We start from the raw sequence: 55712 nt of genomic DNA, 5'->3' as shown, positions 1-55712 counted from the left end.
TAGCCCGCTGGCACCAGTTCGCCCGGGTCGGCCATACGCTTGTTGATCTCGCCGGCCACCGGCGCGCGCCCTTCCACTTCGACGCGCGCGGCGTTGACTTCGGCCACCGCGCCCTGTGCCTGTTGCACCTGGCCCTGCGCGGCACGCTTGTCCTGCTCGCGTGCGCCGGCCAAGGCCATGTCGTACTGCGCGCGGGCGGCACGCGCCAGTTCGCGCGAGCTGGTGGCCTGGGCATGCGCTTCATCGCGCTTCTGCCGGGTCATCACCCCTTCGTTGAACAGGTTCTGCACGCGCTGGTAGGTCGCTTCAGCCAGCGTCGCACCGGCTTCAGCCCGCTTCCAGTTCGCTTCGGCGGCGCGGATGTCCTCGCTGCGCGCACCTTCGTCGGCCTTGTCGGCCACCGCCTGTGCGGCGGCCAATGCGCCGTGCGCCTGCTGTTCCTTGGCGGCCACTTCGGGGCTGTCGAGCAGGAACAGCACCTGCCCGGGCCGCACGCGGTCGCCCTCGCGCACCTTCAGTTCGGCCACGCGCGCGGTGATCTTGGCGGCCACGTTGATCGTGTCCGCATCGGCCATGCCCTGAATCTGGTCGGCGGGGCTGCGCCAGGCCAGCCACAGGCCGAGCACCACCACGACCAGCAGCACCACTATCAGGATCGGGCCCAGGCGGCGCTTGGCCGGGGGCGTCGTTGCATCGTCGTGCAGCACATCACTCATGGTCGATCACCTCGTCCGCACGCCGCCGGAACTCTTCGAAACGGTCCATCTGTCCACTGACCTCCAGCAACTGTGCCAGCGCAATATCGTATTGGTAGGCGGCCTGTGCGCGCTCGACGCGGGCGCCGCCCAGGCCGAGCCGCGCGTCGATCACATCCAGCGAAGTCGCTTGGCCTTCGCGGAACGCCAGCTCCTGCAGGCGCAGGTTTTCCTGTGCCTGGGCGATGCTGCTGTCGAGCAGCACGTACTGCTGGCGCGCGGTTTCCAGCTCGTTCCAGGCCTTGCGCACGCCCAGCGCGACCTGGTTCTCGGCCTCGCGCAGACCCGCTTCGGCCTGGTCCTGCTGCGCACGCGCGGCGCTGATCTGCGCCGGCCGCGAATTCGGCGACAGGAAGGTGTACTTCAGGCCGATGCCGAACGCCCAGTCCGGATCGGTCAGCATCTCATCGCGGCGGCGGAAGTCGTACTGGCCGAAGGCGAAGATCTGCGGCTTCAGCTTGGCCTGCTGCACGCGCACGCCCTGTTCGGCCTGTGCCACCATCGCCCGCAGGCGTGCGATCTGCGGCTGGCGTGCCTGCGCAGTACGCTCGAAGCTGGCCACCGGTTCCAGCGGCACGCGCTGCACGAACAACGGCGACACCGGCTGTACCTCGCCACCACTGCGCAGCAGCGTGGCCAGCGCCGCCTTCAGCGTGGCCAGGTCGTTCACCGTTTTCTGGTATTCGCGCTCGGCCTTGTCGCGGGCCACGGTGGCCTGCAGGCGCTGGGCGCGGGTGGCGAAGCCCTCGCGTTCCAGCTTCTCTGCGTCGGACAGGTGGCGGTTCAGGCCATCGCGTACGTCGCGGCGCACATCCACTGCCTGCTCGGCCAGGCGCTGGCCGAAATAGGCCTGGGCCAGCTGCACGGTCAGCGATTGGCGCTGAGCCTCGCGCTCGGCGCTGGCCTGCTCGTGGGCAGCGCTGGCGGCACGTTGCGCGGCCGGAATCACGCCGCCGGTGTACAACGGCAGCACCGCGGTCACCACGGGCCGGGTACGCCAGTCGCGTTCGGTGAATGACAGCGGTGAGTCGATGCCATAGGCCTCGGCGACAGGTGCCAGCGAACCCAGTGGCAGGGTGAGGGTCTTCTGGAACTGCAGCCGGCGCACTTCGCCGGTGATCTCCGGCAGGCGCAGCAGGCGGGTGGCGTCCTGCAGGTCCTGCTTGTTGCGCACCGCTGCATCAGCGGCGGCCAGTGCATCGGAGACCTGCTCCAGGCGCTGGCGTGCCTGTTCCCAGTCCAATGCGGGTGCATCGGTGAGGCTCTGCGCCGGCACAGCCAGGGGCAGGCAGGCTGCCAGCGCCAGCGCGGCCTTCGCGCCGTGCATCCTTGTACGTCGGCCGATCACGCCCATGCCGTCCCAATGGTGAAGAAGTGCGCAAACGGTAGTGCGCGCGGCGTGAAGCCCGGGTCTGCGGTCATTGGATTGTCCTCAACGAAGGGTGCCGCTGGCTGCAGTGCGCAGCGCCTGGGTGACGTGCTGCAGCGTGCTTGAACGCACGGCAGCATGCTGCCAGTACAGCGGCACATCGAGCCAGCGGCGGGGTTCCAGTACCACCACGCGGCCGGCGCGCACGGCGGGCGCGACCAGGGTTTCCGGGGCCATGCCCCAGCCGAGTCCGCACGCGGCGGCTTCGACGAAACCGGTGGAGGAGGGCAGGTAGTGTAGCGGCGGCTGCAGTCGCGCGCGGGTCAGGCGCCGCACGAAGCGCCACTGCAGTTCATCCTTGCGGTTGAACACCAGCATCGGTGCGCGCGCCAGGGCCGTGGCCTGCATGCCGTCGCGGAAGTACTGGCGGGCGAAGCCGGGCGAGGCGATGGCGTGGTAACGCATGGCGCCGAGCGGATGCACGTTGCAGCCCTTCACCGGTTGGCTTTCGGCAGTGACCGCGCCGAGCACGCTGCCATCGCGCAGCAACTGCAGGGTATGGTCCTGGTCATCCATGCGCAGGTCGAACAGGTAGCCATGGCGCTGGTGCAGTTCGGCGATGGCCGGTACGAACCAGGTATCGAGCGAGTCATCGTTGACCGCCAACGGGATCGGCGTGCGCGCGGCATCGCTGCCGCGTTCGGGCAGCAGTTCGGCCAATGCCTCGGCCTCCAGCGCCTGCATCGGCCGGACCCGGCGCAGCAGCGCTTCGCCTGCGGCGGTGGGCCGGCACGGTGCCTGACGTACCACCAGTACCTGGCCGAGCCTGTCCTCCAGCGCCTTGATCCGTTGCGACAGGGCCGACGGGCTGATCGACAGGCGGCGTGCCGCGGCGTCGAAGCTGCCTTCTTCCAGCACCGCAGCAAACGCGGCCAGTTGCGGATGTACCAGATCCATGCCGGTGCCTCTTCAGTTTTCCTGCACAGGATAAAGAAAAATCAGATTGTCTAAACAGGGTCAGCGGCCGCACCCTGCGCGTCCCCTCGCTGCCTGGCCTGTCCTGATGTGGATCGCCGCTACCGCCGCCGGCCTGTTCGCAGGTGCCGGCCTGATCATCGCCATCGGTGCGCAGAACGCCTTCGTGCTGCGCCAGGGCCTGCAGCAGCGCCATGTGGGCAGGGTGGTGCTGGCCTGTGCCGGCGCGGACATCGTGCTGATCCTGGCCGGCGTCGGCGGCATGGGCGCGCTGGTGCTGCAGTGGCCGCTGCTGCTGCAGGTGCTGCGCTTCGGTGGTGCGGGCTTCCTGCTCTGGTATGGCCTGCAGGCGGGGCTGCGCGCATGGCGCGGTAGCAGTGCGCTGGCCGCCGCCGAGGCGCAGGGCGGCAGCGGACGGCAGGTACTGCTGACCTGCCTGGCCTTCACCCTGCTCAACCCGCACGTCTATCTGGATACCGTGGTGCTGCTGGGCAGCCTGTCCACGCGTTACCCGGGCGAACTGCGCTGGGCCTTCGCCGCCGGTGCCTGCGCTGCCAGCGTGGCCTGGTTCTGCACACTGGGCTATGGCGCGCGCCTGTTGCAGCCGGTGTTCCGCAGGCCGGGCGCCTGGCGTGTGCTGGATGCAGGCGTGGCGATCTTCATGTTCTGCCTGGCGACGTTGTTGCTGCTGCGTCCTTTATCGCCATGAGTGCGTGACGTACGCCGGTGTTGCGTATGTGTTCCACCGGTACGGTTCACGTGGCCGGATACAGCGCGGATAATGCGCGCCTGGTCGCGACCCCGCCGCGCATGCCGTCGTTCGGCAGCCCCCCGGTCGCCTGTGTTCTCGTTGTACGACCGCCACGGCGCGGCATCGGTGTTGCATGAAAGACAATCTACAGCTGCTCCTGTCCCACCTGGGGCGCACCTTCCTGTTCGGCCTGATGATGGCGCTTCCGCCTGCGTTGGCCTGGCTCGACATCCATTGGCTGGGCAATGCAGTCGGCGAGTGGTCGCTGGTCGAACTGACCCAGGAAGGCTTCCTGGTCGCCAGCGTGGCTGCGTTCGTCCGGCTTGCATTGCGACGTGCCGATGATCGGGCCTTTGCCGTTCTGGCGGCCGCGCTGTTCGCCTGCATGCTCCTGCGTGAAATGGATGAGGCGCTGGACCTGATCGCACACGGCTTCTGGAAGTACCCGGTGGCCGTGCTGATCATCGGCTCACTGGCCTGGGCCAGCCGCGACTGGCGCCGGGCCATGCCGGCGCTGGTGCGTTTTCTCGTATCCCGGCCGGGTACCGTGATGACGATCGGCCTGGTTCTGCTGCTGTTCTATTCGCGTCTGATCGGCATGACGTCGTTGTGGACCGGACTGCTGGGTGACCAGTACATCCGCGTGTTCAAGAACACCATCGAGGAGACCACCGAACTCCTTGGTTACACCTTCATTCTCGCAGCCAGCGTCGGCTATGTGGCACAGCGGGTACGCGAACCGCTGACGGCGCGGAAGCGCGCCGTGCACGAGGGTGCCGGGATGCAGCAACGGCCACTCTAGGCGGCATCCACCGCGCATAACGGCGTCTCGCCGGGGCGCAGGGTCAGTACCCGCACGCCGGTGCGGGTGACCGCCACAGTGTGCTCGAACTGCGCCGACAGCTTGCCGTCGCGGGTGTACACCGGCCATTCGTCCGGCTGCTGGCGGATGGCCGGCTTGCCCTGGTTGAGCATCGGCTCGATGGTGAACACCATGCCTTCTTCCAGCACCATGCCGGTGTTGGGATGGCCGTAGTGCAGGATCTGCGGTTCCTCGTGCATCTCCTGGCCGATGCCGTGGCCGCAGTATTCCTTCACCACGCTGTAGCCGTGGCTGCGCGCGTGGCGGGCGATGGCGTGGCCGATGTCGCCCAGGCGCGCACCAGGACGCACGGCGGCAATGCCTTTCCACATCGCCTGGTAGGTGGTCTGCACCAGCCTGCGCGCGGCATAGTCGACCTCACCGACCAGATAGGTGGTGCTGGAGTCGGCGATGTAGCCGTTCTTCTCCAGGGTGATGTCGAGGTTGACGATCTGGCCGTTGCGCAGCACGTCGGTGGTGCTGGGTACGCCGTGGCAGACTACGTTGTCGATCGAGGTGTTGAGCACGTACGGGAAGCCGTACTGGCCCTTGCTGGCCGGCCTCGCCTGCAGCTCATCAACGATCATGCGTTCGACGAAATCGTTGATCTCCATGGTGCTTCGGCCCTGCAGCGGCAGCTGGTCGAGTGCGGCGAACACCTCCGCCAGCAGGCGGCCGGATTCGGCCATCAGCGCGATCTCGTCGGGACGCTTGATGATGCCCATCGGCTCAGACCTGGCCCGGCGGCAGCAGCGGCGGCTGCACACCGGCCGCGCGCAGCTCGCTGGCGACGATGTCCTGGAAGCTCAGCGTCGGGTTCAGCTCGCACAGCATGCCGACCCGGATCCAGAAGTTGGCCTGGGCGTTGATCGAGCGGCTGGAAACGGTGCAGGCACGACGCAGCTGGTCGTGCAGGGTGTCATCGATGTTGACGATGCCCATGGGCGGTCCTGAAGGAGGGGGTATACGAAGCGTATATGCTTCGTATATCCGGCTCAAGGCCGCCCGGTTCAGCTCGCGTCGGTGGCGAAGCGCAGACGGTTGCCGTCGGGGTCGACCAGCAGCATCTCGCGGCTGTCCCATTCGGTGTCATGCGGCGGTTGCTCGATCGGCACGTTGGCGGCGCTGAAGGCGCGGTGCAGGGCGTCGACGTCCTCGACGATGAAGTACACCGCGCCGCCGACCTCGCAGTCGCCGCTGTGTTCGGTGAGGAAGATCGTCTGGCCATCACGGGTGAGCTGGGCGAACAGCGGGAAGCCGGGTTCGAAGCGGTGTTCCCAGTCAACCACGAAGCCCAGTCCCTGCACGTAGAACGGCAGGGTGGTGTCGGCGTGGCGCATGCGCAGCTGCGGGATGACGGTCTGGGGCATGGCGAGGGATCCTGGGGCAGGCGTCCAGTGTAGTGCCGGCCGCTGGCCGGCATCCCCGTGAGCCCGGGAACAATGAGGTTGCCGGCCAGCGGCCGGCACGACCGACGCTGCCTGGGTCTGGTAGTTGCCAACCTTGGTTGGCATTGCCGGCCAGCGGCCGGCACTACCGAAGCCACGCTGGCCAACGGCCGGCATGACCGACGCGGTCAGCAGGCGGTCGGCGCCGCAGCCATCGCCGCCAGCAGTTCGCGGTTCACCTGCTGGTGCCGCGCCTGCCACACAGGTAGATCCTCGGCGCTGACGTCAGGCTGGCCATCCAGCGACGACAGCCAGCGCTTGAAGCGGCTCTGGTAGTGAGCCAGCGACACTTCGCCGGTGATGTCACTGCCGACCAGGCCGCCGGCACGCAGCGCTTCAATCACCACCAGCGCGTGTTCCAGCTGGAAGCGGCCCTGGTCCCAGTTGCTGCGGGCGACGTCCTCGGAAAACACATCCTTGTCGATCGACAGGTAGGTCGGCTGCGGCGACTTGGCCTGCTCGGCAGCGAACGCAGCCACCAGCGCTTCGGGATGCTCGAAACGGCGGAAGGCGTGGCCCATGCCGAGACGATGTCCCCATCCCACGTCCACGTCCATGCACCAGTACGTCAGCCGGCCGCTCATCAGCGGGCGCCAGTGGTTCTCCCAGGCATGGCCGAGGCCGATGTCGCTGGAGGTGATGCCGAGCACGTGGATGTGCGAGATCTGCGGCAGCTTGCTGGCGGCGTTCACCCACGACCCGCAGTGCATGCCGAACGCGAAGCGCATGTTGTCCGGATGGTTGTCCAGCACCACCAGCTGGAACGGCGCCTGCGTGCGCATGCGCTGCAGCAGCGGCAGGCTGAGGTGGTGGAAATCGCCACTGCCGAGCATCACCGTGCCGAGCTGGGCCGGCAGCGGTGCCAGCACTTCAGCGGCGAAACGGTCGAGGGTGGCATTGCTGCAGGCGAAGCGCAGTGGATCGTGCCATTGCGGCAGGGCCAGGGTCTGCGCCTGGGGCAGCGGCAGCACGCCACCGTCCAGGTCCAGGATCAACGGGGAGCGCAACGGCATCGTTCAACCGCCTCCATCAGCTTCGCCCTGCAGGTACGGGGCCAGCCTGCGCAGGGCTGCACGCAGCAGCGGGGAACGGGCGTGGATCGCATGCCGGGTGGAGGTGAACCTGGCGCCCAGTTCGGCCTTGATCCGCGAGTCGGTCCAGCCGGCCACGTAGTGGCTCAGGCCGTGCTGCAGTGCGTACTCGAGGTTGTGCATCCAGCTGACCGCGTACAGGTTGTGCTCGCGGGACTGCGGATAGGCCAGGCCGATGTACTTGTCCACCAGCTTGCCGGCGTGGATGTAACACAGGTTCCAGCCGATCAGCTGGCCCTGGTGGCGATACAGGAACATCCGTCCCTGGCCCTGGCTGTCGGCCAGAAGATGCTGGAAGTAAGGCAGATCGAGCTGGTCGAAATGCACCGCGCTCTGCGCGTACACGCCCAGGTACAAGGCATACAGTTCGGCCTGGAGCTGCGGGTCGGCCAGGGCCGGATCACCGGTGGCGATGCAGTCGATCTGCAGGTCGTCGCGCGAGCGCAGCTTGCGCCGGATGTTCTTGCGGCGCGAAGACGACAGGCGGCCGAGATAGCCATCGATCGAATCGAAATCGATCGCCACCCAGGCCAGCGGCATGCCTTCCAGTTCGACGAAGCCGCGTGCCAGCAATGCCTGCAGGAAGGCACCGCTGTGTGCGTTGGCGGCATCATCCAGCAGCGGTGAATCGATCGCCAGGTCCTTGACCACCAGCAGCCGGGTATCGCCGATCGCGTGACGCGTCACGTCCTCAGCCAATGCTTCTGGTGCGACGTGCGCGGGCAGCGGGGTGTACTCGGTGCTGGTGGCACCGACGAAGCGGGTCTTCCAGGTGATCCATGGCCGCCACAGGCGCGACAGCGGCAGGCCAAGCAGCTTGCCGCGCAGGTCGTCGTCCATGGTGGTGGTCAGATCCAGCGGCGCACGGAAGGTCGGCAGGCCGCTGGGAAGGCGGCCTGCCTCGAACCCGAGCGGCGGGTGGGCCAGGAAGCCCTCCAGCAGCGCGGCCGGTTCCAGCGCGGTGCTGGATGCGCGTGACGTCATTTCCATCGGCACGGGAACCGGCAGCGCATCGGACCTCAGCCCTTGGCCTTGGTCAGCGCCTGGTCGAGCAGGGTGATCGCCAGGTCGATTTCTTCGTAGCTGATGTCCAGCGACGGCGCGAAGGTGATCACGTTCTTGTACCAGCCACCCACGTCGAGCACGAGGCCCATGCGCTTGCCGTCGTGCAGCAGGTCACCGGCCAGGCCGATGTCGACCATGCGGTCCAGCAGTTCCTTGTTCGGCGTGTAGCCGTCGGTCTGGCAGATTTCCGCGCGCAGGGCCAGGCCCAGGCCGTCGACGTCGCCGATTTCCGGGTGGCGCTTCTGCAGGCTACGCAGGCCATCGAGGAAGTACGCGCCCTTTTCCGGCACGGTGCGCTCGTAATCCATTTCCTTGCCCAGCTTCAGCACTTCCAGGCCCAGGCGGGTGCCCAGCGGGTTTGAGTTGAAGGTGGAGTGGGTGGAGCCCGGCGGGAACACGGTCGGGTTGATCAGCTCTTCGCGCGCCCACAGGCCCGACAGCGGGTTCAGGCCGTTGGTCAGCGCCTTGCCGAACACCAGCACGTCCGGGGTCACGCCGAAGTGCTCGATGGCCCACAGCTTGCCGGTGCGCCAGAAGCCCATCTGGATTTCATCGACGACCATCAGGATGCCGTACTTGTCCAGCACGCGCTTGAGGCCGGTGAAGAAGTTGCGCGGCGGGATGACGTAGCCGCCGGTGCCCTGGATCGGTTCGACATAGAATGCGGCGTACTCCGCCTGACCGACCTTGGGATCCCACACGCCGTTGTATTCGCTTTCGAACAGGCGCTCGAACTGCCACACGCAGTGGTCGGAGTACTCGTCCGGGGTCATGCCCTTCGGGCGACGGAAGGGGTACGGGAACGGAATGAACATCGCGCGCTCGCCGAAGTGGCCGTAGCGGCGGCGGTAGCGGTAGCTGGAGGTGATCGACGACGCACCCAGGGTACGGCCGTGGTAACCACCCTCGAAGGCGAACATCAGGCTCTTGCCGCCGCGCGCGTTGCGCACGATCTTCAGCGAGTCTTCAATGGCCTGCGCGCCGCCGACGTTGAAATGCACGCGGCCGTCGAGGCCGAACTTCTCGTGCATGTCCACGGCAATGGTCTTGGCCAGCTGCACGCGGGTCGGGTGCAGGTACTGGCTGGCGACCTGCGGCAGGGTGTCGATCTGATCCTTCAGCGCATCGTTCAGACGCTTGTTGCTGTAGCCGAAGTTGCAGGCCGAGTACCACATCTGCAGGTCGAGGTAGGGCACGCCCGCACCGTCGAACATGTAGCTGCCTTCGCCGCGCTGGAAGATCTTCGGCGGGTCGACGTAGTGGACGGTATCGCCGAAGGAGCTGTAACGGGCTTCGTCTGCCAGCAGCTGCGCGTCGGAGGCAGCGGCGTCGGCGTTCTTGTCAAAAATGTTCATGCAGTTCGGTTCCGTGAAGGACGTTCGAAAGAGGTAGCGGGGGCGTGCTTGGAAGGGAGTGCTCAGGCGGTGGCCAGCAGCAGGGGCAGTACGGCGGGCTGCGGGCTGGCGTCGATACGACGTGGCTGCAGCAGGCTGCCATCGAGCAAGCGCGGCAGCAGTGCGATTGCATCGTGGAAGGTATCGATGGCGGCATGCTCGATGCCGGCATCGGTGCAATGGGTGATCAGGCGACGCTTGGCGAACACGAAGTCGGCATCTTCGGAGACGCAGAAATCCGAACTGCCATCGCCGATCATCAGCACACGCGGTGCTTCGTTGGCGCGCGCCTGCGCGGCGCAGGTGCACTTGCAGGTGCCGCTGCGGCAGCCTTCGGCCTGGTAGGGCGATTCCAGTTCCCAGTAGCCATCGCACCAGCGCAGGTGGTTGGCCACCACCGGCAGTCGCGACAGGCCGTGGTTGGCGAGGATGCGGTGGATCGCATGGTCCAGGCCGTCGCTGACGATGCGCAGCGGCACGCCCAGCTGTTCGGCACGGCTGACAAAGGCGGCAAAGCCCGGATCGATCTGCACCTGGTCCAGGTGGGCGTCGAGCGTGGCCGGGTCCAGCTTCAGCAGCCTGACCTGGCCCTGCATGCATTCGCGCGAGCCGATCTTTCCCGCTTTCCACTGGTCTTCCAGTTCCTGCCAGCCCGGCTGGCCGTATTTCTCCAGCAGCGAGTCGATGACATCTTCGAGGCTGATGGTGCCGTCGAAGTCACACAGGATGCTCCAGTGCATGGGCAGGTCCGTCGATGAAAGGAACGTCCGGCGCGATGCCGGGGCAGGCTCAATGTAGGCAGGCAGCCTTTCTCGTTCCTTTCCTGTTGAAAGCCTGCATTGCAGGGCGCGGAAAGCGTTCAGGAAGGTGCATGGATGAATGCGTGAGGCGCACTCCATCCGTGCGTCCTGGCGTCACGCGCGGGCCAGTGCCCGCAGTATTTCGGCGGTCTCTTCACGGGTCTGCCAGGCGCTGTTGCCGAGGGTCAGCATGCGTGCGGCGAAGTCGCGTGCGTTGGGCATGTCGTCCTGCGGCACGATGCCGCGCAGGTAGGCATAGCCGGGCAGGGCATGGATGAACATGCGGCTGGCGCCAAGCCCGCGTGGCCACAAGTCCTTCAGTACCGCATCGCGGGCGCGTTGGCTGGGCAGCAGCAGCATCAACAGTGGCCAGGTGCCACCGCTACCGGCCAGCCCATCGACCACCTCAACGGCAGGCAGCTGTGCCAGCTGCACCCGCAGCTGCAACGCACGCAGCCGACCGGCCTGAAGGAATGCCGGCAAGCGCCGCGCGGCATGGGCGCCGATGTTCTGCCGCCACTGGCTGACCCGGTGCTGCGGGATATCCAGCGGGAAAATGTCACCGACCGCATCTTCCAGATCGCCACGCTGAAGCGCATTGCGCAGTGGATTGCCATACACCAGTGACAGCAGCGAAGGGCGATAGCAGGCAGCAAGGCCCAGCAACTGCACGCTGCGCAGCAGCTCCCAGCGCAGGCTGGAGCGAACGTGCTGGACGGCATGTTCGGCCAGCGCAGCACGCAGTTCGTCATCGCGGCTGACCAGCAGGCCGCCTTCATGCAGGCTCAGGCCCTTGCCGGCGGCCAGGCTGAAGAATCCGATATCGCCGCGCATGCCGACACTGCTGTTGCCGACCCGTGCGCCGAGTGCCTGCGCGGCATCTTCGATCACCCAGGTGCCGGCGTTGCGGGCGACTTCGCAGGCCAGCTCGACATCGGCAATGCGCCCGCCCAGGTGGGTGGGCAGGATCGCCAGCGTGCGCGCATCGGCCAGCCGCTTGAGCTGGCCGGGGTCGAAGTCGAAATGACCGCGCCGGGTATCGCACAACTGCACGCGCAGGCCCAGGCTGTGCACCGCGATCGGCACCAGCGGGCAGGTATAGGCCGGCATGATCACGGTGTCGCGCTTTGGCGCACGCTTGCGCAGCGTGCGCAGGGCGATCAGCAGCGCGTGCGTGCCGGAACAGGTCAGCTGCAGCGGCGGTGTGCCGAGTTGGCTGGCCAGGATGTCACGCAGGTCGCCGCCACCGGGAAGGAAATCGCTGGCCTGCATCGGCAGGCCGGCGGTTGGTGGCAGTTCGCGCGCGAACAGGCTCATCGCAGCGCGCTCACGTCGTGGTTTCGGCAGGGCTGTGCGGGTCGTCCGCCTCGGCGCGGCCGAGGCAGACGATGCCGGCCACGATCAGTACCGCACCGAGCAGATGGTGGAGGGTCAGCGGCTCGTTCAACAGCCACGCCGACAGCAGCAGCACGCTGATCACTTCCAGGTGCGAGGCAGCAAAGGCGGGACCGATCGGCGCATGGCGCAGCAGGCTCATCCAGGTGAAGAATGCACCCACGTAGCCGAGGATGGCGCCGTAAACCCACGGCTGCGACAGCACGCGCAGCAGCCAGGCGGTGTTGGCCTCGACCGGCAACGCGGCGTCACCGGCGTACTTGAAGCACAGCTGGGCCAGCGTGTCGAAAGCCATCAGCAGCGGGAAGCCGATCACATACAGGCGCCTCATGAGCCGGCCCCCACCACGGCTACGCCGGCGGTGACCAGCAGCATGCCGGTCACCCGCAGCGGCGTGAGTTTCTCGCGGAACAGGAAACGGCCGGCGATCATCAGCGCGACGATGTTGATCGAGCCCAGCAGCACGCCCTTGGACAGCGGCACCAGCGACAGGAACGCGATCCAGGCGACGAACTCAAGCACGTAGCAGGCGATGCCGATCCACAGCCAGGGACGGCTGAGCATGTGTTTCCAGCGCTGCAGTCCTTCGCCCTCCTGCGGGTCGCTGGCGGCGGCCTTGAAGGCGAGCTGGCCACCGGTATCGAGCACGACATTGGCCAGCCACAGCAGCGTGGCAAGTGCCCCCATGTCAGGCCACCGCCTTGAGCACGCCAGTGCGTTCACCGATTTCGGTGAAGAAGCGCGCGCTGCGGCGGATCACATCGCGGCGTTCGCGGTCGATGGTGATCATGTGGTAACTGTCTTCCAGCACCACCAGTTCCTTCGGGCCGCTGACCCGCGACATCACCAGCTCGGCGTTGCCCATGCTGGCCACGTCGTCCTCGCGGGCGTGCATCACCAGGCACGGCGCGGTGACCTGGTGCAGGTGGCGGCGGGTCCAGTTGCTCAGGGCGCGCATTTCGGCCAGGGCGTGCCAGGGGTTGCCCGGCAGGCCGGCGGCGGCGCTGTCGCCGGACAGCATGGCGGCGCTGACCTGCGCACGCAGGCGCTCGTCACGCAGGCCGTACGGCGGTTCTTCCATGAACATGCGGTCGCGGCCGATGTTGAAGCGCTTGAACCACGGCAGCAGGAACGAGAAGCGGGCCACGGCGGGGATGTTCCAGCCGTCATAGCGGAAGGTGGCGCCGTACACGCCAACCCCGGACACCCACTCGGGGCGACGTGCAGCCAGTGCCAGCGACAGCACCGCGCCCATCGACAGGCCGCCGACGAACAGCTGGTCGACCTTGCCGCGCAGGGTTGCCGCCGCATCTTCCACGCCCTGGTACCACTGTTCCCAGGTGGTCGCCAGCAGGTCATCCACGCTGCCGCAATGGCCGGGCAGCTGCACACCGTGCACGGTGAAACCGGCGTTGTTCAGCCCTTTGCCCAGCATGCGCATTTCCGCCGGGGTGCCGGTCAGGCCATGGACCAGCAGCACGCCCTGTGGGCCACCGGGGAGGAAGAAGTCGTGCGATTCGGTCACCTGGCGGCTCCGGGACGGCAGTGGGGATGGCAGGATCGCAAGCGCGATTTTCGCCAGCCTTTCAGCGCCCCGGGCCGGGTCAGGGCGCCTTCAGCAGCGGCAGCGTGATGGCGACCTTCAGTCCGCCACCTGGGCGGTTCAGGAAGCTCAGGCGGCCGCCGAAGTGCTCCACCGCCTCGTGCGCGATAGCCAGGCCGAGGCCGGTGCCGCTGGCAGCGGTGCCCGGCGCCCGGAAGAAGCGCTCGCCCAGCCGTGGCATCACGTCGTCGGGCACGCCAGGGCCGTTGTCTTCCACATACAGTTCGACATCATTGTCGTCCAGCGCGTGCACGCCCACCGTGACGGTTGCATTGCGGCCGGCATAACGCAGGGCGTTGTCGATCAGGTTGTCCAGCGCTTCCTGCAGCATGGCGCCGTTGCCGAGTACACGCAGCGGATGGGGACTGCCGCGGTAGCCCAGATCGATGCCATCGCGGATCGCCTCCGGTACGCGCATGCCGACCCACTGCGGTACCAGCTCGCACAGGTCCAGTGCCTCCACGGTATCGGGCACGGTCTGCGCCCGGCTCAGTGCCAGCAGCTGGGTGCTGACCCGGGCGGTGCGCTGGTTGAGCCGGCGGATGTGCTGCAGCGCCTCGCGCACTGTATCGGGGTCGCCATGTGCCAGTGCCTGGTCCACATGCAGGGCCATGCCCGCCAGCGGCGAACGCAGCTGGTGCGCGGCATCGGCGATGAAACGGTTCTGCAGGGTGATCATTTCCGCCTGGCGGGCAAACAGATCATCGATGGTGCTGATCAGTGGCTGGATCTCCTCGGGCACGTCGGCATCGGAGATCGGCGCCAGTTCGCCGCGGCGCTGGGCCAGGCGGGTCCTCAGCGGGGTCAGGATGCGCAGGCCATAGGTCACGCCGAACCAGACCAGCGCTGCGGTACCCAGCGCCAGCATGGTCATCAGCGGGATGATGATCATCAGGATCTCGCGCGCACGCTGCCGGCGGTCGGCCATGCTCTCGGCCACGGTCACCGCCAGCTGGTCCTGCGGATCGTTCATCGCCTGCGTGCAGACGGTGGCCATGCGCACCTGCTGGCCATTGAGGTTGCCGTCGTACAGCGCCGGATGCACGCCGGTGCAGTCCTGCGAAGGGGCGTACGGGCTGAAGTCTGCATTGCCGCTGAGCGTACCCATGCGGCTGCTGTCGACGTTGAAGTAGCGATGGCCGTCGGGGTCGTACTCGATCAGGAAGCGCGCCTGCGGAGACAGGTCGCTGGTCACCGGCATGGTGCTCAGCATCTGCGCGAACGAATGCGTGTCGTCGATCAGGTTGCGGTCGTGGATGCGGTTGGAATAGTCCAGCGCAACGTAGTAGGCCAGGATCGTGTTGAACGTGAGCAGGCCCAGCATCGGCAACGCCAGGAAGGCGAGCAGGCGCCGACGCAGGCTGGGTGGTCCACTGATCACGGGGCGCTGTCGTCCTGCGCGTCTTCCAGCATGTAGCCCAGCCCGCGCACGGTGCGGATGCCCATGCCGCCGGGCTGCAGCTTGCGGCGCAGGCGGTGCAGGGCGATGTCCAGGCCGTTGTCTGTGAGGTCCTGGCCCCAGTCGCACAGCGCCTCCACCAGTTGCGCGCGCGACACGATGCGCTCGGCGCGTACCGCCAGTGCCGACAGCAGGCCGAACTCGCGCGCGGTCAGTTCCAGCGACTGGTCGTCGATCCACACCCGGTGCCCGGCCAGATCGATACGCAGGCGGCCGATGCGCAGGTCCGGGTTGCCATTGCTGGTGACCCGCCGCAGCTGCGCACGCACGCGTGCTTCGAACTCGTCCAGCGCGAACGGCTTGACCAGGTAGTCATCGGCGCCCAGGTCGAGCACGCGCACGCGCTCGGCCAGGCCGTCGCGGGCGGTCACCACCAGCACCGCCAGGCCATCGCCGCGCTGACGCAGGCGCTGCAGCACGTCGCGGCCATCCAGCTGAGGCAGGCCCAGGTCCAGCACCAGCAATGCGTACTGGGTCGAGCCCAGTGCCGCGTCGGCGTGCGCGCCGTTGTCGACGTGGTCAACCACGTGCCCCTGCCGGCGCAGCGAGGCGCACAGGCCGGAGGCGATATCCGGGTCGTCTTCAGCAATCAGAACGCGCATGCGCGGGGGCTCCTGTAACGGTCAGGCCCACCGGATGGACGGGGTGGGCCTCTCTCGGCTGCCGAGGGTAGCCGCAAACCGGGTGAAGGTGGAGCGCGCCGCCGCCGCCCGGTGCCGTCGCGCTGTCCCTTCATTCAGTCCTGCAGGCCCGGCTCACCCGGCGCCAACGGCACCCGCGAGCCATCCAGCAGGCCACGGCTGAGCCTGCCATTTTCGATGAACAGCAGTTCGCCGTTCTCGCCGTTCTTGATGCTGCTGTCGATGGCGATCACGCGGTCGCCATGGAAGCTGCTGACGTGTGGCATCGAGGTGTGGCCGACCACGATGCGTTTGAGCTGCAGGCGGTCGAGTACGGTCTGCACCCCCGCGGTGTCGAGGCGGCCATCGAAGTAGCCGCGGTACCAGATCGGGCTGGTCTTGCCGTCATACAGCGGTGCGGTGGCCGGGTCGGCCTTTACTTCGGCCTTTGGCAGGCCCAGTGACGCCTGGTAGGCCGCATTGGTGCGCGCCGGGTCCAGCGCCAGCTGCACTGCCTCGGGCGAAATACCGCCGTGCAGGAACAGGGTGTCGCCGATCTTCAGCAGCACCGGGCGGGTGCGCAGCCACTGCCCGATCACCGAATCGGCACCGTACAGCTGCGGGTAGCTGCGGCCGAGCAGCTGGGCGCTGCGCAGGTACTTCGGGTTGACGTAGCGCAGGTCGTCGTACAGCACCATGGTTTCGTGGTTGCCGAGCACGAAGTGCACCGCGCCGCCGGCGGCGGCCGCCTGCTGCTGCAGGCCATACAGCAGCCAGAAGGCCTCGGTCACCTGCGGGCCGCGGTCGAACACATCGCCGGCGATGACCAGCGTGTCCTTGCCCAGCGCCCAGCGATCCTGGGCATCGATGACCTGGTGGGCGCGCAGCAGGCGCACCAGCAGCCCGTACTGGCCATGGATGTCGGACAGCGCAACGATGCGCGGCACGGCCGGCAGCACGGAAACCGAAGGCGCATTCGGGGCAGCCACGTGCACCGAGTGCTCGTAGCCGCAGCGCGGGGCGATGTCGGTACCTGCGGCCTGCGTGGCAAGCGTGTGCGACTCGACTTTGTCGTCGCAGATCCACTTGGCCTGCAGCTGGTCGCCCTGGCGGAACACATAGGGGCCATCGGCCTGCACATGGTCGGCGGGCGCGGCAACCTCGCGGGCCTGCGTGGTTGCTGTGGCGCAGGCCAGCAGCGGCAACAGCAGGGCGGTCAGCAGGGAAGGGCGATCGCGCGACATCGGCGGCATCCAGTGGCGGAAAGACCCGATGCTAACCGGCGCGGGTGTTCGTCGGTGTGCGCGAATGGGCGGATCATGGAGGTGAAGTCGTCTGGATAGGCCATCGGCAAGAACGTCGACCGGGGACCCAGAAGGCCCGTCGTGATGCCGCGTATCCGCGGATTACGTTGGAATGTGACCGACCGTGCGATCCTGCCGCGCGGGCCCTTGGAGTTTCAATTGGCCATCTCTCGCTCTAGCTTGCGTTGCGAGCCCTCTCTGAAGCAAGTTTCAGCAATGTGGAGATCTTCTCTAGCTTCCCTGCAAAGATAATCACGATCACTGCTCCCGCCAGCAAACCCAAGCTGCAACAGGTGATCAGAAGCTTGGCATCTGACACCCACTGCGCGGCCTTGTCGCCGTTCCCGGTGCTCAAGAGATTGATGATCAGTGCGCTGATGGCGGTTGCTGCAGATGCCAATCCAGCACGCCTTGTGAGGAGCTTGGATTCCTGCTCCAGAAGCTTTGAGCGCTGGTCCAAGTGCTGGGTATTGCAGTGCGAAAGATCCTCGGCAAGGGCGGAATCTGCGTCAGCAGAGACATCCACGCGATCCGCCATATTGTTGAAGCCATGCCTGAACAGCAGAAAGAGCTGGATGACCTGAATTACAAAGAATACTAGCCCCAGGAGCATGATAATCCCCGTCAGTGGGAGCACGATCACTTTGGCAGCCTGCTGAGTGATCTGATCTGCCTTCAGAAGTGCCATGCATCCAAGGCTCAGAAGGAACAACGCGACCATGCTGCCAACTACGTAGTTTTCCGCCTTGCTGAGGGGTATAACCTGCTTCGGACGTTTGATGCGAAGCAGCAAGATGCGAGTGCTGGGGATCTCAGGGTATTGGTCTTTGTCTATCATGTTTGATGCACGGGCGGAATGGGCCTCGAGCATCGGAGATCTTCGTCTCAGATACTGAGATGACTTTGATACTGAGATGACTTTGATAAGGCCGATCAAATTGCGTATTTTTCCGCTGCAAAAGAACTAGAACGTCGTACTTGGGTTGAGCACATCTGAAAATTTCAATCTGCCCTTTTGATTGGGCTGGTGGTGATGAGTGACCTAGAAGTGGGTAGATCAGCGAGTGCTGCGTTCGGCACGGTGGCGTTCGAGCTGTGGGTGTAATGCGCCAATTGCTTTGGAGGCGTCGTGTGCCACGAGGGCAAGCTCAAAGACGCTTGAACAAAAGCCTACTGGGCCGAGGTATGAGCAGTGGTCATCGTCTAGCATCACGAGTAGAGAGCACCTTACGAGACGTTGTAGAGGAACCGATCCTCGTCTGGCGGAAGCGCGCGCTTCAGACGAGCTTGAGCACGACCGTCTGGCCTGACGCGAGAGCATGACCAGCTGCGTCTAGCGGCTGCATGTAGGGCAGCGGCCGCCGCGTCGCCGATTCGATCAGCTGTGAATGGGCTTCACCGGCCTCGAAGCGATGGCGTTCACCCCATTGGCGCAGCGCGACCAGCAGCGGGAACAGTTCCTGGCCAGCGGCGGTGAGCACGTATTCCTGGTAGGCCGATCCATCGGAGGCCGGCCGCAGCTGCAGGATGCCGGCCTCTACCAGCCGGCGCAGGCGGTCGCTGAGGATGTTGCGGGCCGCGCCGAGGCTGCGCTGGAAATCACCGAAGCGGGTGACGCCATCGAAGGCATCACGGATGACCAGCAGCGCCCAACGGTCACCGAGCAGATCGGCGCTGCGGGCGACGGGGCAGGGGCTGTCGGCGTGCATGGTGGACCTCTCTGATGTGGTTGCAGTTTAAAACCAATGGCAGTAGCCTGCAGCAAGTTTCAAATTGCAACCACTTCATGAGTGCCACATCGCTTCCCCGCCCGCTGCTGGTCCTGCTTGCGGTTGCCGCCGGCGCCAGCGTCGCCAACGTCTACTACGCGCAGCCGCTGCTGGATCAGCTTGCACGCGCCTTTGCGCTGGACCGGGCCGTGGCCGGCGCGGTGCTGGCTGCTACCCAGGCCGGTAGCGTGCTGGCGTTGCTTGGCCTGCTGCCGCTGGCGGACCGTGGTGACCGGCGACGCCTGCTGCGGCTGCAGTTGATCGCATTGGTGCTGGCGCTGCTGTGGCTGGCAGCGTCACGCACGGCGGGCTGGCTGTTGTCGGGCATGCTGCTGGCCGGCTTGCTGGGCACGGCGCTGACCCAGGGCCTGATCGCCTATACCGCCATGCTGGCACCACCCGAGCAGCGCGGTCGCGTGGTCGGTGTGGTGCAGGGCGGCGTGTTCATCGGCCTGCTGCTGGCGCGCGTGGTGTCCGGTACGGTGGCGGCGGCCTTTGGCTGGCAGATGGTCTACCTGTTGTCAGCGATGGTGATGGCGGGGTTGGCGGCGCTGCTGTGGCGGCGCCTGCCCCCAGTACCGGTGCCGTCGGTTCCCCCACGCTGGCGCGAGCTGCTGGGCTCGATGCTGGGCATGTTGCGCCGCGATCGAACGCTGCGCGAACGCGGGCCGCTGGCACTGCTGCTGTTTGCCGGCCTCAATGTGTTCTGGGCGGCGGCACCCTTGCCGCTCTCGGCGCCACCGCTGCATTGGTCGACCGCCGCCATCGGTGCACTGGGCCTGGCCGGGGTGGTCGGTGCGCTGCTGGCGGCGCGGGTAGGGCACTGGATGGACCGTGGTTTCGCGCATCCGGTCAGCGTCGGTGCGCTGTTGTTGATGCTGGTTGCGTGGTGGCCCTTGCTGGGCCTGCCGCAGTCGCTGTCGTTGCTGCTGTTGGGCGTGATTGTGCTCGACCTGGGTGGGCAGGCACTGCACGTATCAAACCAGGCATTGCTGCTGCGCGCGCCGGCTGAACAGCATGGACGCCTGGTGGCTTTGTACATGCTGTTCTATGCGGTGGGCAGTGGTGCCGGTGCAGCGGCCGGGCCGTGGATGCAGGCGCGCCATGGCTGGCCGGCGGTATGCCTGTTGGGGGCGGGCATCGCGTTGCTGGCGCTGCTCTGGTGGGCAGCGTGGCGGGTGGTGGCGGTGAAAGCAGCGGCCGGCGGCCGTATCGGTAGTGCCGGCTGTCAGTAGAGTCGACTGTCAGTCGACTGCTCTTCGCCCTGCGTGCGAAAAACCCCGCGGTGCGCGCGATAGTCGACCCGCGGTCGACTCTACCTGTCCTGCCGTCATCGCTGCAGTGCGCGCCGTCCCGGGGCTTCCTGCAGGTCCGCACTGGCCACCACCACGCGGTTGCGGCCGCTGCGCTTGGCCTCGTACATTGCCGCGTCGGCACGGGCCATCAGCCGCTCGTAGTCCGGATGGCCATCGTGGCCGGCCACGCCGATGCTGGCGGTCAGTGCCAGCACCTGGCCGTTGGCCAGTACCACCGGCGACTGCGCGATCTGCCGCCGCAGGCTCTCGGCGATCACGGTCGCCTGCGATTCGCTGGCAGCCACCAGTACCACCACGAATTCTTCGCCGCCATAGCGGAACAGGTAGTCGCTGCCGCGCGTGAGCTGGCCGAGCAGGCCGGCGACGTGCTGCAACGCGCGGTCGCCGGCATCGTGGCCGTGGCCGTCGTTGATTGCCTTGAAGTGATCCAGGTCGAGCAGCAGCAGCGAGAATGGTGTGCGGTTGCGTGTGGCCAGCTCGATTTCCCGGCGCAGCACGGTGGGCAGGAAGCGACGGTTGAGCAGGTTGGTCAGCGCGTCGCTGCCGGCATCCAGTTCGCCGATGCGCTCGAACAGCAGTGTCATCAGGGTGCGGATGGCGGCCAGGTCCTCGCGGATGGCCGGCAGCACCGCCAGTCGCTGCGCCGGAGCATCGCCGCTCGCGCGCTGCAGGTGGCCATCAATGCGGGCCATCAACTGGCCCACCTGCTGCGTTTCGCTGCTTTCGCCGAAGCTGGGGATGCCCTTGTGGGTGAACCACAGGCCGAACTCCGAGGTAGCCAGGCTGGCGTTGTCGCTGGCCTGCACGTGGCCGGCCAACGCGTAGAGCAGGGCGTTTTCCCAGTCCAGCAGCAGTGCGCGCTGGCGCTCGCGTTCGGTACCGACGTTCTGTACCAGCGAGAACAGCCGGTAGGCGGCGTCGGCACGGGTGGAGCGCTCGCGCGCGTGGGTGTAGGCCAGGGTCATGCCTTCCATGGCGATGTCCATGATCGCGCTGAGGCAGTCGATGGCGGCAAATGCGGTGTCGCTGTCCGGTGCATCGTCGCGCAGGCGCACGAACAGTTCGTGCTTGAGCACACGCGCACCGCGGGTAACCAGGTCGACCGGAATGCCGACGCGGGCGTGCACGTCGCCGATGATCCGCTGCGAGGCCACGGTGTTGGCGATGCCGCTGGCATCAGTGGTCAGCAGCTGCGCCAGCCAGCGCTGCATGGCCGGCTGCAGGCGCTGCTTGACCTGGTCGTGGGACAGGAAACGGCGCGCACGGGTGTCCTGCAGCAGTACTTCGTAAAAGCGCTGGGCCAGCGCGGGTGGGGCATCGGTAGCAGCGGCCCTGAGCAGCGCGGTGGCGGCAGGGCCGGCCTGCAGCAGGCACTGCTGCCAGGCCTCGGCCAGCGGCTGGCTGGCATCGTCCAATTGGGGTGGTTCCACGTCGATCTCTGACTGCGTACGGCAAACCACGGGTATCGGCCGCGGCGGCATACGGTTGATGGCGGGTTAGCCGGCCAGTTTACGCGCGGTGCAGGGTTGCACGGTGCGCAAACCACATCGGCGCCGCTGCGGCAATGAGTGAACGCATTTGAGAATCAATCGCATTGATGGGAGAATGCGCGCACGGAACGGGCTGCAGGTGCCTGCTGCAGGACTGCTCCGCCTCCCCCTCGTCGTTGCCTCAAGCCCTTTGCCAGAGGCCCCGTAGCCCTGCCAGAAGGTCCTGATCATGTCCCCTGCCGTTGTCCTTTCGCCGCGCCCGCTGGCGCTTGCCGTTGCCGCCCTGCTGGCCGGCAGCGCTCTGACCGCCCACGCCGAAACCGACGCAACCGATATCGACACGGTGCACGTCACCGCCTCGCAGATCGCGCGCCAGGCCCTGGGTACCTCGACCATCACCGCAGAGGACATCGCCAGGCGCCCGCCGGCCAACGACATCGCCGAGCTGCTGCGGACCATGCCCGGCGTCAACCTGACCGGCAACAGTGCGTCGGGCCAGTACGGCAACAACCGCCAGATCGATCTGCGTGGCATGGGCCCGGAAAACACCCTGATCCTGGTCGACGGCAAGCGCATCGGTGCGCGTGATGCCGTGCGCATGGGCCGCAGCGGTGAGCGCAATACCCGCGGCGATACCAACTGGGTGCCGGCGGAAATGATCGAGCGCATCGAAGTGCTGCGCGGCCCTGCAGCGGCACGTTATGGCTCGGGTGCTTCCGGTGGCGTGGTCAACATCATCACCAAGCGCCCGACCGGCGACCTGACCGGCGCGGTCGACCTGTATGGCCTGGTGCCCGAGCACAGCGCCGAAGGCGGCAGCGAGCGCGTCGGCCTGCAGCTGAGCGGGCCGATGACCGACACCCTGTCGTTCCGCCTGTACGGCAATCTCAACAAGACCGACGCCGATTCGCTGGAACTCAACCGTGACTTCGCGGCGAATCCGAACGCGGTGCCGCCGGCCGGTCGCGAGGGCGTCAAGAACCGCGATGTCAACGCGCTGCTGCGCTGGGACGTGACCGCCAACCAGGTGGTCGAATTCGAAGCCGGCACCAGTCGCCAGGGCAACATCTATGCTGGCGACCGCGCGGTCAGCACCACCGGTACCTCGACACCGATCGATCTGGGGGCGTTGGCCGAGCAGCAGGCCGAGACCAACCGCATGTACCGCAACACCGGCGCGATCACCCATCGCGGCCGCTGGGGTGATGTGACCTCGCGGGTAACGGCCGCAGTGGAGGCGGTGAACAACTCGCGCATCAACGAAGGCCTGGCCGGTGGCCCGGAGGGCAGCTTCAACGGCACCGACTGGTCGACCTCGCGCCTGCGCAACTACCAGCTGGACGGCGAAGTCAGTTTCCCGACCACGCTGGGTGGTGCCGAGAACATCTGGACGCTGGGCTTTGAATACCTGGACAGCCGCCTGACCGACCCGTACTCGATGAGCCAGTCCAGCAGCAGCGGCGGCGGCATCCCGGGGCTGTCGGCCGATCGCGCACGCGGCAAGTCCGACGCGCAGACCACCGCCGTGTTCGTGGAAGACAACATCTACCTGGGCGAGCGCTGGATCGTCACCCCGGGCCTGCGCTTCGACCACCACAGCCAGTTCGGCAACAACACCAGCCCCAGCTTCAACGCGCAGTTCCGCATCAACAGCGACTGGGTGGTGAAGGGCGGTATCGCCCGTGCATTCAAGGCGCCGAACCTGTACCAGTCGAATCCGGACTACCTGTACTACACCCGGGGCAATGGCTGCCCGAATGCACTGCCGAGCCTGGGCGCCGGCTGCTACATGCGCGGCAACTCGGACCTGAAGGCGGAAACCAGCCTGAACAAAGAACTGGGTATCGAGTGGGCACCGCAGAGCGGCTGGCAAGCGTCGTTGACCTACTTCCACAACGACTACAAGGACAAGATCCAGGCCGGGTACAACCAGATCGGGCTGACCGCCGACACCAAGGGCCGCATCTTCCGCTGGGAGAACGCACCCAAGGCGATCGTGCAGGGTCTGGAAGGCAACCTGGTGGTCCCGCTGCTGGGCGAGCAGGGCAACCGCCTGAAGTGGAGCAACAACTTCACCTACATGGTGGAGAACGAGAACAAGAGCACCGGCCAGCCGCTGTCGGTGATTCCGAAGTACACCGTCAACACGATGCTGGACTGGCAGGCCACCGACAAGTTGTCGCTGCTGCTGACCGGCACCTTCTACGGCAAGCAGAAGCCGGCCACCACCAACATCAACAATGATCCGCGCTGCACCGGCACCTGCGATCCGTCGATCGCGCTGCAGGACCGTGGTGCGTACAACATCTGGGGCGTGAGCGCGCGCTACAAGGTGACCGAGACGGTCAGCTTCGGTTTCGGCGTCAACAACCTGGCCGACAAGCGCCTGTTCCGCGAGGCCAACAGCAGCGATGCCGGCGCGGCGACCTACAACGAGCCGGGCCGCGCGTACTGGGCCAGCCTGCGCTTCGGGTTCTGACCGCAGGCGGATGTCGGTCCGCTGCGTCCGCCAGGCGTGGCCTGGCGTTGCCGGCCGCGCTCCGGTAGCGCCGGGCCATGCCCGGTGAGGGACCGCGTGGCCTGCAATGTTATAAATACCGTGATAGTTTCCCAACGCCCTCCGGCGTAGCCTGCCTCCCATCGCAAAGGAGCTGTTGCCATGGGCCACGACCACGATCACCTGCCATCCGAGATCCGCCACGAGAAACCCTTGTGGTGGGCGCTCGGCCTGACCTCCACCTTCCTCGTCGTCGAAGTGGTAGGCGCGTTCTGGACCAACAGCCTGGCGCTGCTGTCCGACGCGGCGCACATGGCTACCGACGCTTTAGCGCTGATGATCGCGCTGGTCGCGGTGCGGCTGAGCCGGCGCCCGCCGGACGCGCGCCGCACCTACGGCTATGCACGCCTGGAAGCGCTGGGCGCGATGATCAATGGCGCGATGCTGTTCGTGGTCGCCGGCTATATCCTGTGGGAGGCCATTGGACGTTTCCGCGAGCCGCAGGAGATTGCCTCGTCGGGCATGCTGGTGATTGCCGCGGCGGGCCTGGTCATCAACCTGATCTCGATGCGCCTGCTGCAGGCCGGCAGCGGCGAGAGCCTCAACGTGAAGGGTGCCTACCTGGAAGTGTGGGCAGACATGCTCGGCTCGGTGGCCGTGATTGCTGGCGCGCTGTTGATCAAGTGGACCGGCTGGAAGCCGATCGACCCGATCCTGGCGGTGCTGATCGGCCTGTGGGTACTGCCGCGCACCTATGTGCTGATGCGCGAAGCGATCAACGTGCTGCTGGAAGGCGTGCCCAAGGGCATGGACGTGGCCAAGGTGCGCGACAGCCTGTCCGGCCACGCTGCGGTACTGGACGTGCATGACCTGCATGTGTGGGCGCTGGCCTCCAGCACCCCGGCGCTGACCGCGCACATCGTGATGCGCGACGGCACCGATGCCGATGCGCTGCGTCGTGATCTGGGCGGGCGCCTGCACGATGACTTCGGCATCGAGCACGTGACACTGCAGATCGAAGCGGACCACTGCGGCGAAGCCTGTGGCGAGCCGGCGCCGGCCAAGGGCGGCGAGCACGAGGGCCATGAAGGCCATGACCACGGCGAAGACGCGCAGGGCCATCGCGGCCACGTGCATCGCTGAACGAGGATGGCGACCGCGCCGGGTGATGCCCGGTGCGGTCATTCGTCCCGTCGCGAGGCCAGCCGGTCTGCCAGCCGCGTCGGCTCCGGCAGCCGGTAACCGCGCAGCGTGCGCTGCACCCAGTCCAGCGCGGTATCCGCACTGACCCGATGGCCACCGGCCACGAACAGCGGCTTGCAGCGAATCTTGCTGCGCAGCACCCAGCCCAACTGTTCATCGCCATCCAGCAGCGGCGTATGCGCACCGGCCTCGGCGCCCGGTTCGACGAACCTGCCCACCAGCTTCGACTTGGCGACGCCGATGCTCGGCAGGTCGGTGACCACGCCCAGATGCGCGGCCACGCCCAATCGTCGCGGGTGGCTGATGCCATGGCCATCGACGAACACCAGGTCCGGCGTATGCGGCAGCAGCGCCAGCGCGGCCAGCAGTGCCGGCAGCTCGCGGAAGCTGAGCAGGCCGGGGATATAGGGCATCACGGTGGGGATGCGCGCGATCTCCTGCGCCACGGGCTGCAGCGTCTCTGCGTCCAGCAGTACCGCCGCGGCGCGGGTGATGGCGCCATCGTCCTCGAAGCCGACATCCAGCCCGGCCAGCCAGCGCACGTTGCGTGGCAGGCGGTCCTTGCGCTCCACGCGGCCTGCCAGCTGGAGCTGCTGCGCGCGTGCCGCGGCGACGCTGCCTTCCCAGCGCCCGGGGTCGATCACCGTATTCATTGGTCACAGCATCGCATGCGCGGTGCCACGGCCCGGTGAGCGGCGCCCGGGGCTACAATGGCGGCCTGTCTTTCCTCGCGTTGGAGACCCTGCAGTGACCCGTAAACTCGTACTGTTGCGCCATGGCCAGAGCCAGTGGAACCTGGACAACCGCTTCACCGGCTGGGTCGATGTCGACCTGACCGAGCAGGGGCGCCGGGAAGCGGCCGCCGCGGGTCGCCTGATGCGCGAGGAAGGCCTGCAGTTCGACGTCGCCCACACTTCCGTGCTCAAGCGTGCCATCCACACCCTGCAGGGTGCACTGGCCGAGCTGGAACAGGACTGGCTGCCGGTGAACAAGTCCTGGCGCCTCAACGAACGCCACTACGGCGGCCTGCAGGGCCTGGACAAGGCCGAGACCGCCGCCAAGCACGGCGAGGACCAGGTCAAGGTGTGGCGTCGTTCGTACGACATCCCGCCGCCGGCCATGGACCTGGAAGATCCGGGCCACCCGATCCATGACCGCCGCTACGCTGGCCTGGACCGCAACGCGCTGCCGGGCACCGAATCGCTGGCCACCACGCTGGACCGCGTGCTGCCGTACTGGCACGACGCCATCGCGCCGCAGCTGAAGGACGGCAAGACCGTGCTGGTCACCGCCCACGGCAACTCGCTGCGCGCGCTGTACAAGTACCTCAACAACGTCTCGCGCGAGGAAATCCTCGAGCTGAACATCCCGACCGGCATCCCGCTGCTGTTCGAGTTGAACGACGACCTGACGGTGAAGTCGTTCCGCTACCTGGGCGACCCGGAAGCAGCGCGCAAGGCCGCTGAAGCCGTGGCCAACCAGGGCAAGGCGAAATAAAACAGAAGGCCGGCGCAAGCCGGCCTTCGCTTTTTGTAGAGTCGAGCCATGCTCGACTGCTGTTGGCCTCTTGCCGCAAGGACAATAAACCCAGAACGGCGAGCAGTCGAGCATGGCTCGACTCTACATAAGCGCGTCCTGTGACCTTTGGCCGGTCCCACCGCAGGCCTCCCCGGCTACCCTGTGAAATTACCCGCAGGAGAGCCTCATGAACGTCCGCAACCTGGTCCCGCTGGGCCTGACCATCGCCATCTCTGCCTCGCTGGCGGCCTGTGGCAAGAATGAAACCGCGCCGGCGGCCAGCGCCGACGCCAAGCCGGCCTTCGACCTGTCGCAGATCAAGACGCCGCTGATCTCGCTCAACAGCGCCGACCTGGATCCGTCCATCTCGGCCTGTACCGACCTCAATGGCTTCGTCAACAGCAAGTGGCTGAAGGCCAACCCGGTGCCGGGCGACCAGACCACCTGGGGCAGCTTCGAGATCCTGCGCGAGCGCTCGTTGGAAGTGCAGCACGCACTGGTGCAGCAGGCCGCGGCCAGCCAGGCCAAGGCCGGCTCGGTGGAAGCCAAGATCGGCGACATCTGGAAGACCGGCAACGATGAAGCCAAGATCGAAGCCGCCGGCCTGGCGCCGCTGCAGCCGCAGCTGGACAAGATCACCGCGCTGAACGATACCGCCGCCATCACCCAGTACCTGCGCGACAGCCAGGCCGAGGGCAAGGGCGTGCTGTTCTCGCTGTTCGCCAATGCCGACTACAAGGATTCGGCCAACGTCATCGCCTATGTCGGCCAGGGCGGCCTGGGCCTGCCGGAGAAGGGCTACTACTTCGATGACGCGCAGGCCAAGATCCGCGACGCCTACGTGGCCTACATCGCGCAGGTGCTGACGCTGTCCGGCGTGGACGCGGCGCAGGCTGCCGAGCAGGCCAAGGCCGTGATGGCCTTCGAAACCCGTCTGGCCAAGGCCTCGATGTCGCGCATCGAAATGCGTGACCCGGCCAAGCGCTACAACCCGCTCAGCGCGGCTGACGCCGACAAGCTGACCCCGAACTTCAGCTGGACCGCGCTGTTCGACACCCTGAAGGTGCCGGCCGCGCAGAAGTTCTCGCTGGCGCAGCCGGGCTTCTTCGGTGAAATGGACAAGATGCTCGCCGATGTGCCGGCCAGCACCTGGCAGGCCTATCTGCGCTTCCACACCATCGACGACGCCTCGCCGTACCTGAGCAGCCAGTTCGAGAAGGCCAACTTCGATTTCTATGGCACCACCCTGCGTGGCCAGAAGGAAATGCAGCCGCGCTGGAAGCGCGTGCTGGAGTCGGTCAACGGCGGCATGGGTGAAGCCTTGGGCCAGCTGTACGTCGACGCCGTGTTCCCGGCCGAGTCCAAGGTGGCCATGCAGCACCTGGTGGAGAACCTCTCGGTGGCGCTGAAGGCGCGCCTGGAGCAGCTGCCGTGGATGGGCGAAGAGACCAAGAAGAAGGCGCTGGAGAAGTGGGCCAGCTTCACCCCGAAGATCGGCTACCCGGACAAGTGGCGCGAGTGGACGGGCCTGCAGACCAACGGTGACAGCTACCTGGGCAACATGCAGGCCGCGCGCGCGTTCAACTACCGCTACATGCTGGACAAGATCGGCAAGCCGGTGGACAAGACCGAGTGGGGCATGACCCCGCAGACCGTCAACGCCTACTACAACGCCACCAAGAACGAGATCGTATTCCCGGCCGCCATCCTGCAGGCGCCGTTCTTCGACGCCAAGGCCGATCCGGCGCTGAACTACGGCGGCATCGGTGCGGTCATCGGCCACGAGATGATGCACGGCTACGACGACTCGGGCAGCCAGTTCGCTGCCAACGGCAACTTCGACAACTGGTGGACCGACGCCGACCGCAAGGCCTTCACCGAACGTACCGACCAGCTGGTCGCGCAGTTCGATGGCTATGAATCGGTGCCGGGCGTGTTCGTGAAGGGCAAGTTGACCCTGGGCGAGAACATCGGCGACCTTGGCGGCCTGACCGTGGCCTACGACGCGCTGCAGATGGCGCTGAAGGAAGACCCGAAGGCGAACGTCGAAGTGGACGGCCACAGCCAGGACCAGCGCTTCTTCATGAACTGGGCCACCGTGTGGCGCCGCAACTTCACCGATGGTGAGCTGCGCGTCCGCTTGAACACCGACCCGCACGCCCCGGCCAACTTCCGTGCCAACGGTGCGCCGTCGAACATGCCGTCCTATGCCGCTGCATTCCAGTGCAAGGCCGGCGATGCGATGGTGCGTGCCGACGACAAGCGCGTGGTGATCTGGTAATCGATCGCACGTGATGCGTGATGCAGAAGGCCCGGCGAATGCCGGGCCTTTTGTTTGTCTGATCGGTAGCGCCGGGCCATGCCCGGCGGATCTCAGGCCAGCGCTGGTTCCTGCGCCAGCATGCGATGGAAGCGCTGCAGCACATAGGGATCGATCAGGCCGCCGGACTGCTCGTCGATGATGCGCAACGCAGTCTCGCGTTCCATCGCTGCGCGGTAGGGGCGCACGCTGGTCATGGCATCGTAGGCATCCGCAACGGTGACGATGCGTGAGCCCAGCGGAATGCTCTCGCCACGCAGGCCGTCGGGATAGCCGCTGCCATCGAACGCTTCATGGTGGGCGCGAATCAGCCGCGCGACCGGTGCCGCATCGCTGCGGCCGGTGGCCAGGAAGATGTGTTCGCCGCGCACCGGATGCTCGCGCATGATCGCGCGTTCCTCGTCGGTGTGCCGGCGCGGTGTCAGCAGTACATCGTCGGGAATGCCGATCTTGCCGATGTCATGGAAGCGCGCGGCCAGGCCGATCTGCGAACAGGCATCGTCGTCGAGATCGCAGTGCGTGGCCAGGCGCTGCGCGAGCAGGCCAACGCGGTCGCAGTGGTGGCGGGTGTAGGCGTCGCGCATCTGCAGCGACATCGAGAGGGCATCGATCAGGCAGGCCTGCGCGTGCAGCAGGTCGGGGGCGGGTACGGCGTCAGGAAACATGGTCATCCGCCCGCACCGGGTGGGGACCGGTGCGGGGTATTCGGGGGCGATCAACCCGGGGCGAGGGTGGTCAGAAGGGCGCGGGCCGCATTGAAGCGGTCTTCCGGCAACGGCAGCGGGTGCTTGATGCGCAGCTTGTCGGGCCCTTCCATGGCATAGAGGTTCGGTTGTTTCTGGATCAGCTGGATCACCGCCATCGGATCGATGTTCGGCTTGGACTCGAACACGATGCGGCCGCCGTTCTCGCCCAGGTCGAGCTTGCGGATGCCCAGCGTATTGGCTTTCAGCTTCAGCTCGGCGATGGCGAACAGGTGCTTGGCTGCATCCGGCAGCAGGCCGAAGCGGTCGATCATCTCCACCTGCAGTTCGCGCAGTGCATCGCTGTCGCGCGCGCTTGAAATGCGCTTGTACAGGGTCAGGCGGGTGTGCACGTCCGGCAGGTAGTCTTCCGGGATCAGTGCCGGCACATGCAGCTCGACCTCGGCGCCGCGCACTTCCTCACCGGCATCCAGGTCGGGCAGCTTGCCCTGCTTGATGCTGCGTACCGCGCGTTCCAGCAGCTCGGTATACAGGCTGAAGCCGACCTCGGCCATCTGCCCGCTCTGGTCCTCGCCAAGCAGTTCACCGGCGCCGCGGATTTCCAGATCGTGGGTGGCCAGGGTGAAGCCGGCGCCCAGCTCGTCCATCGAGGCGATCGCTTCCAGGCGCTTCTCGGCGTCGGGGGTGATCGCGCGACGGTCGGGGGTGATCAGGTAGGCGTAGGCACGGTGGTGCGAACGGCCGACACGGCCACGCAGCTGATGCAGCTGGGCCAGGCCGAAACGGTCGGCACGGTTGATAATGATGGTGTTGGCGTTGGGGATGTCGATGCCCGATTCGATGATCGTGGTCGACAGCAGCACGTTGAAACGCTGCTTCTGGAAATCCAGCATCACCTTTTCCAGTTCACGCTCGGGCATCTGCCCGTGGGCGATGCCGATGCGTGCCTCCGGCACCAGCTCGGACAGCTCGCGCTGCATGCGGCCGATGCTCTCCACATCGTTGTGCAGGAAGTACAGCTGGCCACCGCGCGCGAGCTCGCGCCGGAAGGCTTCGCGCAGCAGCGCGTTGTCCCACTGGGTGATGAAGGTCTGCACCGCCAGCCGGTTCGGCGGCGGCGTGGCGATGATCGACAGGTCGCGCAGGCCGGCCATGGCCATGTTGAGCGTGCGCGGGATCGGCGTGGCGGTCAGCGTCAGCAGGTGTACGTTGGCGCGCAGCGCCTTCAGCGCCTCCTTCTGGCGCACGCCGAATCGCTGCTCCTCGTCGACGATGACCATGCCCAGGTCCTTGAACTTCACGTCAGGCTGCAGCAGGCGATGGGTGCCGACGATGACGTCGATGGTGCCAGCGGCCACCTTCTCCAGTTCGGCCTTGATTTCCTTGCTGGTCTTGAAGCGCGACAGCACTTCGACCTTCAGCGGGTAATCGGCGAAACGGTCGCGGAAGTTGCGGTAATGCTGCTCGGCCAGCAGCGTGGTCGGCACCAGCACCGCCACCTGCTTGCCGGCACTGGCCGCAGCAAATGCAGCGCGTACCGCCACCTCGGTCTTGCCGAAGCCGACGTCGCCGCAGACCACGCGGTCCATCGGCTGGCTGCTGGCCAGGTCGCGCAGGGTGGCATCGATCGCAGCCAGCTGGTCGGGGGTTTCCTCGAACGGGAAACCGGCGGCGAACGGCTCGTACATCGCGCGGTCGACCTGCAGTGCCAGGCCTGCACGCGCCTGGCGGCGGGCCTGGATTTCCAGCAGTTCGGCGGCGACATCGCGCACCTTCTCGGCGGCCTTGCGCTTGGCCTTGCTCCACTGCTCGCCACCGAGCGAATGCAGCGGTGCGGTTTCCGCCGAAGCACCGGAGTAGCGGCTGATCAGGTGCAGCTGGGCGACCGGCACATACAGGCGGTCGCCCTTGGCGTATTCGATTTCCAGGAACTCGCCGGGCATGCCGCCGACGTCCATCGCGATCAGGCCACGGTAGCGGCCGACGCCATGGTCCTCGTGCACGATCGGCGCACCCTCGGTCAGTTCGCCGAGGTCGCGGATGATCGCTTCCGGCTCGCGGCCGGCACGGCGCGTGCGGCGGGTGCTGCCGGCGCGCTCGGGGAACAGCTGGCGCTCGGTCAGCACCGCGATGCGCGGATCGTCCAGTGCGAAGCCATCCTCCAGCGGCGCCACCGCGATCGCGAAACGCGCATCGTCGGCGAGGAAGCTGGGCAGGTCGGCCACCACCGGCGGCTTCAGCTCGGCGGCCTGCAACACTTCCAGCAGGGCCTCGCGACGCCCGGGCGAATCGGCGGCAATCAGCACCCGGCCCGGATAGTGACCGAGGAAGGATTTCAGCGCATCGCCAGCGGGGGCTTCGCGTGCGGCCACCGGCAGTGGTGGCAGCGGCTGGTCACCCAGCGCGTGGGCATCGGCGATGCGCGCGTGGTCAGCCGACCACACTTCGATGCGCGGGGCATCGTTCAGGCGCTCGCGCAGCAGCTCCGGCGACAGGTACAGCGCCGACGGCGGCAGCAGCGGCCGTTCCACATCGTGGCGGCGCTGTTCATAGCGCTCGCCGGTCTGCGCCCAGAACGCCTCGGCGGCTTCGCCGGCCCCGGCGCAGACCACCGGTAGGCTGCCGTCGGGCAGGTAGTCGAACAGGGTCGCGGTACGTTCGAAGAACAGCGGCAGGTAGTACTCGACGCCGGCCGGGGCCAGCCCGGACTTCAGATCCTGGTACAGCGCGCTGCGCCGGGTATCGACATCGAAGCGTTCGCGCAGCGTGGCCAGCACGCGGGCGATGCTGGCTTCGTCCATCGGTACTTCGCGGCCCGGCAGCATGTGCACCGCCTCGACCTTGTCCAGCGAGCGCTGGCTTTCCGGGTCGAAGGCACGGATCGAGTCGATGTCCTCGTCCAGCAGCTCCACCCGCAGCGGCTCGTCGGCGCCCATCGGGAACACATCGAGCAGGCCGCCGCGCACGGCGAAGTCACCCGGGTCCATCACCTGCGGGACGTTGCGGTAACCAGCACTTTCCAGGCGACGCTTCTCGGCTTCCAGATCCAGGCGCTGGCCGACCTTCAGGTCGAAGCTGCCACCGATCACGTAGCTGCGCGGGGCCAGCTGCTGCAGCAGGGTCTGCACCGGCACGATCACCAGGCCGCGCTTCAGCGTGGGCAGGCGGTGCAGGGCGGACAGTCGCTGCGAAATGATGTCCGGATGCGGGCTGAAGCGGTCGTAGGGCAGGGTTTCCCAGTCCGGGAAGGCCACCACCGGCAGGGCCGGGTCACCGCCGAGCAGGGTGTGCAGGTCGGCTTCGAGCTGGTTGGCACCGTGGTTGTCACGGGCGATCACCAGCAGCGGGGCGTCGTGCGCACGCGCGGCCTGGGCCAGGTACCAGGCCAGGGCGGTCGGCGATGCGGGAGCGCGCCACCAGGCGCGGAGCTGGCCGGCGCGCGGCAGCGGCGGGGCGGGGTATGAGGTACGCGACATGGACCCCGGATTTTAGCAGAAGCCCGATCGAAGCCCGGCGAGTCGTGCCGGCCGTTGGCCGGCAGCCTCATGTGCCGTTGGGGGAACGCAATGCCGGCCAGCGGCCGGCACTACCGGAATGACGCGCCGGGCACGCCCGGCGCATCCGTCAGTTGTCCAGCTCCAGCACCATCCGCACCAGGCCTTCGGCACCGGTCGGGTGCGGCACCGGCTTGAAGCCCAGCGAGGCGGCCAGCTGCTTCATCGGCTCGTTCTCGGCGGCAACGTCGCCGTACAGGCGGTCCAGGTACTTGCCGCGGCCCCACTTCACCAACTTGCGCATCAGCTGCCGGCCGAGGCCCTGGCCGATCAGGAAGCGGCTGATCAGGATCGCGTACTCGGCTTCACGGGTACCGGGGATGATCGAGGCCCGGGCGACCGCGCCGACCACCGCTTCGCCAGCGGGCAGGGATTCGGCAGCGACCAGGGTGATCTCGGTCTTGGGATTCGGGTGGGTCAGGCGCTGGGTGGTTTCCGGCGACAGCTCGGTCACCGCCTGCAGGAAACGATCACGGATTTCTTCCGGCCCGAACAGGCTGAACGCCGCTTGCAGCGGTGCGCCATCTTCCGGGCGGATGGGGCGGATCAGCAGCTCGTGGCCGCTGGGAGCCTTGAAGATCTCATGCCAGGGCGGCATGCGGTTGCGAGTGGCCATACCGGGTGATTCCTTGGTGGTCCATCGATTGTGGCATCACCGGGGCTGCATTCCGTGAACGAAAGGCTCACGGCGGTACAGCCTCGTGAAGGCCGTTATTCGGGTGCTTTGAGCCAATCCAGGCGGGTGCTGGCGCCGGGTTCACCCAGGTGCTGGCGCAGCGCCGGCAGGGCCGGGCCGACCACCCGGTCGAACTGCCAGGGCGGGTTGAGCAGCAGCATGCCGCTGCCGTTGAGGCGCAGCGGTGAGTCGTCCGGGCGCACCAGGAACTCGATCGTCATCGCCGATTTCACCGGCAGGGCGGTGGCCTTGCGCAGGAAGTGCAGGATGGTGCGGCGCTGCTTGATCGGGAACCAGACGGCACACGTGGCCTGCGGCCAGCGCGCCAGGGTCTCGCCCAGCGCGGCCAGGACCGCCTGGTATTCGGCGTCCTGGGCCTCGTAGGGCGGGTCGATCAGCACCAGGCCACGGCCGATCTTGCTGCCGTTGAACTTCGGCGGCAGCAGCGAGCGCAGCAGCGCATAGCCATCGCCCGCCCGCACGTCGACGCGGCTGTCATGGGCGAACAGGGCCTTCAGCGTGGCCGTTTCGGCTTCCTGCAGCTCACAGACCGCCATGCGGTCCTGCGCGCGCATCGCCTGCGCGCTCAGCAGCGGCGAGCCCGGGTAGTTGGTCAGGGCGCCCACCGGATTGTCGGCCTGCACCGCCTTCAGATAGCGCTCGACCACCTCCGGCAGCTTGGGCTGGGCCATCAGCCGCATGATCCCGGATTCAGCCTCGAGGGTCTTGCGGCTCTCTTCGCTGGCCAGCAGGTAGCGGCCGGCGCCGCCGTGGGTGTCGAGCACGAAGAACGGGCTGTCCTTGCGCTTGAAGCTGTCGATCAGGGCCAGCTGCACGATGTGCTTGAGCACATCGGCGTGGTTGCCGGCATGGAAGGCGTGGCGATAGTTCATGGGCGGCAGTGTACGGGGCGGCGGCCGCAGCGGCTATGCTGCGCGCCATGACAGCTCCTGTTGCCCATGTCCTGGTAGTCGAGGACGAAGCCGCCATCGCCGAAACCGTGCTCTATGCGCTGCGCAGCGAGGGCTATGCCGCCAGCCACTGCCTGCTGGGCGGCGAGGCCCTGCAGCGGCTGCAGGCCGGGGATATCGACGTGGTGGTGCTGGACGTGGGCCTGCCCGACCTGGGCGGCTTCGAGGTATGCCGGCGCCTGCGCGCGCAGGCCGGGCCGGTGGCGCAGCTGCCGGTGATCTTCCTGACCGCCCGCAACGACGAAGTGGACCGGGTGCTCGGCCTGGAACTGGGCGCCGACGATTACATGACCAAGCCGTTCTCGCCGCGCGAGCTGGTGGCGCGGGTGCGTGCACGCCTGCGCCGTGCGGCGCCGGTCGTCGCAGCGCCCAGCGCCGATGCGGGCTGGCAGGAGCATGGCGCGTTCGCCATCGACCGCGAGGGCCGGCGCATCCGTTTCCGTGGCCAGGCATTGGACCTGACCCGCTACGAATATGCGCTGCTGGAGGCGCTGCTGCAGCGTCCCGGCGCCATCCTCAGCCGCGCCCAGCTGATGGACCGGGGCTGGGACAGCAGTGCCGACAGTGCCGACCGCACCGTCGATACCCACGTCAAGACGCTGCGCGCCAAGCTGCGTGCGGCCGGTGCCAGCGACGACCCGATCCGCACCCACCGTGGCCTCGGCTACGCGCTGGAGGTCTAGCCGATGCGCCTGGTACTGAAGCTGTTCCTCGGCTTCTTCCTGATCACCGGCATCGCCGCGTTCTTCGTGATGCGCGTGTTCGTCAACGAGGTGAAGCCCGGTGTGCGCCAGGCGATGGAATCGACCCTGGTCGATGCGGCCAACGTGCTGGCCGAGATGGCCGCCGCCGACGTCAAGGACGGCACCATCCGCAGCGGCAGCTTCACCCGCAACCTGGCCAAGGCGCGGCAGCGCGACCTGAAGGCGATGGTCTGGCGTTTCCCCAAGCGCTCGCTGGATTACCGGGTGACCATCACCGACGCCAAGGGCATCGTCATCTACGATTCGCTGGGCCGTGATCTCGGCCGCGACAACTCGCGCTGGAATGATGTCTACCGCACCCTGCGCGGTGAGTACGGCGCACGTTCCAGCCCCGAGATTGCCGGCGAAGAGGGCGATACGGTGATGCATGTGGCGGCGCCGGTGTACGACCCGGCCGACGGCCGCACGCTGATCGGCGTGCTCAGCCTGGCCCAGCCCAACCGCAGCATCGATCCGTTCATCGCCGCCAGCCAGCGCGCCATCATCGAGCGCGGTGCGTGGCTGATCGGGCTGTCGGCGCTGGTCGGCGTGCTGGTGACGATGTGGCTGACCACGGGCCTCGGTCAGCTCAGCCGCTATGCACGCGCGGTCAGCGCGGGCGAACCGGTGCCACCACCACGGCGCCGTCGCGACGAGATCGGCGATCTCGGCCAGGCGCTGGAAACGATGCGCCGCAAGCTGGAGGGCAAGGCCTACGTCGAGCAGTACGTGCAGTCGCTGACGCACGAGATGAAGAGCCCGCTGGCGGCGATCCGCGGTGCCGCCGAACTGCTGCAGGAGCCGCTGCCGGAAGCCGATCGCGTGCATTTCGCGCGCAGCATCGTCGACCAGCAGGAGCGGCTGACCGAGACCATCGACAAGCTGCTGGCGCTGGCCGAAGTGGAACAGCACGGCTGGCTGCAGACCCGCGATCCGATCGCGCTGCCGGCATTGCTGGCCGATGCGGCGGCCGCCGCACAGGTGCGTGCGCAGGCGGCCGGCGTGCAGGTCCGCATCGGCAACGTGCCCGACCTGCGGGTGCAAGGCGACGGCTACCTGCTGCGGCAGGCACTGCACAACCTGATCGACAACGCGATTGCCTTCTCGCCAGCCGGCGCGGAGATCGCGCTGCAGGCCGAGGTGGACGGGCAGGGTGTGCGCCTGCAGGTGGCCGACCGTGGCGCCGGCATTCCCGACTACGCGCGTGAGCGGGTGTTCGAACGCTTCTATTCGCTGGCGCGGCCCGGCAGCGGGCGTCGCAGCTCCGGCCTGGGCCTGCCCTTCGTGCAGGAGGTCGCGCGCCTGCATGATGGGCGTGCCAGCGTGGATATCCGCGAGGGCGGCGGCACCGTGGCCAGCCTGTGGCTGCCGTTGAGTGCGCCGGGCCAGCGCCCGCGCCGCTGACTTCACACTCGCTTCAAATTCGCCACAAACCCTGCTCACTGCGGCGGTCCATCCTGCAGCCCTCTCCAACGAGGATGGACCATGAAATCCCTGAAGATGCTGCTGCGGTTCGCCATTGTCGGCGGGCTGATCCTGCTGCTGCTGGTGCCGCTGACGATGATCCGCGGGGTCATCAACGAACGTAGCGCGTACCGCGACGAGGCCTTCTCACGGGTGGCCGACAGCCGCGCCGGTGCACAGCAGCTGGTGGGCCCGGTGCGGGTGGTGCCGTGGGTGGAACGCAAGCAGGTTGAACTGGTCGACCCGCTGGGCGTCAAGAAGACCGAGGTGCAGGTCACCGAGGGGCACTGGCTGCAGATGCCGGCGTCGCTGGAGGTGGGCGGCGAGATGCTGCCGAGCCAGCGTGAGGTCGGCCTGTTCAAGGTGCCGGTATACAGCTGGAACGGCCAGATGAAGGCGACGTTCGCTGCAGACGACTATCCGGTGAAGGCCGGCCGCAGCTACGGCCAGCCGTATGTGGCGGTGGGCATTTCCGATGTGCGTGGTCTGGTCGGTACGCCGAACCTGCGCGTGGATGGCAAGCAGCTGCGCCTGCTGCCGGGGGTTGGTGCGGCCAGCGAGGTGGGGCGAGGCCTGCATGCGCCGGTGGCCGGTTTCGCCGCGGAACAGGGCGGTACGCTGGCTGCCAGCACCGTCGAACTCGAGCTGCGCCTGGATGGCAGCCGCATGCTGTCGGTGGTGCCGGTGGGCGATGACACCAAGATCGCACTGCGTTCGAGCTGGCCGCATCCGTCGTTCAGCGGTGCGTTCCTGCCCAACGAGCGCCGTGTCGACGCACAGGGCTTCGATGCGCGCTGGGCGGTGTCCTCGCTGGCCTCCGATGCACAACGACAGCTGCGCAATGATGGTGCGGTCGAGTCGCAGGCGGTGACGGTGTCGCTGGTTGATCCGGTCGATGCCTACACCCAGGCCGACCGTGCCTCGAAATACGGCGTGCTGTTCGTGCTGCTCACCTTCGTCGGCTTCATCCTGTTCGAGCTGATCAGGTCACTGCGCATCCACCCGCTGCAGTACCTCATGGTGGGCCTGGCGCTGGCGATCTTCTTCCTGCTGCTGATCAGCCTGTCCGAGCACATCGCGTTCTGGAAGGCCTACCTGGTTTCTGCGGTGGCCTGTATCGGCCTGCAGGCGGTGTACCTGGCCAACGTGCTGGGCCACTGGAAGCGCGGCCTCGGCTTCGCTGCGCTGCTGACCGTGTTGTATGGCGCGCTGTATGGCCTGCTGGTGTCGGAGAACAACGCGCTGCTGATGGGTTCGCTGCTGCTGTTCGTGATCCTGGCGCTGGCGATGTGGGTGACCCGCCGGGTCGACTGGTACGCGCTTGGCGCGGAACTGAAGTAAGGAGTACGCCATGAGCTGGCGCCAGGGATTGCGGCAACGGGCACGGCAGGGCATTCCGGCCCTGCTGGAAGTGGATGCACTGCTGCAGGCACATGGCGTGCTGGCGGCCCTGCCCGGGGCACGGATCGCCCCCGGTCTGGTCCGCTTCCAGCTGGCAGCGGTGACCTGCGAGGGATTGCAGGGCCAGGGACTGGCCTGGCTGCACGGCGCGCGGCAGGGACGCGGCGCGCTGGCTGGCCGGGTGCCGCGCTACCGGCCATGGAAGGCCGGGGCGGAGGCGCTGGCCGAGATCGGCATCGGCGGCCTGCCCGAGGACTGGCCCGCGCATGCGGCGGTGTACGGCTGCAGCAGCATCGACCGGCGGCACTGGTTGCTGCTGCTGCCGGAACGGGCGCAGTTGTGGCTGGGATGGAGTGGGTGATTCGGTTGTTCATCCACGCATGGCCTGGATCTACTGTCGCTGTCCATGACCGATGGGACGGTATCGGCGCGCCCCTGCTGGCTAGACTCGATGGGTTGATGATCGAGCCGAAGGGCAGGGGTGCGATGTGTTGAAGTGGGGCATGCTGGCCGCAGCGCTGGCGATGGGTGGCAATGCAGGCGCGCAGCAGCGCGAGCCGGTGGACCTGGACATGGTCAGCCGCATCCGCCAGGAGGCCTTCCATCGTTCGCAGGTGATGGACACCTTCAGCTACCTCACCGAACGCATCGGCCCGCGCCTGACCAACTCGCCGGCGATGGGCCGCGCCAATGCCTGGACCCGCGGCAAGTTCAACGAATGGAAGCTGGACAACGTCCACGACGAAGCCTTCGACGACTTCGGGCGCGGCTGGGAGTTCACTTCGGCCAGCGTGGAAATGCTGGGTGACCGCATCCAGCCGCTGCACGCGCTGCCGAAGGCCTGGACACCGGGTACCCAGGGTCCGGTCGAAGGCGAACTGGTGCAGGTCGAGATCAAGAAGCCCGAGGACATCGAGAAGTACCGCGGCAAGCTGCGCGGCAAGATCCTGCTGCTGGGCGAGGCGCGCGAGTACAAGCGCGGCACCGAGGCGGATTCGCACCGCCACGACGCCACCTCGCTGGAGGGCCTGCAGGAGTTCACCCTGCCCAAGGACAAGGACGCCACCGCCGAGCGTGCGAAGCGGGTCAAGGAATACCAGGAACGCCAGCAGCTGGCGACCAGGGTCAATGCGTTCTTCGTGGAAGAAGGCGCGCTGGCCTCGATCAGCATCAGCAGCTGGGACAACGGCATCATCCGCGTTGCCGGCGGCGGCTCGCGCAAGGCGGGTGAGTCGGTGGGCATTCCCGAGCTGGCGATGATCAGCGAGCACTTCAATCCGCTGGTGCGCGCGCTGGAGGCCAAGCAGACCGTGCGCCTGCGCGTGGATGTGGCTGCGCGCTTCACCGACGAGGCCGACCAGCCCGGCTACAACACGCTGGCCGAGATCCGTGGCAGCAGCAAGCCCGATGAAGTGGTGATGATCGGCGCACACCTGGATTCCTGGCACAGTGGTACCGGTGCGGCCGACAACGCGGCCGGCGTGGCGGTGATGATGGAAGCGATGCGCATCCTCAAGGCCACCGGCGCCAAGCCCAAGCGCACCATCCGCGTGGCGCTGTGGAGCGGCGAGGAACAGGGCCTGATCGGCTCGCAGGCCTATGTGGCCAAGCACTTCGGCCGTTTCCCGGAACCCACCGACCCGGCGCAGAAGGCGCTGCCGGCCTCGCTGCGCGAACCAACCGGCGCGCTGCAGAAGACCCGCGACTACGGCAAATTCCAGGTCTACTTCAACATGGACAACGGCTCTGGCCGCTTCCGTGGCATCTATGCACAGGAAAACCTGGCGGCGATGCCGATCTTCGAAGCCTGGCTGGCCCCGTTCCATGACGTGGGCGCTACCACCGTGGCCACCCGCAACACCGGCAGCACCGACCACATCAGCTTCGACCGCATCGGCCTGCCGGGCTTCCAGTTCATCCAGGACCGGCTGGACTACTTCACCAATGTCCATCACAGCCACCTGGACACCTGGGACCACGCCGAACCGGAAGACCTGAAGCAGGCCGCAGCCATCGTCGCCTCGTTCGCCTACAACGCCGCGATGCGCGAGCAGTCCTTCCCGCGCAAGGTAGAACCGTAAAAGGGGACGGAGGGGATTAAGTCGTTTCTCCCCTCCGTTTCCCGGTTGCAGGCCCAGCGGCTGGGCAATCGCGACTTAATCCCCTCCGTCCCCTTTTTCCGTCGGGGGCGGCGGGCTGGTAAAATCGGGGGATTCCCGTTCCTCGAGCCGTCCATGACCTGCCGCACCCGCTTCGCCCCCAGCCCCACCGGTTACCTGCACATCGGCGGTGCCCGCACCGCGCTGTACTGCTGGCTGGAGGCCCGCCACCGTGGCGGCGAGTTCGTGCTGCGCATCGAGGACACCGACCGTGAACGCAGCACCCAGGGCGCGATCGACGCGATCCTGGAGGCGATGGAGTGGCTGGGCCTGGACTATGACGAAGGCCCGATCTACCAGACCGACCGCGTCGCCCGTTACCTGGAAGTGGCCGAGCAGCTGGTGGCCGACGGCAAGGCGTACTACGCCTATGAGACCCGCGAAGAGCTGGATGCGATGCGCGAGGCCGCCATGGCCAGGCAGGAAAAGCCGCGCTACAACGGCGCTGCACGCGAACTGGGCCTGCCGCGCAAGGACGACCCGAACCGCGTCATCCGCTTCAAGAACCCGCTGCAAGGCACGGTGGTGTTCGACGACCTGATCAAGGGCCGCATCGAGATCGCCAACAGCGAGCTGGATGACATGGTCATCTTCCGCCCGGACGGCTACCCCACCTACAACTTCGCGGTGGTGGTGGACGACTGGGACATGGGCATCACCGAGGTCATCCGCGGCGACGACCACATCAACAACACCCCGCGCCAGATCAACCTGTACGAAGGCATCGGCGCGCCGGTGCCGAGGTTCGGCCACATGCCGATGATCCTGGACGAGCAGGGCGCCAAGCTGTCCAAGCGCACCGGCGCGGCCGACGTGATGCAGTACAAGGACGCCGGCTACCTGCCGGACGCGCTGCTGAGCTACCTGGCCCGCCTGGGCTGGTCGCACGGTGACCAGGAGCTGTTCAGCCGCCAGGAGCTGATCGACCTGTTCGACGTGAAGGACTGCAATTCCAAGGCCTCGCGCCTGGACATGGCCAAGCTGGGCTGGGTCAACCAGCACTTCCTGAAGACCGAGGATGTGTCCGCGATCGTGCCGCACCTGGTCTACCAGCTGCAGAAGCTGGGCCTGGACGTGGCTGCCGGTCCCGCCCCGGAGGACGTGGTGATCGCCCTGCGTGAACGCGTGCAGACCCTGAAGGAAATGGCCGAGAAGGCGGTGGTCTGGTACCAGCCGCTGACCGAGTACGACGAAGCGGCGGTGGCCAAGCACTTCAAGGCCGGTGCCGAAGTGGCGCTGGGCAAGGCCCGCGAGCTGCTGGCCGCCCTGCCGGAATGGACCGCCGAGTCGGTGGGCGTCGCCCTGCACGACGCGGCCGCAGCGTTGGAAATCGGCATGGGCAAGGTGGCCCAGCCGCTGCGCGTGGCCATCACCGGCACCCAGGTCAGTCCTGACATTTCCCATACCGTTTACCTGGCCGGCCGCGAGCAGGCCTTGAAACGCATTGATGTGGCCATCACCAAGGTAGCAACGGCCTGAGGCATCCTTGCCAGGCCCGAACCGGAGAACACGCATGCCCGCCAAGACCGCCACTGCCTGTACCGCCCCGCACCACCACGTCCACGACGCATCGGATTTCGTGGCGGTGGTCGAGCGTGTCTCGCGCGAACGCGGGCTGCGCCTGACCCCGATCCGCGCCAATGTGCTGAAGCTGATCGCCGAGGCCGGCAAGCCGGTCAAGGCCTATGAACTGCTGGAATGGGTGCGCAACGGCAAGGGCGTGGGCGCTGATGCCCCGCCCACCGTTTACCGTGCGCTGGACTTCCTGATGGCCAATGGCTTCGTGCACAAGCTGGAATCGGTCAATGCCTTCGTGGCCTGCCACCATCCCAGCAGTGCCGCGCACTCGGTGCCGTTCCTGATCTGCAACAGCTGCCACAGCGCGGTGGAGCTGGAAGACCGCGAGATCGTCACCCAGTTGGAGAAGCGCGCCAAGGAGCTGGGCTTCCAGCCGCAGGCGCAGACCCTGGAAGTGCACGGGCTCTGCGCGCGCTGCGCGGGCTGAGTCGCGGCGCATACCCGGACTGAGCCGCACGCTCAGTCCCGGGCGGCGTGCTCTTTCAGACGCTTCAGGACGCTGCGCTGTGCGTCGACCAGTACAGGGTCGTCCACCCGCAACTGCTCGACCCAGGCGAGCGCTGGTACCGGGTCGGCATGGCGCACGAAATACAGTGCCTGCGCCAGGAAATGCACATTGGGCACCCTGGCGTCCCAGATGAGCTTGGCGATACGCAGCATCGACGCCTGCATGCCGGGTGTAACCTCAACGCCGGTCTTCCCTGAAAGCGCGGTATTGAGGCAGTAAAGCGCCTGGCAGGGCAGATCACGCGGTGTGCCCGCACGCGACCAGTCAGCGCGTTCGGCAAAGTCCAGCAGGACGGCAATGGCGGCGGGGCCACTCACATCGGCCAGTGTGCCGAGCGCGAACACTGCCAGCTGGGGGTCCCCCAGCATATCGCGCAGGCCTTCCACGCCCTGGCGTCCCCAGGCGGTGCAGGCCTTGGCCCAGCCGCCGAACGGTACGACCCGGCTACCATCGCCCAGCAGGCCATCATCCGGCCAACCGTGCAGTATCCGCAGCCGCTCAATTTCCTTGCCACCTTCGGCGCCGTGCTCCTGCACGAAGGCGATCAGATCTTCCGCTTCCAGCGTGTCCTTGGCCGCCCGCCTGGCCAGTGTCGTAAATTTCATCGTCTTCCAGCGATCCTGATCCAGATCCGCAACGGTAGCGGATCAATGGGGTGAAGGCAGTCAGCAGCCTGCACCCTAGTCCATCGGCTTGGACCGGGTATCTACCCGCACGATCACCGACATGCCGGGCCGCAGCTGTGCGGCCAGCGTCTGACCTTCATTGATCGATATCCGCACCGGCAGCCGCTGCACCACCTTGGTGAAGTTGCCGCTGGCGTTGTCCGGGCGCAGCACGCTGAACTCCGAACCTGTGGCGGGTGCGATCTCCTGCACGCGGCCGCGCAGCACCTGGCCCTGGAACGCGTCCACCGAGAACGTGGCCGGCTGACCGATCGCCATGCCCCAGGTCTGGCCTTCCTTGTAGTTGGCCACCACCCATAGCGCGTCAGGCACCAGGAACAGCAGCTGCGAACCGGCGGCGACGTACTGGCCCACGCGCACGCTGGCTTCGCTGATCTGGCCGTCGCGCGGTGCGTGGATCACCGTGTTGGCCAGGTCGATGCGCGCCAGTTCCAGTTGTGCCTGTGCACTTTCCACCTGGGCCTCCAGGCTCTTGCGCGCCACCTGGGTCGACACCAGCGTTTCCTCGGCGATGCGGATCTGCGCCTGCGACTGCTGCACGCTGGCCTGTGCTGAGGCCTGGGTGGTGCGGAACTTGTCGCGGTCGTTGACCGACACCAGTTGCTGCGCGGCCAGTTCCTCGTAGCGCTTCAGCTCGTTGCGCGAGCGTTGCAGCTCCGCCTGGCCGGCCGACAATGTGGCGTGTGCGGAGGCGATCTGCGCACGGTTCTGCGCCTGCGACTGGTCCGAGTTGGCCAGTGCCGCACGTGCGCTGTCCAGCGTTGCCTGCGCCTGGGCGACACGCTGCGTGTAGATGCGGTCATCGATGCGCAGCAGCGGCTCGCCCTCCCTCACGTGCTGGAAGTCCTTCACCAGCACTTCGGTCACGTAGCCGTTCACCTGTGGCGCCATCACCGTGATCTGCCCGCGCACATAGGCGTTGTCGGTCACCATCACGCTGCTGGTGAACGGCCACAGGTGCCAGGCGCGCAGGATCAGCGCAATGCCCAGCAAGGCCACCACCACCATCACCACCACGCTGCGCGCGCTGGGCTTGAGGTACTTCGGCGCGGCAGCCGGTGTCGCGGGCGTGGGCGCAGGCGCCGCATCGGTCGGCGGCGGTGGAGTGACGTTGTCGGCGTCGATGTCGTCGGGGCGGGGCGGGACGGGAGGCATGGAGGAGGACTCAGCGGGGCGCGGCCGGCGTGGCCGCAGCGGGGGAAGTGGGGTGGCGCTTGCGCCATTGCTTGAGCACGGCGGTGCGCAGCGACAGCAGCAGCAACCAGCCCAGGAAGCCGATCGCCAGCCAGCCGCTCAGCGTGAACACATCATTGAAGCCACGCACGTTGGCTTCGCGGCGCGTGGTCTGCGCCAGCTGCGCGCTGCCCTGCGCGCTGCGCAGCACCGGGTCGGTGATCTGTGCGCTGTACAACTGCTGCTGGAGGCGCAGGCGTTGTGCCACCACCGGGTCGGCCGGGTCGAGCTGGCTGGTCAATGCACTGGAGTACAGCTGCTCGCGGTGCAGCTGGAAGGTACCCAGCACCGCCGAACCGGCCAGGCCGCCCAGCGTCTGTGTGATCGACAGCGTCACCAGGAAGGTGATCATGTGGTCCACACCCTGCTTCAGCGCGGCGGAGATGCCGAGCATGATCAACGGGCCCATGAACATGCCGGCACCGACCGAGGCCAGGAACTGGCTGACGTAGAAGTCGTGCGGCCGGTCCAGGCTGGTGCGGTGCTGGTCGAAGAAGGCGGCTGCGCCCAACAGCAGGATCGCCATCAGCAGCTGCGGAATCAGCCGCTTCGGGCCGAAGGTCAACGAAGCGCCGGCGATGCCGGTGACCACACCTGCGAGTATCACCACGAACAGCGGGCGCATCTGGTCCGGGCCCATGCCCAGCGTGCGCATCAGGTTGACCACGCCGTAGGACTGCTCGGTGGTCAGGAAGCGGATCAGGAACGCGCCGACGATGAAGTGCAGCACCGGCAGCTTCGACAGCCAGCGGATCTGCAGCAGTGGATTGCGCCGGTAGTGTTCGATGATGAAGGCAGTGGTGGAGAGCACGATCGAGGCGACCAGCGCCCAACCCAGCCATGGCGTGTTGAGCCACCAGCGGGTGTAGCCCTGCGCCAGTACGATCACCAGCAGCGCGACAGCCGGCGCAAGCAGGGCGAAGGTGAGGAAGTCCAGCGGCTCGAAGGTTTTCACCTGGATACCGGGCGGCAGCTTCAGCACCACCACTGCCGCGAACGCGCACAGGGCCAGCCCGGCTTCAAACGAGTAGAGCTGGTGCCACTGGCCGGTATCAACCAGGCCCGGCGAGACGATCCAGGCGATCGGCACCGCCAGCTGCGAGAGGCCCACGCCAACCACCAGCAGATTGCCGGTGAACCGTCGTGGCAGCGCCTGCAGCATGTACAGCGTGCCCAGTGTCGAACAGGCGGCGCCAGCGAAGCCGCTGGCGGCACGGGTCAGCATCGTGGTCTCGAAGCTGCCAACGAACAGGTGCAGCACCGCCAGTGCTGCGTACAGGCCCAGGCCGATCTCGGCGAACAGGCGGATGCCGTACTGCTGGCGGAACTTGAAGGCCAGCAGGTTGGCCGTGACGTTGACCATTGCATAGGCCGCCACCAGCCAGCTGCCCTGGGTCGGCGTCAGTGCCAGCTGGCCCTGCAGGAAGGGCAGGTTGGCGGTGACCAGTGCATTGCCAAGGCCACCGGTGATCGCCACCAGCAGCGACACCAGTGCATAGGCCACGCGTCGATACGGTGGGTGCCAGGGCATCGACGCCGAACCGGGCATGGTCGGCTTCTCGTGCTCCTCCCAATCCGGAACCGGCTTCAGATACGGCTGGACCATCAGCGGGCCTCGCTGGTTGCTCCCTGGAGACCCCCGCGCAGCAGCTGCAGGGCACGCCCGGCCAGGTGGGCGCGCTCGTCGCGGGTCTTGCCGCGCAGGGCTGCGCCCAGCATGCCCGAGATCAGTGAAATGTCCGTCTTCTCCAGGTCGGCACGGCACAGTCCGGCGGCCTTGGCACGGGCGATCGGTGCTTCCAGCAGATCGCGCACGGTCTCGCGCGCGGTGCGCATGGCTGGCACGTCCGAATCCACCGCCCGCCAGTAATCGGCCAATGCCGGCGAATCGATGATGCGCTGGGCCATGCCCTCGAACACCTCGAACAGGGCATCGTCGCGGTCGCCGAGCTGCTCGACCTGGCGCCGGATACGGTCGACCGTACGTTGCAGCAGTGCCTGGATCAGCGCGGTGCGGTCGGGGAAGTTGCGGTACAGGGTGGCGCGGCCCACCTGGGCGCGTTCGACCACCAGGTCCAGCGGGGCGGTGACACCGTGTTGGCCGAACACATGATCGGCGGCGTCGAGGATGAGGGCACGGCGGGCAGCAGCATCGGCACGTTGGGCAGTCATGGAATTATTTTCGGACAAAAGTGTCCGATTGGCGAGACTTTGAGTGACGGGATTGTCCGCTTGTTGTGGTACGCACATCTTTGTGACGAATGCGTGATGGATGCTGCACAAAGAGATGGGGGCCAGAAGGCCCCCATCGGATCTGCTTGCATTGGATCCACGCCATGCGTGGGCTGAGGCTGGGGTCAGAACCCATTCCTCTGGAATGGGATCCGACTCCACTACGCGATCAGAAGAACGCGCGGATGCCGAATGCGACACCACGGCCCGGCAGCGGCGAGTAATCACGCAGCAGCGAGGTATGCGGACGCACTTCGCGGTTGGTCAGGTTGCTGCCATCCAGGAACACCTCGTAGCTGTTGCTCGCGTTGCGATCCCAGCGGTAGGCCAGATGCGCGTCGACCAGGGTGTAGCCGTCGCTCGGCGCTTCGTTCTGGGCGACATCCTTCTGGCGGCTGTAGCGGACCGCACCGACCGAGGCGCGCCAGCCGTCCTTCGACCAGCGCAGGTCGGCGCCGACGCGGGCCGGGGCGATGCGCGGCAGGTAGCCGGTGTTGGCCAGCTCCACGCTGTAGTTGTGGTTGTGGTCGCCATGCGGCACGGCGATGTCGAGGTTGCGGCTGCCGTTGCCATCCAGCTTGGCCTTCACGTAGTCGCCGAACACGCGCAGATCCCAGTCACCGGCGCCGCCTTCGAACAGGTGCACCAGCGCTTCGGCTTCGGCACCGCGGAACACCGCATCCTGTTGCGTCCAGGCGCGGACCGGCAGACCCTCGGTAACGCCGGTGTCGGCCAGGTAGATGAAGTCCTTGAATTTGGTCTGGTAGACCGACGCCGAGAAGTCCAGGCGTTCGCTGTGGGTGTGGATGCCCAGTTCCACGCGCTGGCCGCGCTCGGTCTTCAGGTTGGCGTCACCGATTTCCAGCGAGCGGGTGGCGATGTGTGCGCCGGCGGCATACAGCTCTTCGTTGGTCGGTGCACGCTCGGAGCTGTCCACGCCGATGCGCAGGTCAACGGCATCGTTGAGCTTCCAGATGCCGGCCGCAGACAGGTTGGTGGCGCCGAAGGTGCGGCGGCGGTAGTCACCGGTCGGGTCCAGCTTGACCTGGTCGTGGCGGCCGCCCAGTTCCAGCTTGAACGGGCCGAACTGCTTTTCCTGCAGTACGAACAGGCCGATGTTCTTCGTGCCGGTATCCGGAACGAACGCCTCTTCGCCCTTGGCACCGAAATCACTGTTGCCGAACTGCAGGCCGAACGCGCCGTCCCAGCCGCCGATCTGCTGCTGCACCGCTTCCAGGCGCGCCTCGATGCCACGGTTGGTGAAGCGGGTGGACGGCGTTCCGGCTTCCAGCTCCACGTGTTCGTAGTCGGTGTAGGCCACGCGTGCATTGATGTTCTTCAGGAACGAGACCGGGTTGTAGATGCCGGCCTTGGTCTCGAAGCGGTTCTGCACCATGTCGATGCGCACGTCATGCTCGTCGCCGCCTTCCTCTTCATCGCCATGGTCGTGGCCGTGGTCATGGTCATGGTCATGGTCATGGCCATGAACATCGCCATCGGCATGCACGTGCGCGCCATTGGGAATGCCGTAGTTGGTGCGATAGGTGCTGGCCGATACGCCGAAGTAGCCGCCGTCGCCCAGCCAGGTCGCGCCGACGCCGCCGGCGCGGGTGCGGATGGAGCTGTTGTCGAGGCGGCCGCGGCGCGGCTCTTCGCCTTCCTCGCCCGCGTGCTCATGGTCGTGATCGTGATGGTCTTCAAGGCTGTCGATCACTGCATAGCCGGGAATTCGGTAGTCGTCGCCGTTGCGGACCAGGCCATCCACGTGCAGCACGACATTGCCGCTGACGCCATCGAGGCGGAACATGCCGCTGCGCTCGTTGTTCACCGAATTGCCGCGCAGTTCGGCGCGGCCGCTGAGCGGGCGCTCCGGCAGCTCGCGTGCGATGCGGCCATCCACCACATTGACCGCGCCACCGATGGCACCACTGCCGAACAGCAGCGTGGCCGGGCCCTTCAGCACTTCGATCTGGTCGGCCAGGAACGGCTCGATGCTGGTGGCATGGTCGGCGCTGACGGTGGAGGCATCCATGTTGCCCATGCCATTGGACAGCACGGCCACGCGCGGGCCTTCCTGGCCGCGGATGATCGGGCGGCCGACGCCGGGGCCGAAGAACGTGCTCTGCACGCCCGGCAGCTTGGCCACGGTATCGCCGAGGGTGCCGGCCTTCTGCTCGTCCAGGCGTTCGCCGGCCAGTACCTCCACCGGGCGCGCCAGCGATTCGGCATCGCCCTGCAGTGGCGACGCGGTGACCTGCACCGACGACAGTTCAGTCAGGTGGCGGTCACGCTGAGCGCTGTCATCGCCGGCGGCAAAGGCAACCGAAGGCAGCAGGGCGGCGAGGGCCAGAGCGAGGGAATGCGGCTTCAACCGCGGGGTGTGGGCGGGCATGGAGCGGGTCCTTTGTTACAGTGTATCAATCGCTGGGCGCACGTATCCCGTCAGCGGGACAGGGGGAGGAAAACCGTGCGGGTCGGGAGCAGATGTTATATTATTCCATAACGATTCGCCGACCCTGCTGGAAGTCATGTCCCTGTCCTCACGCCTGCGCCACCTGCTCGACCGTTTCGGCGCCACTGGTTCGATGCTGTGCGCGGTGCACTGTGCGGTGATCCCCGTGCTGCTGGCGGCGGCGCCGTCGCTGGGCCTGTCGTTCTGGCTGAGCGATGGGGTGGAACAGGCGCTGGTGGTGTTCGTGACCCTGCTCGGATTGTTCAGCCTGGTCTGGGGCTACCGCCGGCATGGTGCGCTGCGTGCGCTGGGCTTCCTGATTCCCGGCCTGGTGGCGTTGTGGGCCGGCGTGCTGTACGACCCGCTGCACCACAATGCGGTGCCACACGCGGTGGTGATGACCATCGGCGGCCTGCTGGTGGGGGTCGCCCATCTGGTCAACCTGCGCCTCAACCACGGTCACGTGCACGACGCCAGCTGCGCGCACTAGGCGCTCCGTGATAGGATTTTCGATCGTGCGCGGGGGCGCCCAGCAAGGCGGCCCCGCCGAACCCGTGTCAGTACGGGGTAACCAGATTTCACATTTGAGGAGTTGAAGACATGGGTAAGGGTGACCGCAAGACCGCCAAGGGCAAGCGCTACAACGCCAGCTACGGCAACGCCCGTTCGCACACCGCGAGCAAGGTCGCCGTGGGCGCCGCCGCTCCGGTTGCCAAGAAGACCGTGGCCAAGGCTCCGGCGAAGAAGGCTGTGGCGAAGAAGGCCGTCGCCAAGGCCTGATCCGGCCCAGACCGGATCAACGAAAAACGCGGCGCCTGGCGCCGCGTTTTTTTGTGCCCGCGCGCACGCCGGCACACGATTCTATGTAGAGCCGAGCCCATGCTCGGCTGCATTCGGCCAGCCGAGCATGGGCTCGGCTCTACAGGAGCGTCAGCGCAGGGTTTTCTTCAACGTTTCCGGATTGCCATCGTTCGGCGCGGCCGGCACCTGCAGCAGGTCGGCCAGCAGCGGGTAGACGTCGACATTGTCGAAGCCATCGATCACCAGGCCCTGGCGGAACGACGGGCCGCTGGCCACGAATACCGCGCGCATGGAGGGCAGGGCATTGTCGTAGCCATGCGAGCCACGATCCTGATGGTCGCGCTTGGCGATCTTCTCCTGGTGCAGGGCATCCCAGCCTTCATCCATCATGCAGACAATGGCGGGAATGCGCGGGTGGGTGCCGTAGTGCAGGCGCGGCGGCAGGTTCTCTTTCTTCCAGCACTCGTAGTGCGCGTGACGACCGAGCAGTGCGCGCTCGGCGGCGGCCTCATGGCCAGCTACCGGCGCGAAGCCCACCGACTGGCCCTGGCTGACATTGCGCGCGATGGCCGGGGCGGCCATTGATTCGGTGGCGATCACCTGGCCGACCGGGACGCTGGCCATGCCATGGTCGGAGACCACAATCACGTTGGTGGTCGCGGCCAGGCCGCGCTGCTGCAGTCCATCGAGCACCTGGCCGACGATCTGGTCGGCGCGCACGATGGCGTCGGCGTACTGCTTCGATTCGGGGCCGTAGTTGTGGCCGGCCTTGTCCACGTGCTCCATGTACAGCGTGGTCAGGCGGGGGGCATCGGCATCGGTCTGTGCAAGCCAGTCCAGCACGATGCCGGCGCGCTGCTCCAGTGGTTCCTTGCCGTCGTACACGCGCCATTGGCTTGGGCGCACACCACGGATTTCCGATTCACTGCCCGGCCACGAGGTGGTGGCCGAACGCACCCCGGCGTTCTCGGCGCCGACCCAGATCGGTTCGCCGCCCCACCAGCCGCTGGTGGTGACCGCCTCACGGTTGCTCAGCTCGAACCGGCCTAGGGCTTCATCGTCCATGCTGTTGTTGACGATGCCGTGGTGGTCCGGGCGCAGGCCGGTGACGATGGTGTAGTGGTTGGGGAAGGTCAGCGACGGATAGGACGGGGTCATCCAGCGTGCACGCACGCCGCCGTCGATCAGGCGCTGCAGGTTCGGGGTCAGGCCGCGGTCCAGCGCATCGGCGCGCAGGCCGTCGATCGAGATCAGCAGCAGCTTCGGCGGCGCAGCCGCAGCGACAGCGGTGGGAGCGGAGGCGGAAGGGGCGGGCGCGGTGGTGCAGGCGGCCAATGGCAGCAGCAGCGCCAGCGCGCAGGTCAGTCGTACGGAAGTCATCCGCGCATGATAAGCCGGTGCAATGACCACCCCAAGACACGTTGCGCCGAAGGGCGCAGCGCGTCCGCGCATTTTTCCTTATCCCCGCGCCTGTCGGCGCGCCCCCTTCAACAAGAAGGGGGGGTTCTCCAGACATATTCCTGATGCTTCCATCCATGCATGGCGTGGATCTACCGTGTCGACCAAGGTCGACACCTACCAGCAGCCGCGCAGTGCGCCGTCCCGACAGATCGCAGGAAGCCCGCTGTTGCTGTTGCTCTAGCCTCTGCGGGTGCCGGGCGCAGCCCGGCCAGCCCTCTCAGGCGAACAGCGGGGCCTGGCGTTGTTCCAGTCGCAGCAGTGCGGCCTTGGTTTCCAGGCCGCCACCGAAGCCGGTCAGTGCCCCGTTGCTGCCGATTACACGATGGCAGGGCAGGATGATCGGCAGCGGATTGCGCCCATTGGCAGCGCCGACGGCGCGGGTCGCACTGGGGTGGCCCAGGTGCTGCGCCAGCTGCAGGTAGCTCCAGGTCTGGCCGAACGGGATCAACGCCAGCGCCTGCCACACACGCAGCTGGAACGGCGTGCCGCGTGGCGCCAGCTCCAGGTCGAAGCTGCTGCGTTCACCGTGCAGGAACTGCAGCAGCTGCTCGCGCGCTTCCGGCAGCGCATCCGGCGCGTAGTGCCAGTCGTCGCGGCCGCGTGCCGGGTGGCGGTTTTCCGGGAACAGCACATGGGACAGGCCACGCTCGTCACCGGCGATGGTCAGCACGCCGATCGGGCTGTCGAAACGATCGAACAACAGGGTCATGTCGGTTCTCCAACGAAAGTGCCGGACAGGTGCCACAGGTGCAGCACGGCATAGGCGCGCCACGGCCGCCAGGGTTGCGAGCGCGCTTCGGTCGCACGTTCGCTCAGGCGCTGGCCCTGTGCGTGGCCGAGGACCTGCTGCAACACAAGATCGCCGGCCGGGAAGGCATCGGGCTGGCCGAGCCCGCGCAAGGCGATGTACTGCGCGGTCCACGGACCGATGCCGGGTAGTGCCACGCAGCGGGAAACGAACTCTTCCAGCGCTTGGCCCGGGCCGAAGTCGAGCGCGCCGCTGGCGCAGGCGGCGGCAAGCGCACGCACGGTGGCGGCGCGGCTGCGTGGCAGGCCGATCGATTCCAGTGGTGCTTCGGCCAGCAGCTCGGGGGCCGGGAACTGGCGATCGAACTCCGGCGGCATGCCCGGCAGGTGCGCGCCATAGGCATCCACCAGCCGCCGCGCGAAGGTGGTGGCCGCGGCCACGCTGACCTGTTGGCCGAGCACCGCGCGCACGCCCACTTCGAAGCCATCCCAGCCGCCCGGTACGCGCAGCCCGGGACGTTCGGCAATGCCGCGCGCCAGCAGCGGCTCTTCGCCGAGCGCGGCGTGTACCTGCTGCAGGTCGGCGTCCAGATCGAACACGCGACGTACGCGGCGCACGATGTCCGGGATCAGGCGCGGATCGACCGCGCCCAGCTGCAGGCGCAGTTCCGGGCGCTTGGGGTCGGCAGTGACGCGCAGCAGGGTGGGGCGCTCGGGTGTGCCGAGCACGCGCTGGTAGCTGTCTTCGCCGATCAGCTCGATGCCGGGCAGGCTGCGCTTGCGCAGGAAGGCCAGCATGCGTGGGAAATCCAGTGGTGGCCGGTATGCCAGACGCAGTACCAGGCAGCCATCGTCGGCGGCCAGCGGCTGGTGCTGGCGACGCAGTGCCGTCGGTGCCATGCCACAGCCCTGCAGGAAGGCGGTATTGAAACGGCGCAGGCTGTTGTAGCCGGCGGCCAGCGCGACGTCGGTCACCGGCAGCGTGGTCTCGGTCAACAGCTGCTTGGCCAGCAGCAGGCGATGGGTGGCGTGGATCTGCCCTGGCGTTGCGCCCAGATGTTCGACGAACAGGCGCTGCAGCTGGCGCGCGCTGAGTCCGATCTTCTCTGCGAGGTCGGCTACCGGCTGTTCCTGCAGGAAGCCACCATGGATCAGGGCCAGTGCGCGCTGCACGGTCTGCCCGGCCAGTGCCTGCTGCGCCTGCGGTGCCAGCTCGGGGCGGCAGCGCAGGCACGGGCGGTAACCGGCTGCCGCAGCAGCGGCCGCAGTCGGGTAGTAGGTGATGTTGCGTGGCTTCGGTGGCGGTGCCGGGCACACGGGGCGGCAATAGATGCCGGTGCTGCGCACGGCGGTGTAGAACACGCCGTCGAAGCGTGCGTCGCGGGCCAGGCGGGCGCGGTCGCAGGCGGCGGTGTCGAGGGCAAGGGCGGTGTCCATGGCGCCAGTCTAGGCGTGTGAGGGCGGGGATACTCGCCGGATTCGGACATGGATGCTGGAGGGGGTTCTGGCAGGGCTTGCAGCCCTGCACCCGCAACGTCAACGTCTCAATCAAAAGCTGGCAGTCCGTGGGATGGCGGGGCGCTGTGGGCTGGCAGGACACGCCGTAAACCCGTCCATGGGGGCTCGATGGCGCCATCCATGGCGCCAACGGTCCTGTCAGCCCACACCGCCCCACCTCTGACAGTTGGTCGCTGCAGTTGGTGGGTGCCGACCGTTGGTCGGCACGCTTTTGCTGTTGGTAGGTGTCGACCTTGGTCGACACGCTTTTTCCCAAGGGTCAGAAGGGGTTCAGTGCCACGCGCTGAATGCGCGGCCTGGACGGGTAGACTGTGCCTCTTGCTCCCATGAATCCCGGTTGCCCGATGTCCGCCAAATTTCGCTGGTTGCCCCTGTTGTGCCTGGCCCTGGCGGGCTGCAGTCAGTTGGAGAATCCGGGCAATGTGACCGCTGCCGACAAGGCGGCGCGGGCGCCGGCCAGTGATGGCGAGAACATGGTGTCGATCAATGCGGCTGACGCACCGCCACCGCCGGCGCCGCCGCGCAGCCGGGCGGATCGGCCGTGGCCGCAGGCGCAGTTGGAAAATGGTCGTGCCTGGGTCAGCTGCAGCACGGAATATGCCGGTGATGCCGGCGACGGTGTCGAACTGGAAGGCCTGCAGCGCGAGCAGATTTCCCAGGCCCTGGCGCCGTGTGCCGAGCGTGGCCTGATGCGTGTGCGTTACGCCGGCAAGATCAATCCGGGCTTCGCCGAAATGATGTGGCGACTTGCCGTGGTCGCCGATGAACAGAAGATCCACAAGCGCATCCTCGATCTGGACTCCAGCGGCGGCCAGGTGGAATCGGCGATCGTCGCCGGTGACAGCATCGGTGAATCGGGCTGGACCATCTGGGTGCGCGAGGGCTCGATCTGCCACAGCGCCTGCGTGTTCGTGCTGGCCGCCGGTGACAACCGGCTGCTGTCGGGCAAGGTCGGCATCCACCGCATGATGCGCATCAGTTCCAAGGCCACCTCGCGCGCTGAGCTCAACCGCGAGCTGCACGAGGTCTACGACAACGTGAAGGACTATCTGCAGCGCAACGGCGTGGCGGTGGGCGTGGCCGACCTGATGATGACGGTGCCCAATCGCAGCCTGCGCCTGCTGACGCCGGACGAACTGCGCCAGTACGGCCTGGATGGCACCAACGCGGTGCAGGACGATCTGGAACGGATCAAGCAGATGCGTGCCTGTGGTGACGACTTCGTGCAGCGCAAGGACGCGTTCCTGATCGCCTTCGACCAGCAGTGCAAGCACGAAGGCGCCGACATGGAATCGATCAACAGCTGCGGCCAGGCGTTGAAGCAGCGCTTCGGCTTCCCCGATGCGGTGTGCCCGGAAGAAAGCCCGCTGTCGGAGATCGATGTGGCAACGCTGCCGCCTGCGCCTTCGGAGCCGCCGCCGGTGGCCGAACAGGCGCCAGCAGACACCGGCACGCCTGCCGCGCAGGCCGATGCCGCAGCGGTGGAAGGCAGCGCCCACGCACGCTGACGAACAGCTCACCGCGCTGGCGTAGACTGCGGTTCTTTCCCGAGAACCGGCGGTGTCCATGAAGCGCGTGCTCCTGCTGCTGTCCCTGCTGCCCCTGACCGCATTGGCGCAGGCACCCGCGCCGGCCACGCCTGCACCGGCACCCGCGCGCCCCGCACCGGCATCGCCGGCGGCTGCGAAACCGGCCACGGCCGGCGCTCCGGCGTTGACTGCCGCGCAGCAGGCGCAGGTGCAGAAGCAGGATGCGGAAATGGGCGCGGCCGCAGTGAAGGCGGCGCAGCTGGTCGATGCCAACCGCGCAGGCGAGTTGTG

51 protein-coding genes (2 of these 51 only partly in view) are annotated in these 55712 nt (G+C 67.1%); 18 read left to right on the top strand and 33 right to left on the bottom strand.

The features are described from left to right. The 3 genes from ACMZ91_RS03760 to ACMZ91_RS03750 form a co-directional block, all read right to left on the bottom strand. Positions 1-716, bottom strand: partial view of an HlyD family secretion protein gene (locus ACMZ91_RS03760; protein ID WP_049462363.1) — the 5' portion only. 298 nt of this gene lie to the left of the window's left edge; the window shows 716 of its 1014 coding nt (coding positions 1-716); it begins with the start codon at positions 714-716; the stop codon falls past the left edge of the window. Further along, positions 709-2109: a TolC family protein gene (locus ACMZ91_RS03755; protein WP_189720740.1), complete on the bottom strand. Its 1401-nt coding sequence runs from the start codon at positions 2107-2109 to the stop codon at positions 709-711. The genes ACMZ91_RS03760 and ACMZ91_RS03755 overlap by 8 nt, the downstream gene beginning before the upstream one ends. A 78-nt stretch (positions 2110-2187) precedes the next feature. Then, on the bottom strand, positions 2188-3081 hold the full coding sequence (locus ACMZ91_RS03750; RefSeq protein WP_414577351.1) for a LysR family transcriptional regulator ArgP: 894 nt from the start codon (positions 3079-3081) through the stop codon (positions 2188-2190). Between the two features lie 106 nt (positions 3082-3187). On the opposite strand from ACMZ91_RS03750, the gene ACMZ91_RS03745 reads away from it, so the two are divergent. Continuing rightward, positions 3188-3808 (top strand): LysE/ArgO family amino acid transporter, encoded by a 621-nt coding sequence (locus tag ACMZ91_RS03745; RefSeq protein WP_414577354.1) that lies wholly within the window; start codon positions 3188-3190, stop codon positions 3806-3808. A 175-nt stretch (positions 3809-3983) separates the two neighbouring features. After that, positions 3984-4652: a hypothetical protein gene (locus ACMZ91_RS03740; protein ID WP_032127534.1), complete on the top strand. Its 669-nt coding sequence runs from the start codon at positions 3984-3986 to the stop codon at positions 4650-4652. Here the strand turns inward: ACMZ91_RS03740 and map are convergent. The 16 genes from map to ACMZ91_RS03660 form a co-directional block, all read right to left on the bottom strand. Then, positions 4649-5431 carry a type I methionyl aminopeptidase gene (gene map / locus ACMZ91_RS03735; RefSeq protein ID WP_188348073.1) on the bottom strand — a complete coding sequence of 261 codons (783 nt, stop codon included), beginning with the start codon at positions 5429-5431 and terminating at the stop codon, positions 4649-4651. The genes ACMZ91_RS03740 and map overlap by 4 nt on opposite strands. A 10-nt stretch (positions 5432-5441) precedes the next feature. Continuing rightward, on the bottom strand, positions 5442-5654 hold the full coding sequence (locus ACMZ91_RS03730; protein ID WP_005412680.1) for a ParD-like family protein: 213 nt from the start codon (positions 5652-5654) through the stop codon (positions 5442-5444). A gap of 68 nt (positions 5655-5722) precedes the next feature. Further along, positions 5723-6082, bottom strand: coding sequence for a bleomycin resistance protein (locus tag ACMZ91_RS03725; protein WP_149908610.1), 360 nt, complete (start codon positions 6080-6082; stop codon positions 5723-5725). 206 nt (positions 6083-6288) lie between these two features. Further along, positions 6289-7173: an arginase family protein gene (locus ACMZ91_RS03720; protein ID WP_414577356.1), complete on the bottom strand. Its 885-nt coding sequence runs from the start codon at positions 7171-7173 to the stop codon at positions 6289-6291. A gap of 3 nt (positions 7174-7176) precedes the next feature. Next, complete coding sequence (locus ACMZ91_RS03715; RefSeq protein ID WP_414577358.1) at positions 7177-8241, bottom strand: GNAT family N-acetyltransferase; 1065 nt, start codon at positions 8239-8241, stop codon at positions 7177-7179. Positions 8242-8270: 29 nt separating this feature from the next. Then, complete coding sequence (locus tag ACMZ91_RS03710) at positions 8271-9671, bottom strand: aspartate aminotransferase family protein (RefSeq protein WP_414577360.1); 1401 nt, start codon at positions 9669-9671, stop codon at positions 8271-8273. Positions 9672-9733: 62 nt separating this feature from the next. Continuing rightward, positions 9734-10450 (bottom strand): MtnX-like HAD-IB family phosphatase, encoded by a 717-nt coding sequence (locus tag ACMZ91_RS03705; RefSeq protein WP_049462375.1) that lies wholly within the window; start codon positions 10448-10450, stop codon positions 9734-9736. 174 nt (positions 10451-10624) lie between these two features. Further along, complete coding sequence (locus tag ACMZ91_RS03700) at positions 10625-11827, bottom strand: DegT/DnrJ/EryC1/StrS family aminotransferase (protein WP_032127527.1); 1203 nt, start codon at positions 11825-11827, stop codon at positions 10625-10627. A gap of 10 nt (positions 11828-11837) precedes the next feature. Then, positions 11838-12236, bottom strand: coding sequence for a DMT family transporter (locus ACMZ91_RS03695; protein ID WP_049424527.1), 399 nt, complete (start codon positions 12234-12236; stop codon positions 11838-11840). Further along, entirely contained in the window at positions 12233-12592 is a 360-nt protein-coding gene (locus ACMZ91_RS03690; RefSeq protein WP_012479558.1) for an EamA family transporter, read from the bottom strand. Before ACMZ91_RS03690 ends, ACMZ91_RS03695 begins: the two co-directional genes overlap by 4 nt. Before the next feature lies 1 nt (position 12593). Then, positions 12594-13430: an alpha/beta hydrolase gene (locus ACMZ91_RS03685; RefSeq protein WP_010483180.1), complete on the bottom strand. Its 837-nt coding sequence runs from the start codon at positions 13428-13430 to the stop codon at positions 12594-12596. 79 nt (positions 13431-13509) lie between these two features. Beyond that, complete coding sequence (locus tag ACMZ91_RS03680) at positions 13510-14889, bottom strand: sensor histidine kinase (RefSeq protein WP_005412674.1); 1380 nt, start codon at positions 14887-14889, stop codon at positions 13510-13512. Continuing rightward, entirely contained in the window at positions 14886-15569 is a 684-nt protein-coding gene (locus ACMZ91_RS03675) for a response regulator (protein ID WP_014646433.1), read from the bottom strand. The genes ACMZ91_RS03680 and ACMZ91_RS03675 overlap by 4 nt, the downstream gene beginning before the upstream one ends. Before the next feature lie 134 nt (positions 15570-15703). Then, positions 15704-16831 carry a metallophosphoesterase gene (locus ACMZ91_RS03670; RefSeq protein WP_149908614.1) on the bottom strand — a complete coding sequence of 376 codons (1128 nt, stop codon included), beginning with the start codon at positions 16829-16831 and terminating at the stop codon, positions 15704-15706. A gap of 235 nt (positions 16832-17066) precedes the next feature. After that, on the bottom strand, positions 17067-17762 hold the full coding sequence (locus ACMZ91_RS03665) for a hypothetical protein (protein ID WP_134951303.1): 696 nt from the start codon (positions 17760-17762) through the stop codon (positions 17067-17069). 406 nt (positions 17763-18168) lie between these two features. Continuing rightward, complete coding sequence (locus ACMZ91_RS03660; RefSeq protein ID WP_134951302.1) at positions 18169-18600, bottom strand: winged helix-turn-helix transcriptional regulator; 432 nt, start codon at positions 18598-18600, stop codon at positions 18169-18171. A 77-nt stretch (positions 18601-18677) separates the two neighbouring features. Here ACMZ91_RS03660 and ACMZ91_RS03655 point away from each other — a divergent pair, with 77 nt between their 5' ends. Next, the gene (locus tag ACMZ91_RS03655) at positions 18678-19895 is read left to right on the top strand and encodes an MFS transporter (protein WP_197614948.1); all 1218 of its coding nucleotides are present in this window, start codon (positions 18678-18680) and stop codon (positions 19893-19895) included. Positions 19896-19990: 95 nt separating this feature from the next. Here the strand turns inward: ACMZ91_RS03655 and ACMZ91_RS03650 are convergent, their stop codons facing one another. After that, positions 19991-21406, bottom strand: a complete 1416-nt coding sequence (locus tag ACMZ91_RS03650) for a GGDEF domain-containing protein (RefSeq protein WP_134951300.1) — start codon at positions 21404-21406, stop codon at positions 19991-19993. A 289-nt stretch (positions 21407-21695) separates the two neighbouring features. On the opposite strand from ACMZ91_RS03650, the gene ACMZ91_RS03645 reads away from it, so the two are divergent. Both ACMZ91_RS03645 and ACMZ91_RS03640 read left to right on the top strand, forming a co-directional pair. Next, positions 21696-23945 carry a TonB-dependent siderophore receptor gene (locus tag ACMZ91_RS03645; protein WP_277778622.1) on the top strand — a complete coding sequence of 750 codons (2250 nt, stop codon included), beginning with the start codon at positions 21696-21698 and terminating at the stop codon, positions 23943-23945. Between the two features lie 180 nt (positions 23946-24125). After that, positions 24126-25106 (top strand): cation diffusion facilitator family transporter, encoded by a 981-nt coding sequence (locus ACMZ91_RS03640; RefSeq protein WP_032127521.1) that lies wholly within the window; start codon positions 24126-24128, stop codon positions 25104-25106. A 38-nt stretch (positions 25107-25144) separates the two neighbouring features. On the opposite strand, the gene nfi is transcribed toward ACMZ91_RS03640, so the two are convergent. Beyond that, complete coding sequence (nfi, locus tag ACMZ91_RS03635; protein ID WP_134951848.1) at positions 25145-25819, bottom strand: deoxyribonuclease V; 675 nt, start codon at positions 25817-25819, stop codon at positions 25145-25147. 94 nt (positions 25820-25913) lie between these two features. Between nfi and gpmA the strand changes: the two genes are divergently transcribed. Next, positions 25914-26663, top strand: a complete 750-nt coding sequence (gpmA, locus tag ACMZ91_RS03630; protein WP_004150217.1) for a 2,3-diphosphoglycerate-dependent phosphoglycerate mutase — start codon at positions 25914-25916, stop codon at positions 26661-26663. Positions 26664-26871: 208 nt separating this feature from the next. Then, positions 26872-28965, top strand: a complete 2094-nt coding sequence (locus tag ACMZ91_RS03625) for a M13 family metallopeptidase (protein WP_134951849.1) — start codon at positions 26872-26874, stop codon at positions 28963-28965. A gap of 92 nt (positions 28966-29057) precedes the next feature. On the opposite strand, the gene ACMZ91_RS03620 is transcribed toward ACMZ91_RS03625, so the two are convergent. The 4 genes from ACMZ91_RS03620 to ACMZ91_RS03605 form a co-directional block, all read right to left on the bottom strand. Further along, the gene (locus ACMZ91_RS03620; RefSeq protein ID WP_032127517.1) at positions 29058-29675 is read right to left on the bottom strand and encodes an HD-GYP domain-containing protein; all 618 of its coding nucleotides are present in this window, start codon (positions 29673-29675) and stop codon (positions 29058-29060) included. Positions 29676-29719: 44 nt separating this feature from the next. Next, complete coding sequence (mfd, locus tag ACMZ91_RS03615) at positions 29720-33184, bottom strand: transcription-repair coupling factor (RefSeq protein WP_414577363.1); 3465 nt, start codon at positions 33182-33184, stop codon at positions 29720-29722. A gap of 148 nt (positions 33185-33332) precedes the next feature. Further along, a complete protein-coding gene (locus ACMZ91_RS03610; RefSeq protein ID WP_004150340.1) occupies positions 33333-33878 on the bottom strand; it encodes a GNAT family N-acetyltransferase in 546 nt (181 codons plus the stop codon). Positions 33879-33973: 95 nt separating this feature from the next. After that, entirely contained in the window at positions 33974-34831 is an 858-nt protein-coding gene (locus ACMZ91_RS03605) for a 23S rRNA (adenine(2030)-N(6))-methyltransferase RlmJ (protein WP_014036453.1), read from the bottom strand. A gap of 35 nt (positions 34832-34866) precedes the next feature. Here ACMZ91_RS03605 and creB point away from each other — a divergent pair, with 35 nt between their 5' ends. The 7 genes from creB (at position 34867) to ACMZ91_RS03570 (ending at position 42681) form a co-directional block, all read left to right on the top strand. Continuing rightward, positions 34867-35592, top strand: a complete 726-nt coding sequence (creB, locus tag ACMZ91_RS03600; RefSeq protein ID WP_277778625.1) for a two-component system response regulator CreB — start codon at positions 34867-34869, stop codon at positions 35590-35592. A 3-nt stretch (positions 35593-35595) separates the two neighbouring features. After that, complete coding sequence (gene creC / locus ACMZ91_RS03595; protein ID WP_049462389.1) at positions 35596-37056, top strand: two-component system sensor histidine kinase CreC; 1461 nt, start codon at positions 35596-35598, stop codon at positions 37054-37056. A gap of 81 nt (positions 37057-37137) precedes the next feature. Then, positions 37138-38457, top strand: coding sequence for a cell envelope integrity protein CreD (gene creD / locus ACMZ91_RS03590; protein ID WP_032130265.1), 1320 nt, complete (start codon positions 37138-37140; stop codon positions 38455-38457). A 10-nt stretch (positions 38458-38467) separates the two neighbouring features. Continuing rightward, positions 38468-38878, top strand: a complete 411-nt coding sequence (locus tag ACMZ91_RS03585) for a hypothetical protein (protein ID WP_049399601.1) — start codon at positions 38468-38470, stop codon at positions 38876-38878. A gap of 142 nt (positions 38879-39020) precedes the next feature. Then, on the top strand, positions 39021-40598 hold the full coding sequence (locus ACMZ91_RS03580) for a M20/M25/M40 family metallo-hydrolase (RefSeq protein WP_134951721.1): 1578 nt from the start codon (positions 39021-39023) through the stop codon (positions 40596-40598). A 153-nt stretch (positions 40599-40751) separates the two neighbouring features. Continuing rightward, entirely contained in the window at positions 40752-42155 is a 1404-nt protein-coding gene (gene gltX / locus ACMZ91_RS03575; protein ID WP_049462392.1) for a glutamate--tRNA ligase, read from the top strand. A 34-nt stretch (positions 42156-42189) separates the two neighbouring features. Then, positions 42190-42681 (top strand): Fur family transcriptional regulator, encoded by a 492-nt coding sequence (locus ACMZ91_RS03570; RefSeq protein WP_004150412.1) that lies wholly within the window; start codon positions 42190-42192, stop codon positions 42679-42681. A 32-nt stretch (positions 42682-42713) separates the two neighbouring features. On the opposite strand, the gene ACMZ91_RS03565 is transcribed toward ACMZ91_RS03570, so the two are convergent. The 5 genes from ACMZ91_RS03565 to ACMZ91_RS03545 form a co-directional block, all read right to left on the bottom strand. Then, positions 42714-43367: a hypothetical protein gene (locus ACMZ91_RS03565; protein ID WP_134951720.1), complete on the bottom strand. Its 654-nt coding sequence runs from the start codon at positions 43365-43367 to the stop codon at positions 42714-42716. 75 nt (positions 43368-43442) lie between these two features. Next, positions 43443-44603 (bottom strand): HlyD family secretion protein, encoded by a 1161-nt coding sequence (locus tag ACMZ91_RS03560; RefSeq protein ID WP_134951719.1) that lies wholly within the window; start codon positions 44601-44603, stop codon positions 43443-43445. Between the two features lie 10 nt (positions 44604-44613). Further along, positions 44614-46287, bottom strand: coding sequence for an MFS transporter (locus tag ACMZ91_RS03555; protein ID WP_414577155.1), 1674 nt, complete (start codon positions 46285-46287; stop codon positions 44614-44616). Beyond that, positions 46287-46853, bottom strand: coding sequence for a TetR/AcrR family transcriptional regulator (locus ACMZ91_RS03550; RefSeq protein WP_010483118.1), 567 nt, complete (start codon positions 46851-46853; stop codon positions 46287-46289). The genes ACMZ91_RS03555 and ACMZ91_RS03550 overlap by 1 nt, the downstream gene beginning before the upstream one ends. A 229-nt stretch (positions 46854-47082) precedes the next feature. Next, a complete protein-coding gene (locus tag ACMZ91_RS03545) occupies positions 47083-49305 on the bottom strand; it encodes a TonB-dependent receptor (RefSeq protein ID WP_414577153.1) in 2223 nt (740 codons plus the stop codon). Between the two features lie 136 nt (positions 49306-49441). Between ACMZ91_RS03545 and ACMZ91_RS03540 the strand changes: the two genes are divergently transcribed. Next, on the top strand, positions 49442-49855 hold the full coding sequence (locus tag ACMZ91_RS03540) for a MerC domain-containing protein (RefSeq protein ID WP_008264835.1): 414 nt from the start codon (positions 49442-49444) through the stop codon (positions 49853-49855). 110 nt (positions 49856-49965) lie between these two features. Beyond that, positions 49966-50145 (top strand): 30S ribosomal protein THX, encoded by a 180-nt coding sequence (locus ACMZ91_RS03535; RefSeq protein ID WP_004150462.1) that lies wholly within the window; start codon positions 49966-49968, stop codon positions 50143-50145. 150 nt (positions 50146-50295) lie between these two features. Here ACMZ91_RS03535 and ACMZ91_RS03530 read toward each other — a convergent pair whose 3' ends face one another. From ACMZ91_RS03530 to ACMZ91_RS03520, 3 genes are all read right to left on the bottom strand, one after another. After that, a complete protein-coding gene (locus ACMZ91_RS03530) occupies positions 50296-51546 on the bottom strand; it encodes an alkaline phosphatase family protein (protein WP_049462401.1) in 1251 nt (416 codons plus the stop codon). 298 nt (positions 51547-51844) lie between these two features. Continuing rightward, the gene (locus ACMZ91_RS03525; RefSeq protein ID WP_049462403.1) at positions 51845-52336 is read right to left on the bottom strand and encodes a methylated-DNA--[protein]-cysteine S-methyltransferase; all 492 of its coding nucleotides are present in this window, start codon (positions 52334-52336) and stop codon (positions 51845-51847) included. Then, a complete protein-coding gene (locus ACMZ91_RS03520) occupies positions 52333-53811 on the bottom strand; it encodes a DNA-3-methyladenine glycosylase 2 (protein ID WP_049462404.1) in 1479 nt (492 codons plus the stop codon). The genes ACMZ91_RS03525 and ACMZ91_RS03520 overlap by 4 nt, the downstream gene beginning before the upstream one ends. 425 nt (positions 53812-54236) lie before the next feature. Between ACMZ91_RS03520 and ACMZ91_RS03515 the strand changes: the two genes are divergently transcribed. Together ACMZ91_RS03515 and ACMZ91_RS03510 are read left to right on the top strand one after the other, a co-directional pair. Then, positions 54237-55400 carry a COG3904 family protein gene (locus ACMZ91_RS03515; RefSeq protein WP_049461758.1) on the top strand — a complete coding sequence of 388 codons (1164 nt, stop codon included), beginning with the start codon at positions 54237-54239 and terminating at the stop codon, positions 55398-55400. A 58-nt stretch (positions 55401-55458) separates the two neighbouring features. Next, on the top strand, positions 55459-55712 hold the beginning of the coding sequence (locus ACMZ91_RS03510; protein WP_032128358.1) for a DUF4019 domain-containing protein. The gene runs 292 nt beyond the window's last position; only the first 254 of its 546 coding nucleotides appear in the window; its start codon is at positions 55459-55461; its stop codon lies off the right edge, out of view.

The sequence above is a fragment of the Stenotrophomonas sp. FR024 genome, assembly GCF_047500745.2.
Lineage (GTDB): Bacteria > Pseudomonadota > Gammaproteobacteria > Xanthomonadales > Xanthomonadaceae > Stenotrophomonas > Stenotrophomonas maltophilia_A.
Note: the sequence above shows the minus strand (reverse complement) of the source record. Positions and strands in the feature narration are given on the sequence as shown.

What these genes read in the sequence shown, in the direction of transcription:
- ACMZ91_RS03580 (WP_134951721.1), top strand. Translation starts at nt 39,021, where the DNA reads ATGCTGGCCGCAGCGCTGGCGATGGGTGGCAATGCAGGCGCGCAGCAG.
- ACMZ91_RS03665 (WP_134951303.1), bottom strand. Translation starts at nt 17,762, where the DNA reads ATGCTCGAGGCCCATTCCGCCCGTGCATCAAACATGATAGACAAAGAC.
- ACMZ91_RS03700 (WP_032127527.1), bottom strand. Translation starts at nt 11,827, where the DNA reads ATGAGCCTGTTCGCGCGCGAACTGCCACCAACCGCCGGCCTGCCGATG.
- ACMZ91_RS03755 (WP_189720740.1), bottom strand. Translation starts at nt 2,109, where the DNA reads ATGGGCGTGATCGGCCGACGTACAAGGATGCACGGCGCGAAGGCCGCG.
- ACMZ91_RS03605 (WP_014036453.1), bottom strand. Translation starts at nt 34,831, where the DNA reads ATGAACTATCGCCACGCCTTCCATGCCGGCAACCACGCCGATGTGCTC.
- ACMZ91_RS03640 (WP_032127521.1), top strand. Translation starts at nt 24,126, where the DNA reads ATGGGCCACGACCACGATCACCTGCCATCCGAGATCCGCCACGAGAAA.
- nfi (WP_134951848.1), bottom strand. Translation starts at nt 25,819, where the DNA reads ATGAATACGGTGATCGACCCCGGGCGCTGGGAAGGCAGCGTCGCCGCG.
- creC (WP_049462389.1), top strand. Translation starts at nt 35,596, where the DNA reads ATGCGCCTGGTACTGAAGCTGTTCCTCGGCTTCTTCCTGATCACCGGC.
- ACMZ91_RS03570 (WP_004150412.1), top strand. Translation starts at nt 42,190, where the DNA reads ATGCCCGCCAAGACCGCCACTGCCTGTACCGCCCCGCACCACCACGTC.
- creD (WP_032130265.1), top strand. Translation starts at nt 37,138, where the DNA reads ATGAAATCCCTGAAGATGCTGCTGCGGTTCGCCATTGTCGGCGGGCTG.
- ACMZ91_RS03745 (WP_414577354.1), top strand. Translation starts at nt 3,188, where the DNA reads ATGTGGATCGCCGCTACCGCCGCCGGCCTGTTCGCAGGTGCCGGCCTG.
- ACMZ91_RS03675 (WP_014646433.1), bottom strand. Translation starts at nt 15,569, where the DNA reads ATGCGCGTTCTGATTGCTGAAGACGACCCGGATATCGCCTCCGGCCTG.
- ACMZ91_RS03725 (WP_149908610.1), bottom strand. Translation starts at nt 6,082, where the DNA reads ATGCCCCAGACCGTCATCCCGCAGCTGCGCATGCGCCACGCCGACACC.
- ACMZ91_RS03750 (WP_414577351.1), bottom strand. Translation starts at nt 3,081, where the DNA reads ATGGATCTGGTACATCCGCAACTGGCCGCGTTTGCTGCGGTGCTGGAA.
- ACMZ91_RS03560 (WP_134951719.1), bottom strand. Translation starts at nt 44,603, where the DNA reads ATGCCTCCCGTCCCGCCCCGCCCCGACGACATCGACGCCGACAACGTC.
- ACMZ91_RS03740 (WP_032127534.1), top strand. Translation starts at nt 3,984, where the DNA reads ATGAAAGACAATCTACAGCTGCTCCTGTCCCACCTGGGGCGCACCTTC.
- ACMZ91_RS03545 (WP_414577153.1), bottom strand. Translation starts at nt 49,305, where the DNA reads ATGCCCGCCCACACCCCGCGGTTGAAGCCGCATTCCCTCGCTCTGGCC.
- ACMZ91_RS03610 (WP_004150340.1), bottom strand. Translation starts at nt 33,878, where the DNA reads ATGGCCACTCGCAACCGCATGCCGCCCTGGCATGAGATCTTCAAGGCT.
- mfd (WP_414577363.1), bottom strand. Translation starts at nt 33,184, where the DNA reads ATGTCGCGTACCTCATACCCCGCCCCGCCGCTGCCGCGCGCCGGCCAG.
- ACMZ91_RS03540 (WP_008264835.1), top strand. Translation starts at nt 49,442, where the DNA reads ATGTCCCTGTCCTCACGCCTGCGCCACCTGCTCGACCGTTTCGGCGCC.
- ACMZ91_RS03535 (WP_004150462.1), top strand. Translation starts at nt 49,966, where the DNA reads ATGGGTAAGGGTGACCGCAAGACCGCCAAGGGCAAGCGCTACAACGCC.
- ACMZ91_RS03620 (WP_032127517.1), bottom strand. Translation starts at nt 29,675, where the DNA reads ATGACCATGTTTCCTGACGCCGTACCCGCCCCCGACCTGCTGCACGCG.
- ACMZ91_RS03550 (WP_010483118.1), bottom strand. Translation starts at nt 46,853, where the DNA reads ATGACTGCCCAACGTGCCGATGCTGCTGCCCGCCGTGCCCTCATCCTC.
- ACMZ91_RS03655 (WP_197614948.1), top strand. Translation starts at nt 18,678, where the DNA reads ATGAGTGCCACATCGCTTCCCCGCCCGCTGCTGGTCCTGCTTGCGGTT.
- ACMZ91_RS03715 (WP_414577358.1), bottom strand. Translation starts at nt 8,241, where the DNA reads ATGGAAATGACGTCACGCGCATCCAGCACCGCGCTGGAACCGGCCGCG.
- ACMZ91_RS03670 (WP_149908614.1), bottom strand. Translation starts at nt 16,831, where the DNA reads ATGTCGCGCGATCGCCCTTCCCTGCTGACCGCCCTGCTGTTGCCGCTG.
- ACMZ91_RS03645 (WP_277778622.1), top strand. Translation starts at nt 21,696, where the DNA reads ATGTCCCCTGCCGTTGTCCTTTCGCCGCGCCCGCTGGCGCTTGCCGTT.
- gltX (WP_049462392.1), top strand. Translation starts at nt 40,752, where the DNA reads ATGACCTGCCGCACCCGCTTCGCCCCCAGCCCCACCGGTTACCTGCAC.
- ACMZ91_RS03705 (WP_049462375.1), bottom strand. Translation starts at nt 10,450, where the DNA reads ATGCACTGGAGCATCCTGTGTGACTTCGACGGCACCATCAGCCTCGAA.
- ACMZ91_RS03530 (WP_049462401.1), bottom strand. Translation starts at nt 51,546, where the DNA reads ATGACTTCCGTACGACTGACCTGCGCGCTGGCGCTGCTGCTGCCATTG.
- ACMZ91_RS03555 (WP_414577155.1), bottom strand. Translation starts at nt 46,287, where the DNA reads ATGGTCCAGCCGTATCTGAAGCCGGTTCCGGATTGGGAGGAGCACGAG.
- creB (WP_277778625.1), top strand. Translation starts at nt 34,867, where the DNA reads ATGCTGCGCGCCATGACAGCTCCTGTTGCCCATGTCCTGGTAGTCGAG.
- ACMZ91_RS03690 (WP_012479558.1), bottom strand. Translation starts at nt 12,592, where the DNA reads ATGGGGGCACTTGCCACGCTGCTGTGGCTGGCCAATGTCGTGCTCGAT.
- ACMZ91_RS03730 (WP_005412680.1), bottom strand. Translation starts at nt 5,654, where the DNA reads ATGGGCATCGTCAACATCGATGACACCCTGCACGACCAGCTGCGTCGT.
- ACMZ91_RS03515 (WP_049461758.1), top strand. Translation starts at nt 54,237, where the DNA reads ATGTCCGCCAAATTTCGCTGGTTGCCCCTGTTGTGCCTGGCCCTGGCG.
- ACMZ91_RS03565 (WP_134951720.1), bottom strand. Translation starts at nt 43,367, where the DNA reads ATGAAATTTACGACACTGGCCAGGCGGGCGGCCAAGGACACGCTGGAA.
- ACMZ91_RS03585 (WP_049399601.1), top strand. Translation starts at nt 38,468, where the DNA reads ATGAGCTGGCGCCAGGGATTGCGGCAACGGGCACGGCAGGGCATTCCG.
- ACMZ91_RS03720 (WP_414577356.1), bottom strand. Translation starts at nt 7,173, where the DNA reads ATGCCGTTGCGCTCCCCGTTGATCCTGGACCTGGACGGTGGCGTGCTG.
- ACMZ91_RS03525 (WP_049462403.1), bottom strand. Translation starts at nt 52,336, where the DNA reads ATGACCCTGTTGTTCGATCGTTTCGACAGCCCGATCGGCGTGCTGACC.
- ACMZ91_RS03660 (WP_134951302.1), bottom strand. Translation starts at nt 18,600, where the DNA reads ATGCACGCCGACAGCCCCTGCCCCGTCGCCCGCAGCGCCGATCTGCTC.
- ACMZ91_RS03695 (WP_049424527.1), bottom strand. Translation starts at nt 12,236, where the DNA reads ATGAGGCGCCTGTATGTGATCGGCTTCCCGCTGCTGATGGCTTTCGAC.
- ACMZ91_RS03710 (WP_414577360.1), bottom strand. Translation starts at nt 9,671, where the DNA reads ATGAACATTTTTGACAAGAACGCCGACGCCGCTGCCTCCGACGCGCAG.
- ACMZ91_RS03520 (WP_049462404.1), bottom strand. Translation starts at nt 53,811, where the DNA reads ATGGACACCGCCCTTGCCCTCGACACCGCCGCCTGCGACCGCGCCCGC.
- ACMZ91_RS03625 (WP_134951849.1), top strand. Translation starts at nt 26,872, where the DNA reads ATGAACGTCCGCAACCTGGTCCCGCTGGGCCTGACCATCGCCATCTCT.